Annotated in this window: 48 protein-coding genes, 3 tRNA genes and 1 pseudogene (2 of these 52 running past the window's edge); 25 read left to right on the top strand and 27 right to left on the bottom strand. The window is 71.4% G+C overall.

Annotated elements, in window-relative coordinates; translation table 11 throughout:
• From purL to purS, 3 genes are all read right to left on the bottom strand, one after another.
• A protein-coding gene (gene purL, locus M8I34_RS15930) for a phosphoribosylformylglycinamidine synthase subunit PurL (protein WP_250050114.1) crosses the window boundary here: on the bottom strand, positions 1–1,543 show its 5' portion. Its footprint begins 707 nt before the window's first position; the window shows 1,543 of its 2,250 coding nt (coding positions 1–1,543); the start codon lies at positions 1,541–1,543; its stop codon lies off the left edge, out of view.
• A 91-nt stretch (positions 1,544–1,634) separates the two neighbouring features.
• A complete protein-coding gene (gene purQ / locus M8I34_RS15925) occupies positions 1,635–2,315 on the bottom strand; it encodes a phosphoribosylformylglycinamidine synthase subunit PurQ (RefSeq protein WP_244413889.1) in 681 nt (226 codons plus the stop codon).
• Entirely contained in the window at positions 2,312–2,557 is a 246-nt protein-coding gene (purS, locus tag M8I34_RS15920; protein WP_030086196.1) for a phosphoribosylformylglycinamidine synthase subunit PurS, read from the bottom strand. Before purS ends, purQ begins: the two co-directional genes overlap by 4 nt.
• 300 nt (positions 2,558–2,857) lie before the next feature.
• Here purS and M8I34_RS15915 point away from each other — a divergent pair, with 300 nt between their 5' ends.
• The 8 genes from M8I34_RS15915 to M8I34_RS15880 all read left to right on the top strand — a co-directional run bounded on the left by M8I34_RS15915 (position 2,858) and on the right by M8I34_RS15880 (position 7,705).
• On the top strand, positions 2,858–3,178 hold the full coding sequence (locus M8I34_RS15915) for an Lsr2 family protein (protein WP_030086195.1): 321 nt from the start codon (positions 2,858–2,860) through the stop codon (positions 3,176–3,178).
• A 119-nt stretch (positions 3,179–3,297) separates the two neighbouring features.
• A tRNA-Gly gene (locus M8I34_RS15910) sits at positions 3,298–3,369 on the top strand.
• Positions 3,370–3,442: 73 nt separating this feature from the next.
• Positions 3,443–3,515, top strand: a tRNA-Gly gene (locus tag M8I34_RS15905).
• Between the two features lie 172 nt (positions 3,516–3,687).
• Positions 3,688–4,764 carry an ABC transporter ATP-binding protein gene (locus M8I34_RS15900; protein WP_250050113.1) on the top strand — a complete coding sequence of 359 codons (1,077 nt, stop codon included), beginning with the start codon at positions 3,688–3,690 and terminating at the stop codon, positions 4,762–4,764.
• Between the two features lie 62 nt (positions 4,765–4,826).
• On the top strand, positions 4,827–5,579 hold the full coding sequence (locus M8I34_RS15895) for an ABC transporter permease (protein ID WP_250050112.1): 753 nt from the start codon (positions 4,827–4,829) through the stop codon (positions 5,577–5,579).
• Positions 5,552–6,871: a sensor histidine kinase gene (locus tag M8I34_RS15890; RefSeq protein ID WP_250050111.1), complete on the top strand. Its 1,320-nt coding sequence runs from the start codon at positions 5,552–5,554 to the stop codon at positions 6,869–6,871. The genes M8I34_RS15895 and M8I34_RS15890 overlap by 28 nt, the downstream gene beginning before the upstream one ends.
• Before the next feature lie 105 nt (positions 6,872–6,976).
• Complete coding sequence (locus M8I34_RS15885; RefSeq protein ID WP_244419845.1) at positions 6,977–7,579, top strand: DNA-binding response regulator; 603 nt, start codon at positions 6,977–6,979, stop codon at positions 7,577–7,579.
• Between the two features lie 53 nt (positions 7,580–7,632).
• Positions 7,633–7,705, top strand: a tRNA-Gly gene (locus tag M8I34_RS15880).
• 128 nt (positions 7,706–7,833) lie between these two features.
• Here M8I34_RS15880 and M8I34_RS15875 read toward each other — a convergent pair.
• Both M8I34_RS15875 and M8I34_RS15870 read right to left on the bottom strand, forming a co-directional pair.
• On the bottom strand, positions 7,834–8,733 hold the full coding sequence (locus M8I34_RS15875) for a phosphoribosylaminoimidazolesuccinocarboxamide synthase (RefSeq protein ID WP_250050110.1): 900 nt from the start codon (positions 8,731–8,733) through the stop codon (positions 7,834–7,836).
• Positions 8,734–8,831: 98 nt separating this feature from the next.
• Entirely contained in the window at positions 8,832–10,211 is a 1,380-nt protein-coding gene (locus M8I34_RS15870; protein ID WP_250050109.1) for an MFS transporter, read from the bottom strand.
• A gap of 100 nt (positions 10,212–10,311) precedes the next feature.
• On the opposite strand from M8I34_RS15870, the gene M8I34_RS15865 reads away from it, so the two are divergent.
• Positions 10,312–11,211 (top strand): LysR family transcriptional regulator, encoded by a 900-nt coding sequence (locus M8I34_RS15865; RefSeq protein ID WP_250050108.1) that lies wholly within the window; start codon positions 10,312–10,314, stop codon positions 11,209–11,211.
• Positions 11,212–11,394: 183 nt separating this feature from the next.
• Here M8I34_RS15865 and M8I34_RS15860 read toward each other — a convergent pair whose 3' ends face one another.
• The 3 genes from M8I34_RS15860 to purD form a co-directional block, all read right to left on the bottom strand.
• Positions 11,395–12,876 carry a N,N-dimethylformamidase beta subunit family domain-containing protein gene (locus tag M8I34_RS15860; RefSeq protein ID WP_250050107.1) on the bottom strand — a complete coding sequence of 494 codons (1,482 nt, stop codon included), beginning with the start codon at positions 12,874–12,876 and terminating at the stop codon, positions 11,395–11,397.
• Positions 12,877–13,122: 246 nt separating this feature from the next.
• Entirely contained in the window at positions 13,123–14,976 is a 1,854-nt protein-coding gene (locus tag M8I34_RS15855) for a hypothetical protein (protein ID WP_250050106.1), read from the bottom strand.
• A gap of 480 nt (positions 14,977–15,456) precedes the next feature.
• Positions 15,457–16,731 carry a phosphoribosylamine--glycine ligase gene (purD, locus tag M8I34_RS15850; RefSeq protein ID WP_250050105.1) on the bottom strand — a complete coding sequence of 425 codons (1,275 nt, stop codon included), beginning with the start codon at positions 16,729–16,731 and terminating at the stop codon, positions 15,457–15,459.
• A 294-nt stretch (positions 16,732–17,025) separates the two neighbouring features.
• Between purD and M8I34_RS15845 the strand changes: the two genes are divergently transcribed.
• Positions 17,026–17,805 (top strand): SLATT domain-containing protein, encoded by a 780-nt coding sequence (locus M8I34_RS15845; protein ID WP_250050104.1) that lies wholly within the window; start codon positions 17,026–17,028, stop codon positions 17,803–17,805.
• Positions 17,806–18,304: 499 nt separating this feature from the next.
• Here the strand turns inward: M8I34_RS15845 and M8I34_RS15840 are convergent, their stop codons facing one another.
• The 4 genes from M8I34_RS15840 to M8I34_RS15825 form a co-directional block, all read right to left on the bottom strand.
• Complete coding sequence (locus M8I34_RS15840) at positions 18,305–18,955, bottom strand: hypothetical protein (RefSeq protein ID WP_030086170.1); 651 nt, start codon at positions 18,953–18,955, stop codon at positions 18,305–18,307.
• Positions 18,956–19,050: 95 nt separating this feature from the next.
• Positions 19,051–19,728, bottom strand: coding sequence for a GntR family transcriptional regulator (locus M8I34_RS15835; RefSeq protein WP_244413873.1), 678 nt, complete (start codon positions 19,726–19,728; stop codon positions 19,051–19,053).
• Between the two features lie 163 nt (positions 19,729–19,891).
• Positions 19,892–21,271 carry an aspartate aminotransferase family protein gene (locus M8I34_RS15830; protein ID WP_284050392.1) on the bottom strand — a complete coding sequence of 460 codons (1,380 nt, stop codon included), beginning with the start codon at positions 21,269–21,271 and terminating at the stop codon, positions 19,892–19,894.
• A gap of 260 nt (positions 21,272–21,531) precedes the next feature.
• Positions 21,532–22,326, bottom strand: coding sequence for a VTC domain-containing protein (locus M8I34_RS15825; protein WP_250050102.1), 795 nt, complete (start codon positions 22,324–22,326; stop codon positions 21,532–21,534).
• 380 nt (positions 22,327–22,706) lie between these two features.
• On the opposite strand from M8I34_RS15825, the gene M8I34_RS15820 reads away from it, so the two are divergent.
• The 4 genes from M8I34_RS15820 to M8I34_RS15805 all read left to right on the top strand — a co-directional run bounded on the left by M8I34_RS15820 (position 22,707) and on the right by M8I34_RS15805 (position 27,741).
• Positions 22,707–23,375: a DJ-1/PfpI family protein gene (locus M8I34_RS15820; protein ID WP_250050101.1), complete on the top strand. Its 669-nt coding sequence runs from the start codon at positions 22,707–22,709 to the stop codon at positions 23,373–23,375.
• Positions 23,372–23,875 (top strand): MarR family winged helix-turn-helix transcriptional regulator, encoded by a 504-nt coding sequence (locus tag M8I34_RS15815; RefSeq protein WP_250050100.1) that lies wholly within the window; start codon positions 23,372–23,374, stop codon positions 23,873–23,875. The genes M8I34_RS15820 and M8I34_RS15815 overlap by 4 nt, the downstream gene beginning before the upstream one ends.
• Before the next feature lie 202 nt (positions 23,876–24,077).
• A complete protein-coding gene (locus M8I34_RS15810) occupies positions 24,078–25,700 on the top strand; it encodes a serine/threonine-protein kinase (RefSeq protein ID WP_250050144.1) in 1,623 nt (540 codons plus the stop codon).
• A gap of 226 nt (positions 25,701–25,926) precedes the next feature.
• Positions 25,927–27,741: a serine/threonine-protein kinase gene (locus M8I34_RS15805; protein WP_250050099.1), complete on the top strand. Its 1,815-nt coding sequence runs from the start codon at positions 25,927–25,929 to the stop codon at positions 27,739–27,741.
• Between the two features lie 60 nt (positions 27,742–27,801).
• On the opposite strand, the gene M8I34_RS15800 is transcribed toward M8I34_RS15805, so the two are convergent.
• A complete protein-coding gene (locus tag M8I34_RS15800; protein ID WP_053210145.1) occupies positions 27,802–29,088 on the bottom strand; it encodes an adenylosuccinate synthase in 1,287 nt (428 codons plus the stop codon).
• A 206-nt stretch (positions 29,089–29,294) separates the two neighbouring features.
• Between M8I34_RS15800 and M8I34_RS15795 the strand changes: the two genes are divergently transcribed.
• On the top strand, positions 29,295–30,269 hold the full coding sequence (locus tag M8I34_RS15795) for an acylglycerol kinase family protein (RefSeq protein WP_250050098.1): 975 nt from the start codon (positions 29,295–29,297) through the stop codon (positions 30,267–30,269).
• 15 nt (positions 30,270–30,284) lie between these two features.
• On the opposite strand, the gene M8I34_RS15790 is transcribed toward M8I34_RS15795, so the two are convergent.
• A complete protein-coding gene (locus M8I34_RS15790) occupies positions 30,285–30,875 on the bottom strand; it encodes a GbsR/MarR family transcriptional regulator (RefSeq protein ID WP_250050097.1) in 591 nt (196 codons plus the stop codon).
• 94 nt (positions 30,876–30,969) lie between these two features.
• Here M8I34_RS15790 and M8I34_RS15785 point away from each other — a divergent pair, with 94 nt between their 5' ends.
• From M8I34_RS15785 to M8I34_RS15775, 3 genes are all read left to right on the top strand, one after another.
• Positions 30,970–31,917: an ABC transporter ATP-binding protein gene (locus M8I34_RS15785; protein ID WP_250050096.1), complete on the top strand. Its 948-nt coding sequence runs from the start codon at positions 30,970–30,972 to the stop codon at positions 31,915–31,917.
• Complete coding sequence (locus M8I34_RS15780; RefSeq protein WP_250050095.1) at positions 31,914–33,554, top strand: ABC transporter permease; 1,641 nt, start codon at positions 31,914–31,916, stop codon at positions 33,552–33,554. Before M8I34_RS15785 ends, M8I34_RS15780 begins: the two co-directional genes overlap by 4 nt.
• Before the next feature lie 280 nt (positions 33,555–33,834).
• Entirely contained in the window at positions 33,835–34,299 is a 465-nt protein-coding gene (locus M8I34_RS15775) for a hypothetical protein (RefSeq protein WP_030086138.1), read from the top strand.
• A gap of 65 nt (positions 34,300–34,364) precedes the next feature.
• Here the strand turns inward: M8I34_RS15775 and M8I34_RS15770 are convergent, their stop codons facing one another.
• From M8I34_RS15770 to M8I34_RS15710, 13 genes are all read right to left on the bottom strand, one after another.
• Positions 34,365–35,021: a response regulator transcription factor gene (locus M8I34_RS15770; RefSeq protein ID WP_250050094.1), complete on the bottom strand. Its 657-nt coding sequence runs from the start codon at positions 35,019–35,021 to the stop codon at positions 34,365–34,367.
• Positions 35,018–36,388: a sensor histidine kinase gene (locus tag M8I34_RS15765; RefSeq protein ID WP_374210917.1), complete on the bottom strand. Its 1,371-nt coding sequence runs from the start codon at positions 36,386–36,388 to the stop codon at positions 35,018–35,020. The genes M8I34_RS15770 and M8I34_RS15765 overlap by 4 nt, the downstream gene beginning before the upstream one ends.
• A 74-nt stretch (positions 36,389–36,462) precedes the next feature.
• Positions 36,463–37,236 carry an alpha/beta hydrolase gene (locus M8I34_RS15760; protein ID WP_250050093.1) on the bottom strand — a complete coding sequence of 258 codons (774 nt, stop codon included), beginning with the start codon at positions 37,234–37,236 and terminating at the stop codon, positions 36,463–36,465.
• Complete coding sequence (kynU, locus tag M8I34_RS15755; RefSeq protein WP_250050092.1) at positions 37,233–38,579, bottom strand: kynureninase; 1,347 nt, start codon at positions 38,577–38,579, stop codon at positions 37,233–37,235. The genes M8I34_RS15760 and kynU overlap by 4 nt, the downstream gene beginning before the upstream one ends.
• A complete protein-coding gene (locus M8I34_RS15750) occupies positions 38,572–39,480 on the bottom strand; it encodes a tryptophan 2,3-dioxygenase family protein (protein ID WP_250050091.1) in 909 nt (302 codons plus the stop codon). Before M8I34_RS15750 ends, kynU begins: the two co-directional genes overlap by 8 nt.
• A 231-nt stretch (positions 39,481–39,711) precedes the next feature.
• Positions 39,712–40,125, bottom strand: coding sequence for a DUF3151 domain-containing protein (locus tag M8I34_RS15745; RefSeq protein ID WP_250050090.1), 414 nt, complete (start codon positions 40,123–40,125; stop codon positions 39,712–39,714).
• A 180-nt stretch (positions 40,126–40,305) separates the two neighbouring features.
• Complete coding sequence (locus M8I34_RS15740; RefSeq protein WP_250050089.1) at positions 40,306–41,871, bottom strand: MFS transporter; 1,566 nt, start codon at positions 41,869–41,871, stop codon at positions 40,306–40,308.
• A 130-nt stretch (positions 41,872–42,001) separates the two neighbouring features.
• Complete coding sequence (fbaA, locus tag M8I34_RS15735; RefSeq protein ID WP_030989237.1) at positions 42,002–43,024, bottom strand: class II fructose-bisphosphate aldolase; 1,023 nt, start codon at positions 43,022–43,024, stop codon at positions 42,002–42,004.
• A 237-nt stretch (positions 43,025–43,261) separates the two neighbouring features.
• On the bottom strand, positions 43,262–43,804 hold the full coding sequence (pyrE, locus tag M8I34_RS15730; protein WP_250050088.1) for an orotate phosphoribosyltransferase: 543 nt from the start codon (positions 43,802–43,804) through the stop codon (positions 43,262–43,264).
• A 10-nt stretch (positions 43,805–43,814) separates the two neighbouring features.
• Entirely contained in the window at positions 43,815–44,678 is an 864-nt protein-coding gene (locus M8I34_RS15725; protein ID WP_250050087.1) for an aldose 1-epimerase, read from the bottom strand.
• Between the two features lie 99 nt (positions 44,679–44,777).
• Entirely contained in the window at positions 44,778–45,722 is a 945-nt protein-coding gene (locus M8I34_RS15720) for an SRPBCC domain-containing protein (RefSeq protein ID WP_250050086.1), read from the bottom strand.
• A gap of 159 nt (positions 45,723–45,881) precedes the next feature.
• A complete protein-coding gene (locus M8I34_RS15715) occupies positions 45,882–47,600 on the bottom strand; it encodes a polyamine aminopropyltransferase (RefSeq protein WP_250050085.1) in 1,719 nt (572 codons plus the stop codon).
• Positions 47,601–47,868: 268 nt separating this feature from the next.
• Entirely contained in the window at positions 47,869–48,390 is a 522-nt protein-coding gene (locus M8I34_RS15710) for a DUF2617 family protein (protein ID WP_244413831.1), read from the bottom strand.
• 848 nt (positions 48,391–49,238) lie between these two features.
• Here M8I34_RS15710 and M8I34_RS15705 point away from each other — a divergent pair.
• From M8I34_RS15705 to M8I34_RS15675, 7 genes and pseudogenes are all read left to right on the top strand, one after another.
• Positions 49,239–50,006, top strand: a pseudogene (locus tag M8I34_RS15705) (aminotransferase class I/II-fold pyridoxal phosphate-dependent enzyme); the annotation flags it as partial.
• 101 nt (positions 50,007–50,107) lie between these two features.
• Complete coding sequence (locus M8I34_RS15700; RefSeq protein WP_250050084.1) at positions 50,108–51,274, top strand: pyridoxal phosphate-dependent aminotransferase; 1,167 nt, start codon at positions 50,108–50,110, stop codon at positions 51,272–51,274.
• Between the two features lie 152 nt (positions 51,275–51,426).
• Positions 51,427–53,892, top strand: a complete 2,466-nt coding sequence (gene hsdR, locus M8I34_RS15695; protein WP_250050083.1) for an EcoAI/FtnUII family type I restriction enzme subunit R — start codon at positions 51,427–51,429, stop codon at positions 53,890–53,892.
• Positions 53,893–53,976: 84 nt separating this feature from the next.
• Positions 53,977–54,576, top strand: a complete 600-nt coding sequence (locus M8I34_RS15690; protein WP_250050082.1) for a type IV toxin-antitoxin system AbiEi family antitoxin domain-containing protein — start codon at positions 53,977–53,979, stop codon at positions 54,574–54,576.
• Positions 54,573–55,469, top strand: coding sequence for a nucleotidyl transferase AbiEii/AbiGii toxin family protein (locus M8I34_RS15685; RefSeq protein ID WP_250050081.1), 897 nt, complete (start codon positions 54,573–54,575; stop codon positions 55,467–55,469). Before M8I34_RS15690 ends, M8I34_RS15685 begins: the two co-directional genes overlap by 4 nt.
• Position 55,470: 1 nt before the next feature.
• A complete protein-coding gene (locus M8I34_RS15680; RefSeq protein WP_250050080.1) occupies positions 55,471–56,979 on the top strand; it encodes an N-6 DNA methylase in 1,509 nt (502 codons plus the stop codon).
• A gap of 1 nt (position 56,980) precedes the next feature.
• Positions 56,981–57,671 carry the 5' portion of a hypothetical protein gene (locus M8I34_RS15675; protein WP_250050079.1) on the top strand. It continues 485 nt past the right edge of the window, so 691 of the gene's 1,176 nt are visible here — the first part of the coding sequence; the start codon lies at positions 56,981–56,983; the stop codon falls past the right edge of the window.

Below are 57,671 nucleotides of genomic sequence, written 5' to 3'. Positions count from 1 at the left end.
CGAAGTTCAGGCAGTCGGAGACCGCCAGCGGCTTGGCACCGGACGCGGCGACATTGCGGTACGCCTCGGCCAGCGCCAGCTGCGCACCCGTGTACGGGTCGAGCTTGGCGTAGCGCCCGTTGCCGTCCGTGGCCAGCGCGACACCGAGGTTGCTGTCCGCGTCGATCCGGACCATGCCGGCGTCCTCCGGCTGCGCAAGGACGGTGTTGCCCTGCACGAACCGGTCGTACTGGTCGGTGATCCACGCCTTGGAGGCCTGGTTGGGCGAGGCCACCAGCTTCAGGACCTGCGCACGCAGCTCGTCCGCGTTCGCCGGGCGGGCCAGCTTCGCCGCGTCGTCGGCCTGGAGGGCGTCCTGCCAGTCGGGGCGGGCGTACGGGCGCTCGTAGACCGGGCCCTCATGGGCGACGGTGCGCGGCGGCACGTCCACGATCTGCTCGCCGTGCCAGAAGATCTCCAGCTGCGAGCCGTCCGTCACCTCACCGATGACGGTGGCGATGACGTCCCACTTCTCGCAGATCTCCAGGAAGCGGTCGACCTTCCCGGGCTCGACGATCGCGCACATGCGCTCCTGCGACTCGCTCATGAGGATTTCCTCGGGCGAGAGGGAGGAGTCGCGCAGCGGCACGGTGTCCAGCTCGACGCGCATACCGCCGGAACCGGCCGAGGCCAGCTCGCTGGTGGCGCAGGACAGCCCGGCGCCACCGAGGTCCTGGATGCCGTCGACCAGGTCTTCCTTGAAGATCTCCAGGGTGCACTCGATGAGGAGCTTCTCCTGGAAGGGGTCACCGACCTGGACGGCGGGGCGCTTGGTGGGCTTGGAGTCGTCGAAGGTCTCCGAGGCCAGCACGGAGACGCCGCCGATGCCGTCGCCGCCGGTGCGGGCGCCGTAGAGGATGACCTTGTTGCCGGCGCCGGACGCCTTGGCGAGGTGGATGTCCTCGTGCTTCATGACGCCGATGCAGCCGGCGTTGACCAGCGGGTTGCCCTGGTAGCAGGCGTCGAAGACGACCTCCCCACCGATGTTCGGCAGGCCCAGGCAGTTGCCGTAGCCGCCGATTCCGGCCACCACGCCCGGCAGGACGCGCTTGGTGTCGGGGTGGTCGGCGGCGCCGAAGCGCAGCGGGTCGACGACGGCGACGGGGCGGGCACCCATGGCGAGGATGTCGCGGACGATGCCGCCGACGCCGGTGGCCGCGCCCTGGTAGGGCTCGATGTACGAGGGGTGGTTGTGCGACTCCACCTTGAAGGTGACGGCGTAGCCCTGGCCGACGTCGACGACACCGGCGTTCTCGCCGATGCCGACGAGCAGCGCGTCGTTCTCGGGGGCCTTCTCGCCGAACTGCTTCAGATGGACCTTGCTGCTCTTGTAGGAGCAGTGCTCGGACCACATGACCGAATACATGGCGAGTTCGGCGCCGGTGGGACGGCGGCCGAGAATCTCACGGATGCGCTGGTACTCGTCCTGCTTCAGGCCGAGATCGGCCCACGGCTGGTCGGTGTCCGGCGTCTCGGCTGCGTGCTTGACGGTGTCGAGAGTCATGCCGCGCACCTTTCACTCGCTTCTCCGCCGGCGCGGCGCAGAGGTGCGGCATTCGTCTTCGACTGCGGCGCGGCGGCCGCGCGTGCGTCGCTCATGCGTTGACCAGCTTCTTCAGGATCGAGGTGAAGAATCCGAGGCCGTCGGTACGGCCCGTACCGATCAGCGGCTCCACGGCGTGCTCGGGGTGCGGCATGAGGCCGACGACATTGCCCGCCTCATTGGTGATGCCGGCGATATCGCGGAGCGAGCCGTTGGGGTTGCCGTCCAGGTAGCGGAAGGCGACCCGGCCCTCGGCCTCCAACATGTCGAGCGTGCGCTCGTCGGCGACATACCGGCCGTCGATGTTCTTCAGCGGGACGCTGATCTCCTGACCGGACGCATAGTCCGACGTCCAGGAGGTCTCCGCGTTCTCCACCCGCAGCTTCTGGTCGCGGCAGATGAAGTGCAGATGGTTGTTGCGCAGCATCGCGCCGGGCAGCAGGTGGGACTCGGTGAGCACCTGGAAGCCGTTGCAGATACCGAGGACCGGCATACCGGCCCTGGCCTGCTCGATCACGGTCTCCATCACCGGCGAGAACCGGGAAATGGCCCCGGCCCGCAGATAGTCGCCGTAGGAGAAACCGCCGGGCAGCACCACGGCGTCGACCTGCTTGAGGTCCTTGTCGCGGTGCCACAGCGGCACCGCTTCGGCTCCGGCGACCCGGACCGCGCGCTGGGTGTCGCGGTCGTCGAGCGTGCCGGGGAAGGTCACCACTCCGATCCGCGAGGTCATGAGTCGACCCGCACGGTGAAGTCTTCGATGACGGTATTGGCGAGGAAGGTCTCGGCCATCTCTTGGATGCGAGCGAGGGCGGCGTCGTCGACCGGACCCTCCACCTCAAGTTCGAAACGCTTGCCCTGACGGACGTCGGCGATCCCCTCGAACCCCAGGCGTGGCAGTGCGCGCTGCACCGCCTGCCCCTGCGGGTCGAGGATCTCCGGCTTGAGCATGACGTCGACTACGACGCGTGCCACTGGCACTCCCGGTGGTGTGGTGCGTAAGGCGGTGTCAACACAGTACCGTGTTCGAAAATCTACGCGCATAGATATGCAGCGGGCCCGATCACGGTCCGGTATCGGGGGGAGTGCAGCTCAGGAAAAATTCTCGAAAAGATCCGGGGTCCGGATTGCGGGAAGACACGCTGACGAAATTAACTGGGCTTCACAATGCAATGCCCATCGCTGTACAAATGAAAAAGCATTGATCCCAATCAGCCGGATCCGGAGCATCACCCCATGTCAACAAGGGGTTGCTCCCCGAAAGGACCGATATCCGTGGCGCAGCGCGTAGTAGTAACGCTCTCCGATGACATCGACGGAGGAGAAGCCGCAGAGACGGTCACCTTCGGATTGGACGGGAAGTCGTACGAGATCGACCTCAATCCCGCCAATGCGAAGAAACTGCGCGGTGCCCTCGCTCCGTTCGTCGAGGCCGGCCGCAAGCGGGCCAAGTCCGGCAAGGCCTACCACCGGACCGCGGTGAACCCCGACCCCGCGGCCGTCCGCGCCTGGGCCCGCTCCAACCAGATGGACGTCCCCCCGCGCGGCCGGATCCCCAAGAAGGTCTACGAAGCCTTCAACGCCGCCAATCACTAACCGACTTACCGGCGTCCCCCGGCCCGGGCGCAGCCGACTTGCACAGCACCCCTACTGATCAGCTAGAGTCTGGAGCACGCCGAGGGGCGAGGCCGAAAGGCCGGACCTCACGGAGTCACGCGGGTGTAGCTCAGTAGTAGAGCGCCCTCTTTCCAAGAGGGAGGCGCAGTGTGCAATCCCTGTCACCCGCTCTGACAGCTCGACCGGTCATTGGATCAGGTACAGTAGCTGTCGCGCCGCTCGGTGAAAGCCGAGTGGATGCCTGCGGACGTAGCTCAGTTGGTAGAGCGCAACCTTGCCAAGGTTGAGGTCGCGAGTTCGAGCCTCGTCGTCCGCTCAGAAAGAGAAGGCCCCGGTCATTGCGACCGGGGCCTTCTTCATTTTCCGCGACGCCACTCCGGATCCTCCTGCCTCTCCCCTCCCTTCCAGCGTTGGCAACTGACATTTGTCATCGGCTGCGATGACAGTCCGCACTGCCCGGAACCTTGATCCGGCGAAACGCTGGACTCATGAACATCGGGGAGAAAACCATCGCGGATGCCGGCCGCGGCGTCGCCGGGAGCAGCGGCTCCGGCATCGGTGTGATCGAAGTCACCGAACTCCGCAGGCGCTACGGCGCCACCGGGCGACGCGCCGAAGAGGGGCAGGAGCGGGGCGGGCGCGGGGGCAGGCGCGGTGAGCGCGGAGCGCGGAGCCGGCCCGGCACGCGGGAGAGCTATGAGGCCGTGCGCGGTATCGACTTCTCCGTCGACCGGGGCGAGCTGTTCGCGTTGCTGGGGACCAATGGCGCGGGCAAGACCTCCACTCTCGAACTGCTGGAGGGCCTGGCCGCGCCCACCGCCGGGCAGGTCCGGGTTCTCGGCCATGATCCGTTCCGTGAGCGGGGCAGGGTGCGGCCCCGTATCGGCGTCATGCTCCAGGAGGGCGGCTTTCCCTCCGAGCTGACGCCCGCGGAGACCCTGCGGATGTGGGCCGGGTGCACCACCGGGGCGCGCCCGGTCGAGGAAGCCCTCGCCCTAGTGAGGCTGGACCGGCGCAGGGATGTCCGGGTCAAGCAGCTGTCCGGGGGTGAGCGTCGGCGGCTGGACCTCGCCCTCGCGCTGCTGGGGCGGCCCGAGGTGCTGTTCCTGGACGAGCCGACGACGGGGCTGGACACCGAAGCGCGCCGGGCCACCTGGGAGTTGGTCCGCGAGCTGCGGGACTCCGGGACCACGATCGTGCTGACCACGCACTACCTCGAAGAAGCAGAGGAGCTGGCGGACCGGCTGGCGATCTTGCACAACGGGCGGATAGCGGCGGCGGGACATGTCGCGGACGTGGTCGCCGCGCATCCCTCGCACCTCTCCTTCGAGCTGCCCGACGGATTCCATCTCGGCGATCTTCCGCCGCTGGGGGAACTGGGCGTCATCGGCCATGAGACGCGCGGGCGCACGATCCGGCTGCGGACGGACGAACTACAGCGGACCGCGACCGGAGTGCTGCTCTGGGCGCAGGACAAGGGGATAACGCTGCGCGGCCTGGACGTCAGATCCGCGTCCCTGGAAGAGGCATTTCTGCACATCGCAAAGGGGCTGGAGAACACATGAGTGCAAGTACGGGCCAGGCTGTCGGCAATGCGCGGCCGAAAATTCCCGTGGAAACGCGCGCGGTGGGCCGTCTACTCTCCCTGGGGCGAGCCGAGTTGACGCTTCTCGGCCGCAACAAGACCGCGCTGTACACGTCGCTGATCATCCCGATTGTCATGGCGTTCGCCATGCAGCGGGCGGTCAGCTCGATGAACCTGGCCGGCATGGGACTGTCGCTCGGAACGGTGCTGCTGCCCGGCACTCTCGGCTGCGTTCTGGTCTTTTCCGTCTACTCCAACCTCACCGCCGCCTATGTCGCCCGGCGCGAGGAACTCGTGCTCAAACGGCTGCGTACCGGAGAGCTGCGGGATCTGGAAATACTGACCGGCACCGCGCTCCCGTCGGTACTGCTGGGGCTGGCCCAGTGCGCGCTCCTCGTCGCCGTCGGCAGTCCGGTGCTGGGCACGGGCCTGCCCACCGCGCCGCATCTCCTGATCGCCGGAGTGCTGCTGGGCATGGTCGTGGTGATCGGGCTCGCCGCGGCATCCTCGGCCTTCGCGAAGTCGGCCGAGTCCGCTCAGCTGACCGTGCTGCCCTTCATGCTGGTGTCGCTGGGCGGGTCCGGGATGATGGTTCCGCTGGACGTCTTTCCGGAGAACGTCGCCGCGTTCCTCGAAGTCCTCCCGCTGTCGCCCGCGATGGAGCTGATACGGGCCGGCTGGACCGGCGGCGAGGGCGTCAAGCAGACGCTGGGGCAGCTGATTACCGGCTTGGCCTGGAGCGGGCTCGCGCTGTTTGCTGTGCAGCGATGGTTCCGGTGGGAGCCGCGGCGCTAGCAACGCAGGGCTATCGGCACGACGGGGGCGAGCAGCGCATGATCGGACGGCTACGGGCGGCCTGGCAGCGGCGGAGCCAGGTGGGCATGGTCGACGCATACTTCCGCTGGACCCTCTACGTCCTCCCCTGGCTTCCCGTGTTCGGCGGGGTGGCGCCCGTTATGGGCAACACAGGGGGGAGGCCGTTGCCGGTCGCTCTGGCCACTGTCGCCGTTGTGCTGAATGTGGTGCAGGGCGTGCTGGCCGTACCGCTGTTGAACCGGGCTCTGGACCGTTATCTGAAGCTGGGGGCGACACCGCGCGGCCTGCTGGTCGTCTCGGGTGTGCTGACCCTAGCCGCCGAGATCGCGCTGTTCGCGCTGGTCGCGGTCAAGGGGACGGCCGACAGGGAGAGCCTGGGCACGCTGGCCTTGGCGATGGCCGCGACCCTCACACCGTTCTTCATGGCGCACAGTCTGGTGGTGTCCAAGCGGCGCTTTCTGGGGGCGCTGGCCGGCGCCGCGGCGGGGCTCCTGCTGCTCGCCCTGTTCACGGGTTTCTGGCTGGGTTCGCTGGTGTTGGCGATCATGGTGGTCTTCGCCGGTGTGTGGAGCCTCGGGATAGCGCGGCCCACGGGCTGGCTGCTCGGTGTGATCCGGAAGCTGGATGCGGCGCGCAGTACCGAGACACGGCTCGCGGTGGCCGAGGAACGGCTGCGGTTCGGCCGCGATCTGCACGATGTCATGGGCCGGAATCTGGCGGTGATCGCCCTGAAGAGCGAGCTGGCGGTCCAGCTGGCCCGGCGGGAGCGGCCGGAGGCGGCGGAGCAGATGGTGGAGGTGCAGCGGATCGCCCAGGAGTCCCAGCGGGAGGTACGGGAGGTGGTGCGGGGTTATCGGAGGGCCGATCTACAGGCGGAGTTGGCCGGCGCCCGCTCCATCCTGCGGGCGGCCGGGGTGGACTGCCGTATCGAGGGCGAGGAGGAGACGCGGCTGCCGCCCGAGGTGGAGTCGGCGCTCGGCTGGGTCGTACGCGAAGGCACCACGAACGTCCTGCGGCATGCCGCGGAGGTGCGGCGCTGTGCGGTGCGGACACGGATCGATGCGCACCGCTCGGTGCTCGTGATGACCATGGAGAACGACGGCGTCACCCACCCGCCGCCCGCAGCCGGCACCGGCTCGCTCCCCGGCAGCGGTCTCAAGGGACTGCGGGAACGGCTCCACCCCCTGGGCGGCACCCTGACCTCGGGCCCGGCCCTGAACGGCTCCTACCGTCTGACCGTCGAACTCCCCATGGGAGCGGCGACGGGGTAGGGCCAGGGGGTGAGTAGGGGCTAGGGGGTAAACGGCTCGGTGCGGGGGGTTCGCGGTGACTGGAGAGGTGGGTGGCGGGTGAGCGACGGGGTGCAGGGCGGCCTGATCCGGGTGTTGCTCGCGGATGACGAGCATCTGATCCGGGGAGCGCTGGCGGCGTTGTTGTCGCTGGAGGACGATCTGCTGGTGGTGGCCGAGGCGGCATCGGGGCCGGAGGCGCGGGCGATGGCCCGGGCGCACGGACCGGATGTGGCGGTGCTGGATCTACAGATGCCGGGGGCGGACGGTGTGGCGGTGGCCACATCGTTGCGGGGCGAGGTGCCGGGGTGCCAGTCCATGATCGTGACGAGTCATGGACGGCCGGGGCATCTGAAGCGGGCGCTGGAGGCCGGGGTGCGGGGGTTCGTGCCGAAGACGGTGTCGGCACAGCGGCTGGCGGAGATCATACGTACCGTCCATGCCGGAAACCGTTATGTGGACACGGAGTTGGCGGCGGACGCCATCAGCGCCGGGGAGTCGCCGCTGACGGTCCGGGAGGCTGAGGTGCTGGAATGCGCCGAGGACGGGGCGCCGGTGACGGAGATCGCGGAGCGGGCGTCACTGTCGCCGGGGACGGTGCGGAACTACCTCTCGTCGGCGACCGCGAAGCTGGGCGCGGAGAACCGTCACGCCGCGGCGCGCCTCGCCCGCGAGCGAGGTTGGCTATAGTGGTGCCCGCACCGCGCCGCGGCGACTGATTTCAGAAGCTGTGCACGGAGCATGCGGACGTAGCTCAGTTGGTAGAGCGCAACCTTGCCAAGGTTGAGGTCGCGAGTTCGAGCCTCGTCGTCCGCTCAGAAAGAGAAGGCCCCGGTCGGGAGTGATTCCGACCGGGGCCTTTTCGTGTGCTGGGCCTCCGGGCCGGGCGCCCGGCCCGGGGGCCGGTGCTCCGGCCCGAGTGTGTACCCGGGCCGGAGGAGGGGTCACGACCAGCGCAGGCCCGTGAGGCGCTCGTAGGCCTCGACGTACTTGGCGCGGGTGCTCTCGACGATCTCGTGCGGGAGGGCGGGCGGCGGCAGCTCGCCCGTACGGTCCCATTCCGCGGCCGGGGAGGTCAGCCAGTCGCGGACGAACTGCTTGTCGAAGGACGGCTGGGCGCGGCCCGGCTGCCACAGGTCGGCGGGCCAGAAGCGCGAGGAGTCGGGCGTCAGGACCTCGTCGGCCAGGGTCAGCTGCTCACCGTCGAAGCCGAACTCGAACTTGGTGTCCGCCAGGATGACGCCGCGCTCGCGGGCGATGTCGCGGGCCCGGCCGTAGACGGCGAGGGTCGTCTGCCGCAGTTGGGCGGCGACCTCGGGGCCGACCTGGTGGGCGACCTCCTCGTAGGAGACGTTCTCGTCGTGGTCGCCGACGGCGGCCTTGGTGGCCGGGGTGAAGATCGGCGCGGGGAGCTCGGAGCCGTCGACCAGGCCTTCGGGGAGGGCCAGCCCGCAGACCGTACGGGTCTGCCGGTACTCGGCGAGGCCGGAGCCGGTGAGGTAGCCGCGGGCCACACACTCGACGGGGACCATCCGCAGCGACTTGCAGACCAGGGTGCGGCCCGCCCAGTCGGCCGGGGCACCGGCCGGGACATCGGTGGAGATGACGTGGTGCGGGACCAGGTCGGTGAGCTGCTCGAACCACCACAGGGACAGCTGGGTGAGGATGCGGCCCTTCTCGGGGATCTCGGTGGGCAGCACCCAGTCGTAGACGGAGCTGCGGTCGCTGGCGACCATGATCAGATCGCCGGCGGCGTTCTGGTAGAGGTCGCGCACCTTGCCGGTGTGCAGGTGGGTGAGCCCGGGAACCTCCACCGGCTCAGGCTTTTCTACAAAACCGGGCACGCTTCCTCCGCGTAGGTTGATCCAGGAGTCCTCTCGATTCTCCCTTACGCGAGCCGGTGGTGACGGACGGGGGCCGGATGCACCGGTGGAGGCGTGCGTCAGGCGGTGGGCCGGGCGCCCCGGAGGACGATCAGCACGAGGGTGGCCGCGGCCGGGAGGACCGCCGCGAGCAGCACCGTGGCCGGGGCGAACGGCCCGCTGAGCAGAGTGATCGCGTACGGGGTGCAGAAGCCCAGGTAGCACAGGGCCCAGAAGCGGGCGGTGAGGCGGGCCAGCCGGTCCGGGGGCGCCAGGGCGGCGACCTCGGTGAGGCCGTAGGCCACACACAGGCCGTATCCGGCGCCGAGTACGGCGGAGGCGAGCAGTGCGGCGTCGGGCCGGACGCGGGCGACGGCGAAGGCGGCCAGGAGCAGGCCGAGGATGACGGCGGCGAGTCCGGCCACGGCGGTGGCGATGCGGTGCCGGGCGGCGAGGCGTCGGGCGAGGGGGGCGACGAGCAGGCCGGTGCCGGGGGTGACGGCGGTGACGATCCCGGCGTACACGGTCTGCCAGCCGGTGAGGCGGGCATCGACCAGCCCGGGGAGGGTGGCGAGGGCGATGCTGGGGGCGACGAACACCCAGGGGGCCACGGGGGCGACCAGCCGGCGGAAAGCGGTACCGGGGGCGGTGGACGGCGCTGTCGTGGGGCCGTGGGACGCGAGGGCTCGCTCCGGCGTCGGGCGCGCGGGTGCCGTGGTCCATTCCCCGGCCGGGCCGTCGGACGCCGCGGACCGTTCGCCTGTCGGGCCGTCGGACACGGTGGTGAGCGTCGTCGCGGGATGGCCGGATGGCGCCAACCGCCCGCCGGGGCAGGCGGTTTCCGGTGCGCGGGCGGCCAGGAGGGCGGCCGCCACGGAGAGGACGAGGTGGGGCAGATAAGCCGTGATCATGGGCGCCGGGGCCCACTGGGCTATCAGTGCCGCCACCAGCCCGCCGGTGGCGAAGCCCGCGGAGAGGAAGAGGCCCGAGCGGCGGGCCGCGGCGCCGCCCGTGGCGACGGTGTCGTACGGAGGCGAGGACAGCTCCTTGATCCAGGCGCTGCCGGCGCTGAGCAGGGCACCGGCGCCGATGCCGGTCAGGAAGCGGCCCGGCCACAGCAGGCCGGTGGCCGCCGAACCCGCCATCAGCAGCACGGTCGCCAGCGCGGAGACCATGAGCGCGAAGAAGACGACGGGGCGGCGGCCGCGGCGGTCGGCGGCCGGGCCGCCCAGGAGCAGGCCGGGGATCAGACCCAGGACGTAGATGCCGAAGAGGGCGGTGGTCGTGGCCGCGGTCAGGCCGAGATCGGAGTGGTAGGCGCCCAGGAGGGCGGAAAACTGGTTGGCGCTCCAGCCCGAGGCGGTCATCACCCAGCCCGTGCGCAGCCAATGGCGGTGAAGGGGAGGGCGGCAGGCGAGTGGTGCGGTGGGGGGTGCCGTGGGGGGCGCCGTGGTCGTCATGGAACGAGATATACGGGCTGTGCGGGCGGTGGCGCTTCCCCCGTTCAGGAAAGGTGAACGGCCCCAGCGGCGGCGCGGGTCCCGAACTATCGTGGGCCGCATGGATCTGCGGCGGCTCTCCTCCTTTCTTGCCGTGGTCGAGGAAGGGCACTTCGGGCGGGCGGCGGCTCGGCTGTTTCTGTCGCCCGCGGCGGTGACCGGCCATGTCCAGCAGCTGGAGCGGGAGTTCGGCACCCTGCTGCTGGAACGCAGCCCCGTGATGCCGACCGCGGCGGGGCGGCGGCTGGTCTCCCACGCCCGTACGCTGCTCGACGCCGCCAACGCGGCCATGGACGATGTGGCGGACACCGCCCACGGGGCGGCGGCGCCCCGGACGCTGCGGGTCGGGGTCATGGGGCACGGATCGGCCGAGGTGACCCCGGCCGCGGTCAGCGCCTTCCGCCGGGCGCGGCCCGATGTCCCGTTGTCGCTGGTGGAGTTGACCTTTACCGAGCACGCCAGTGCGCTGCGTGAGGACCGGGTGGATACGGCGTTCGTGCGGCCCATGTTCCGGAGCGAGGGGATAGCGGTCGATGTGCTGACGACCGAGCAGCGGATCGTGGTGGTGCCGGCGGCGTCCGCGCTCGCGGCGGCGGCACAGGAAGGGGTGCGGCTGGCCGACATCATCGACCTGCCGTATCTGCGGCTGCCTCCGCACACACCGCGCTCCTTCACCGACTACCTGTACTTCGACGAGGGCACCCGGCGCAGCCCCGACTACGCGCGGACCCCGCACGACTGTCTGACGAGCGTCGCGGCGGGGCGGGGCGCGGGCTCGGCGCTGAAGTCGTTTGCGCGGTACTACCCCTGGCCCGGCACGGTGTACGTACCGGTGCTGGACGCACCGTGGGCGCACAGCGTGCTGGCGACCCGGGACGGGGACCCGAATCCGGAGGTGCGGATCTTCCGGGCGCTGACGGTCGCGCTGGCACAGGAGTTGGGGCCGGCCGCGGCCCGGTAGCGGGTGGGTGCGGCGCGGCGGTCACGGACGGACGGGGTCGTCCATACGCGGCGCGGCGCGGCAGTTACGGACGGGCCGGCGGGTGCGGCCCAGCAGGTACGGGCATGCGGGGTCCGTTCGCCGCGCGGCAGTTACGGACGGACCGGCGGGTGCGGCCCAGCGGGTACGGGCAGGCGGGCGGCCTCAGTCGCGTTTGCAGATGCGGTCGAGGAGGTTGGCGGTGGCGCGTTGGACGCGTTCGTCGACATGGCCGGGGCGGTCGAGGGCGGGGGACCAGGCGAAGGTGCCGGAGGCGAAGACCCAGGCGCCGCTGGGGGCACGGTAGAGGGAGGTCTCCTGATGGCGGCGGGTGCCTTCGCTGTCGCGGTAGGGGGAGTGGGCGAGCAGGATGCGTTCGGTGTGCTCGGGGAGGTTGGTGCGCGGGAAGTAGCGGTCGGCCTCGCCGGCGACCAGGCCGGGGAGCTCGTCGCCTTCGTGGGCACCGGTGGCGTCCCACAGCCAGTGCTCGCCGTTGCGGACGACCAGGGGGGCCGGTTCGGGGACCCGGCCGGCGTACTGGATGCCCATCAGCCGCTGTTCGGGATTGCCCAGCTCCCGCCAGAGCGCGGGGCGGCCGGGGCCCTGGCGCTTACGGCAGTGCAGCAGGGACTCCGCGCCCGAGGGGGTCGGGGAGAGTTCGACCTGCCAGTACATGGTGTTGGCGGAGAGGAAGACGAGGGAAGTGCCGTTGTCGCGGGCGTGCTCGACCGTACGGCGCATGGGCACCGACCAGTACTCGTCGTGGCCGGGGAAGACCAGGCCGCGGTAGCGGGACGGGTCGACGCGGCCGGCGTGCAGATCGCGGGCGTCGGCATAGGCGAGGTCGTAGCCGTAGCGCTCGGCCCAGCGGATGAAGTCGTAGGCGTGGCCGACATGGAGGGGCAGTCCCGCGCCGGCGTAGGGGCGGTCGAAGGAGACGGTGGTGGCGGCGTCCCCTTCGCCGAGCAGGGCGCCCTCTTCGTCCCAGGCGTGGTAGAGGCTTGCGCCGGTCCGGCCGTCCTCCGGGTAGAGGTTGTAGGCCTGCCAGGTGATGTCCGGCAGCAACAGCAGGAGGTCGGCGGGCTGGTTGTCGCGGACCGTGAAGGGGATGTGGGAGCGGTAGCGGCCGTCGGCGGTGGTGAGCACGGCGACATACGCGCCGAGCTGCCAGTACGCGGGGACCTGGAGGCGCCAGGACTGCCACCAGTGGTGGCAGGAGGCCGTGCGGTCGGCCGTCAGCGGGGGCGGCTGGACGATGCCGGCCAGCCGGGGACTGTTGGTGATCTTGGAGGCGCCGGCGCCCGCGTAATGACCGATGCGGTAGATGTCGATGTTGAACGGCTGGGGCGGATCGACCGAGACACGGAAGTCGATGGCCTCGCCGGGGGCCACCGCGCCCGGGACGGCGAAGCCCTTGATCTGGCGGTGCACGTCATCGGCGGTACGCGGGCCGTTGTGCTTGCTGGGGGCGGGCATCCGCAGATCGCCCTGGGCGACGGCGGGGTCGACGTACCAGGGAATGATGCGGCCGGAGTCGAAGTAGTTCTCGCTCCCGCGCAGCCAGGGCAGCGGGCCCTGCCCGAACGGGTCCGTGACCGCGTGGGCGAGCGCGCCCGACTCCCAGCGCCTGATCTGATCCGTCGCCACCTTCCACTCCCCTCCCGCGTCCCCGTTCGGCCGCGACCGATCGGGCCGGTGCTGCATCCGGTCGGGCTAACCCGGCCGGCCATCCCCCAGCACATCACATTACGCACTCACTTCGTCACCCTTCGTCGTGAATTTAGAGGGCGCCACCCCCGAAATGCGAACTGGAAGGGAACATTCAGCCGGTGGGGCGGGAGGTCCGGGGCGTCTGCCCCGGCCCCCGCTCGGCGGATAAGTGCGGCTTACCGGTCATACCAGCCGGACCGGCTTCTCGGGGCGTACGCCCACCGTTGTCAGCCATCCGCGGAGCGGCTCCGCGTCGCCGTCGTCGACCAGGCTGAGCACCGGACGCCCGAAGTCGGCCCGGCGGGCGCCGTCGACCAGCAGCGCCGGGCCGTCGAGCCAGTCCAGGCCGGGGGCGGCACCGGCGGTGTCGACGGCGGCACAGCAGACCATGGCGGTGACGTGGTCGGCGAGGAGTTCACGGCCCGTACGGGGCGGTTGCAGCGGGAACAGCGGCAGACCGCCCTCGGCCACCATGCCGTCGCCCCAGGCCACGCCGACGGTGGCGTCCTGCGCCGAGCCGCCGCGGGCGGCCTGGCGGGCGGCCTCCTCGCGTTCCTCGCGCTCGACCTCCGCGCCCAGCCGGGCGGCGACCAGATCGCCCGCCCGCTCGTCCTGGGCGAGCCGGTCGATGACGCGGGCCAGCGTCGGGCCCGGGGCCGCTGCGGCCGGGCGGTCGTCCGGCCGGCCGGCGGAGGGCGCGCCACCGGGCCGGTCGCCGGCGGGGTGGTGGTCCGCCGGCGACCGGTCCGCGGGCGTACTACGGGGAGAGGAGCGGGCGTACGAGAGGTGCGGGGCGGAGGCGGGGTCCGGGGCGGGGGCCGCCGGCGTCGGCGGGGCGGCCGGGAGAGCGGTCGCCGGGAGGTTGTCGAGGACGCGGTGGAGGCGGGCGGCCTCCAGGCGCCACTTCCGGTCCACGACCTCTTCCGGGTACTGGCCCCAGCCGACCGGTGACCAGTCGGGGCCCGCCTCGGCCGGGCCGCCGTGGAAGAGGCGGGCGGCCAGCAGGGAGGCGGCGCGGTCGATGGCGCCGGGCTCCTCCAGGAGGTCGCAGGCGGGGCGCTCGCCGAGGCGGGAGGCGAAGCCGTTGGCGAGGCGGTCGCGGCGGGAGAGTTCGGTGAGCGCGGAGACCACTCCGGCGTCCAGCCGGGACGGCCAGCGGCCCATCCGCCAGGCGGGCAGCGCGACCCGGGTCAGCAGCCGGTCCCAGCCCGCGTAGGCGAGGCCGACCTGTTCCTGGGCGACGATCCGCAGGCCGTAGTCGACGGTCTGGGCGCGCTCGGAGGCGGCGGCCGCCACGGCACGTTCCATGATCGTGGCGTGTTCGCGGCCGGCCCGCAGCAGCAGTCGGGCGACCCGGCCGACGAAGCGGAGCGGGAGTGCGCGCAACGGGCCCCGGGCGCGGGCCGCGACGGCGACGGCGGCGTCCAGGCCGCGGATGAAGCGGCGCGCGGCGGCTATGTCGGGGTGGGCGGACGGGCCGGTGCCGGCGACGACGGGGGCCAGCAGGGCGCGCAGCTCGGCGACCCGCATCCACCACAGGAAGGGGGAGCCGATGACCAGGACCGGCGCCTCGGGCATGCGGCGTGCCGCACCGCGGGCCGCTCCCGTGCCGCGGCTCGGCGGGCCGTGGGCGCGGTGCGTGCGGTCCTCCAGCCAGCTGTCGCAGTCCGGGGTGAGCGCTATGGCCGAGGGCGCGGGGACGTCGAGGCGGTCCGCGAGATCGCGGACCAGGCGGTAGAGATCGGGGGCCGACTTCTCGGAGATCGGCACGGACGGGCTGAGCGCGGGTCTGGCACGCGCGACGACGAGGGCGACCAGCGCGGCCAGGAGCAGGCTGAGCACCGCGAGAGAGCCGGCGATCCAGCGGGCGAGATCCCAGCCGGTACCCGCGCCGAAATGGCCGCTCGCCCGGCCGGCGAACAGCACCACGGCCACGGCCGCCGGCAGCAGTGCGACGGCCAGTGCGGTGCTGCGGATACGCAGCACGGCGAGGGCGCGGGCACGCGCCGCCAGGACGCCTGTTTCCGGACTTGCCACGAGCCTGTACACCCCCTGCTGTCCTGATGGAGCCGGACGGAGAGAACACGGGACGGACGTACGAGAAGTGCGCGGTGTGTGGAGCGAGGGCGCTCCACCACCACTGTGGCACCGGCCACTGACATCGCAATGCCGGTGAGCCACTTGCCGGACGCCGCCGTGGCAACCGTGCCGGATTCCGGCCCGGCGGCCACAGGACGCTTGCGCGGCACCCTAGTTGGGGCTGCGGGCCTCGTCAGCCGTATACCTGGTGCGGTCACTCGATGGAATGGCTTTGGGGAAAGCCGGGAACCTGTGGCGGGCAGGCGTGGGCGGTGGACGCCTCGGCCCGGTCTGCGCCGGAAGGACAGGGGCATATGTCACCGTATGTGGCATATGCCCCTGGAGAGATGTCACCGACCGGAGCGGTCGCGCCGTGCGCGTCCGTACGTGCCGTGCGCGACGGGCCCTGTCCGGCGGAGGAGCAGGGCCCGGCAGGTGCTACGCGCCCTGCTCCCCGGCCGCCGCGTCCGCGACCTTGGCGGCGATGTCCGTGCGGTGCTGCGAGCCGTCCAGCGAGATCCGGCCGACGGCGCGGTAGGCGCGCTGCCGGGCGGTGGTGAGGTCGGAGCCGGTGGCGGTGACGGACAGCACCCGGCCGCCCGCGCTGAGCACCGCGCCGGCCTCGTCGCGCTTGGTGCCGGCGTGCAGGACGTACGCCTTGGGGCCGTCCTCCTCCGCGACGTCGGCGAGCCCGTCGATCGGGTCGCCGGTGCGCGGGGTGTCCGGGTAGTTGTGCGAGGCGATGACGACGGTGACCGCCGCGCCGTCGCTCCAGCGCAGCGGCGGGAGGGCGGCGAGGGTGCCGGTGGCCGCGGCGAGCAGCAGTCCGGCGAGCGGGGTCTTGAGGCGGGCCAGCACGACCTGGGTCTCCGGGTCGCCGAAGCGCGCGTTGAACTCGATCACGCGCACCCCGCGAGAGGTGATCGCCAGGCCCGCGTAGAGCAGCCCGGAGAAAGGCGTGCCGCGGCGGCGCAGCTCGTCGACGGTGGGCTGGAGGACGGTGTCCATCACCTCGTCGACCAGCTTGGGGTCGGCCCAGGGCAGCGGGCTGTACGCACCCATGCCGCCCGTGTTGGGGCCCTGGTCGCCGTCGTAGGCGCGCTTGAAGTCCTGGGCGGGCTGGAGCGGGACGACGGTCTCGCCGTCGGTGATCGCGAAGAGCGAGACCTCGGGTCCGTCGAGGAACTCCTCGATGACCACGCGGTCGCAGGCCAGCGCGTGCGCACGGGCCTCGTCGACGTCCTCGGTGACCACGACGCCCTTGCCGGCCGCCAGGCCGTCGTCCTTGACGACGTACGGCGGGCCGAAGGCGTCGAGGGCCACGTCGACCTCGTCCGGGGTGGTGCAGACGTAGCTGCGGGCGGTGGGGACGGCCGCGGCGGCCATCACGTCCTTGGCGAAGGCCTTGGACCCCTCCAGCTGGGCGGCCTCGGCCGAGGGGCCGAAGACCGGGATGCCGCGGTCGCGCACGGCGTCCGCGACGCCCGCCACCAGCGGGGCCTCGGGTCCGACGATGACCAGATCGGCCGCCAGGCCGGCGGCGAGTTCGGCGACGGCCGTGCCGTCGAGGGCGTTGACCCCGTGCAATTCGGCCACCTCGGCGATGCCGGCGTTGCCGGGAGCGCAGTGCAGCGCGGTGACGTCGGGGTCGAGGGACAGAGAGCGGCACAGGGCGTGTTCGCGGGCGCCGCCGCCGATGACGAGGACCTTCACGGTGGCAGCCTAGACGAGAGCGGCGGGCGGCCGGACGTCGGCCGGGTCCGGGCGGCGGACGGGCCCGGGGCGGCTGGAAACCGTGCGTCGCCGCGGTGGCAACTCTTTCGGGTGAGATCCCGGGTGGCCTTATATCCGATCCCGCACCACTTCCGGGCGGAAAGGGCGTGATCGTGGGGCCGACGCCAGCCGTTCGGCGGTAGGAAGGGAGCGGTGCGCAACGGCCGTCTCGTACGTCACATGTCACGCATGCACCGCACGTATCCGTGGAGAGCATAGAGAGGGAGTGCACGGGTGAGTCATCCGGAGATGCAGCCCGAGGGGCCCCCTCGGGAGGGCGGCAGCCCCACTCGGGAGAGCGGCAGCCGGGGCCGCGGCCGGAGGGATGTTGCGGGGCGGGTCTTTCCGCTCGGTGACTGGGGGGAACCGGCCGACCGCCTGGACGCGCTCTATCTCTGGACCGAGCAGGGCGCGCTGCGCGCCGCCGACTGGTATCTGCGCGGCCGGCTGGCCAAGCGCCGCGGCGCGCGGGCGCTGCGGCTGGGTGTCGCGGCCGGGGTGACGGTGGGCGGGGTGCTTCCGCTGCTGGATCTGGCCGGGATCTGGGAGGGCGGGGCGCCCTGGGGCGCTCTGTCGCTGCTGCTGGCGGCGGTGTGCGTGGGCTGCGACCGGTATTTCGGGGTGACCGCCGGCTGGATGCGGGATCTGGCGACCGCCCAGGCGATTCACCGGCGGCTGGAGGCGCTTCAGTTCGACTGGGCGGTGGAGAGCGTGCGCGAGGTGCTCGGGCCGGCCGAGGGCACGGCGGGCGAGGCCGCGGAGCGCTGTCTGGGTGTGCTGCGGCGGTTCAACGAGGACCTCGGGGAGCTGGTGCGGGCCGAGACGGCGGACTGGATGGCGGAGTTCCGGTCCGGTCCGGTGCCGCGGGCCACGCAGTCGGTGGTGCCGTGGGCGGCGGCGCGGCAGGAGAGTGCGGGGCAGGAGAGTGCGGGGCAGCCGGGACGGTTCGCGCTGCCGCCGCCCGGTGCCCGTCCGAACATGCCGCGGCAGCGGCCGCCGGAGTCGCCGCGCTGAGCGCTTGGGGGGGCTTCCCACGGTTTTGGCTGCGGCGCCGTGGTGGTTTCTCGCCGTTTGTCGCCCGCTGCGCGGTGCGCTCGGCGTTGCGCCTTGCCTTCGCTCCCACGTTGTCGGCTATCCCGCCGTGGGGGTTGTCGCCGTTGCGCCTGCGGCGGGCCGGTCCGCTGCGCCTTGCCTTCGCTCCCACGTTGTCGGCTATCCCGCCGTGAGGGTTTCTCGCCGTTGCGCCTGCGGCGGGCCGGTCCGCTGCGCCTTGCCTTCGCTCCCACGTTGTCGGCTATCCCGCCGTGAGGGTTTCTCGCCGTTGCGCCTGCGGCGGGCCGGGTCCGCTGCGCGGGGCTGTGGGTGCGGTGACGGGCCTCCGGGGCAGGGTGTCCGGACTGCTTCGCTTTACGTCCGGACACCCTGCCCCTCCGGCCCGTCACCTCCCGTGAGTGGGTGGGATGTGGGCAGTGGGTGGCAACGGTAGGTGGGTGGGATGCGGGGGGGCGCGGGGTCAGCTGAAGACGATCATGGAGCCTTGGCCCAGGCTTCGGGTGGCGGCCGCATGCAGGCCGAGCCACACGTGCCGCTCCCTGGCGAACGGGCTGTCGTCCAGGGGCACCGCGCCTGCCCGCTCCTCCAGAGAGGTGGGGCCGGCCGGCGGTGCGGGGGCGGCCGGCGGATTGGCCGGATCGATACCGAGGGATGGCGCAACCAGTTCGAGATCGCGCAGCAGGCCGTGCGAGGAGCCCAGCGGGCCGCCGCCCTCCAGCAGTTGCTCGTTGGCGAGCGGATGCGGGAAGTCGACCGGGACGTACGCGCCCGCGTGGTCGTAGTGCCACACCAGATGGGACTGCTGCGCGGTGGCCTCGAACATCTCCAGCAACTGCTCGTAGTCGCCGCCCAGTTCGTCGACCGGCGTCACTTCCAGGTTGCACAGCCGCAGCAGGTAGGCGCGGCGCAGGAAGTGCAGGGCGTCGTAGTCGAAGCCGGCGACCGGGGCGACGTCACCGGACAGGCCGGGCATGTAGCTGAAGACCGGGACCGGTGGCAGGCCCGCTTCCGTCAGGGCCTTGTCGTAGGCGGCGATCTCTTCGGAGAACGGGTTGTCGGGGCTGTGGCACAGCACATCGACGAGGGGTACCAGCCACAGGTCACATGCCACGAGTGCGGTCTCGCTTCCGGTCGGGAACAGGGACACCGGCGCACGTACAGCTACGGGTACGGCCCATTACGGCCGATGGTCGGGACAGCGTAGTGCTAGCCGCGCGTTCCGACGAGAGCGAGGGAGTGCTCGTTGTACTCGGCGATCAGCCGCTGGGCCGCGGCCAGGTCGTGCTGGAGCAGGGCGTCGGCCAGCGCGCTGTGGCCCTGCCACAGATGACCCCTGAGGTCGCCCTCGCGGCGCAGCAGCGGCACCGCGAACATCCAGGTCTGGACGCGGATCCGGTCCAGGAAGTCACTGATGTAGGCGTTGTTCACGATGCTGCTCAACTCGCGCCAGAACCGCAGGTCGTAGCCGATCAGGACGTCCAGGTCACCGCCCCGCGCGGCCCGTTCGGCCTCGTCGGCGCGGCGCCGGATGGAGATCAGCACCTCGGCGGGGGTCTCGCGCAGCGCCCGGTCGGCGCCGCTGCGGAAGATGCCCTCGATGATCAGGGTGCGGGCCTCGACCATGGCGCGGAAGTCGTCGGCGGTGAAGGCGTGCACCTTGAAGCCGCGGTGCTGTTCGACGTCGAGCAGGCCCTGCGCGCACAGGTCGAGCAGCGCCTCGCGCACCGGGGTGGCGGAGACGCCGTACTGCTCGGCGATCTCCTTGACGGTGAAGGGGTGGCCGGACGGCAGCCGGCCGGCCAGCACCTCGTCGCGCAGCGCATCGGCGATCTGCTGGCGCAGGGTGCTGCGTCGTATGACTGAGCTGTCTCCGCCGGCGGCCATCGTGTGCGTCTCCTTCGACGTCGCTGACCGCGCAGATGGGAGCGGCCCCCGCCCACGATAGGCGAGGGCCGCTCCGGGCTGCTGCCCGAGGTTACCGTTGGTCCGTCCCGCACCACCGCCGTGACCTGCGGTTCCGCTCCCCCGGACGCGTCGCCCGGCGGGCTCAGACGGTGTGGGCGTCGGCTGCCGTCAGTGCCTCGTCGAGGGCGGCGAGGCCTTCCTTGGCCTCGGCCTCGGTGACCGTGCAGGCCGGGACGACATGCGTCCGGTTCATGTTCACGAACGGCCACAGCCCGCCGCGCTTGCAGGCCGCGGCGAATTCGGACATCGGGGCGTTGGCCGCGCCGGCGGCGTTGTAGGGGACCAGCGGCTCGCGGGTCTCCTTGTTCCGGACCAGGTCGAGCGCCCAGAAGACGCCCATGCCGCGGACCTCGCCGACGGACGGGTGGCGCTCGGCGATCTCGTGCAGCGCGGGGCCGATGACCCGCTCGCCGATCTCGGCGGCGTTCTCCACGATCCGCTCCTCGGCCATCGCGTTCATGGTGGCGACGGCGGAGGCGCAGGCCAGCGGGTGGCCGGAGTAGGTCAGACCGCCCGGGTAGGGGCGCTGGTCGAAGGTCGCGGCGATCTCGGCGCTGATCGCGACGCCGCCCAGCGGGACATAGCCGGAGTTGACGCCCTTGGCGAAGGTCAGCAGGTCGGGGGTGACGCCGAAGTGGTCGGCGGCGAACCACTTGCCGGTACGGCCGAAGCCCGCCATGACCTCGTCGAGGATGAAGACGATGCCGTGGCGGTCGCAGATCTCCCGGACGCCGGCGAGGTAGCCGGCCGGCGGGACCATGATCCCGGCAGTGCCGGGGACGGTCTCCAGGATGATCGCCGCGATCGACTGCGGCCCCTCGAAGGCGATGGTCTGCTCCAGGTGCGCGAGGGCGCGCTCGCACTCCTGCTGCTCGTTCTCGGCGTGGAAGGCGGAGCGGTAGAGGAACGGGCCCCAGAAGTGCACGACACCGGCCGAGGCGGTGTCGGAGGGCCAGCGCCGCGGGTCACCGGTCAGGTTGATCGCGGTGGCGGTGGCGCCGTGGTACGAGCGGTAGGCGGAGAGCACCTTGGCGCGGCCGGTGTGCAGCCGGGCCATCCGGACCGCGTTCTCCACGGCCTCCGCGCCGCCGTTGGTGAAGAAGATCTTGTCGAGGTCGCCGGGGGTGCGCTCGGCGACCAGCCGCGCGGCCTCGGACCGGACGTCCACGGCGAAGCCGGGCGCGATGGTGCACAGCTTCGCGGCCTGCTCCTGGATCGCCGCGACGACCTTGGGGTGCTGGTGGCCGATGTTGGTGTTGACCAGCTGCGAGGAGAAGTCGAGGTAGCGGTTGCCGTCGTAGTCCCAGAAGTACGAGCCCTCGGCGCCGGCGATCGGCAGCGGGTCGATCAGGCCCTGCGCGGACCAGGAGTGGAAGACGTGCGCGCGGTCGGCGGCCTTCACGGCGGCGCCGGCGGCCGGGTCGGCGGCAGAGGCAGCGGGATGCGTCTGGGTCACGGTCAGTACCTCGGATCGGGTCGCTCGGGTCCGCCGGGGGATGGGCGCGGCGAACGCTCCTCAGCCTAGGGATCACGGTCCGGCGACCGGTACCGACACTGTGTATGGCGCTCACCACGCGCACGGACAGACTGTCTACGGGCTGTAGGAAGCTCCAGGGGCGGGGCCGGGCGAGGGGTGTCCGGGTGACGGTCGGCAGGCGGCCGCGGGAGGCCCGTCCGGCGCCTGCGGTATCCGCCGTCGGACAGCGACTGCGGCCACCGCCGTCAGACGGCCGCGGGAAAGGCCGTCCGTACCGCTCGGCGCCAGTGGTCGGCGGTCAGGTCCGGGCGCAGCGCCGACAGGCCTCCGCAGTACTTGCCGAACGCGGCGGCCTGCACGCCGTACCCGTTGAGCAGCCGGTCCGCCTCGGTCAGGCGGCCGGTGGTCCTGGTCTCGACGAGGACCAGACCGCCGTCGGCGCGGACCGTGCGGCCCGACTCCAGGTCCCGGCAGTGCAGTGCCGCGTCACAGGTGATGCGGCGGCCGTCCGCGACGAGGGTGGCCCGGGTGTAGTCGGTCTCCAGCGCGCGGCCCAGGTCGGTGGGGGCGGCGATGCCGTAGGTGCGGTCCAGTACGGAGGCGAGGAAGCCGCGCGGGGCCGCGCCGAGGGCCGGGTCGCCCGGCAGCAGCGGCTGCCGGTGCTTGACCGTCTCGCCGCGCCGCCCCGTCAGCTTGATCTCGAACTGCCGCTCCCCGGTGTCCTCGTACAGCCGCTCGCGGATCGTGTAGCGCAGCCGTCGGCCCTGCCGGTGGTCATGGAACAACCGCAGGTCGGGGGTGTCGTAGTGGACGGAGCGATAGCGGAACCAGCGGCGCCCGTTGATGCACAGGGCCGCGAACGGGCCGCCCGGCCTGCGGCGGTCGGTGAGTTCGGCCGCGAAGGCGGCGAAGACCTCGACGGGGACGAGATAGCGGCGGTCGAAACGGGCGAGGAGTTCGGCCCGCGCCTGGACGTCGGCGAGCGGCACGGGGCGCGCGGCCATGGCGGCACGGGCGAGGGCGCGTACGGCGGGATTCACACGGTCTCCTTGGCGGGCAGGCAGCGGGCGGGACGGGGGCGTGCGGGACCGGGGAGGGCGCTGTTCCGTTGTCGTGGGGTGCTGTCCGAGGGGCGCGTACGGGGTGTGCGTTCGCGGTGTGCGTACGGCTGCCGTGGTGGCGAGGTACGCGTACGACGTTCCGCGCCCCGGGAAAGTTCCGGGACGCGGAAACAGACATCCACCACCGTCGCGTCCCGGCCACCGGCGGCCCGAAGGGACATCCAGAGGGCCGCCCGGAAGGCCTCCTGGATGCCCTGCCTTCGAGCATTGACAGCATCCTGTCGAAGAGACAGTATGCTGTCATAGAGACCCAGGGACCAGCAGCCGGGACTTCCGCCGCCACCGACCGAGGAGCGCTCATGACCCCCCGCACCGTGCACATCGCCGCCTACGACACGCTCGCGGACTGGGAGTGCGGCCACGCCGTCGGCCACCTCCGCAGCGGCAGCTACTTCCGCCCGTCGCAGGACGCGTACGGCGTGGTCACCGTCGCCGCCGGCACCGGCCGGCCGGTGACCACCATGGGCGGGCAGCGGATCGTCCCCGATCTCGCGCTCGACGCGCTGCGCCCCGAGGACAGTGCGCTGCTGATCCTCCCCGGTGCCCAACTGTGGGACTCCGGGGAGGAGTTGGTGCCGTTCGCGGTCAAGGCCCGCGAGTTCCTGACGGCCGGGGTGCCGGTCGCCGCCATCTGCGGCGCGACCGCGGGACTTGCCCGGGAGGGCCTGCTGGACGACCGTCAGCACACCAGCGGCGCCGCCCCGTACCTCGCCGTGCAGCCCCACTACCGGGGCGGCGGCCACTACCGCGAGGCCGCCGCGGTGCGCGACGGCGGGCTGATCACCGCGGGACCGACCGAGCCGGTGGCCTTCGCCCGTGAGATCTTCGCCGAACTCGACGTCATGGAGCCGTCGGTGCTGGACGCCTGGTACCGCCTGTTCGCCCACTCCGACGCCACCGCCTTCCCCCTCCTGATGACGGCGGAGGCGGCCCGCTCCGAGGCCGGGACGGGGGCCGGAACCGTATGAGCGCGTCCCGGCCCGCCACGCCCAGGCCTTCCGGGCCCCGGCCCGGCGAACCCCGCGGCCCCGAACTCCTCAGCCGTACCGCCCTCGCCGTCTTCCGGCTCAATGGCCAGTTCCTTTCCGTCGCGGACGGGCTCGCGGGCCCCGCCGGACTGACCGCCGCCTGGTGGCAGGTCCTGGGCGCCGTACTGCCCGAGCCGCTCCCCGTCGCCGGTATCGCCCGCGCGATGGGCATCACCCGCCAGAGCGTGCAGCGCATCGCCGACCTTCTGGTGGACCGCGGTCTGGCCGAATACCGTCCCAACCCCGCGCACCGTCGCGCCAAACTTCTGGCCCCCACCGACGAAGGCCGGGCCGCCCTCGCCCGTATCAGCCCCGGCCATGCGGAGTTCGCCGCCCGCCTGGGCGAACAGCTGGGCGGACCGGGCGATTTCCGCCGGGTCACGGCGGCGCTGGAGGAACTGTCGGCGGCGCTGGACGAGTTGTCCGGCACGGAGGCGTGAGAGGGGCACGGTCTGCCGGGCGCCGAGGAGCCCTCGTTATCCTCACCCTGGAGGGAGGGGCCGGGGGCAGCCCGTGTGCGCCTGTGCTTCCTCGCCCGCAGGGCGGACTCGGGGGGAAGGGCGACGGATCGTGAAAGAGCCAGGAAAGCCGAGACAGGCGGAGCAGCAGGGGCGGCCGGGGCGCGGGGAACAGCCCGGATGGCTGAGGCCACTGGGGGCGCAGGATCCGCGGCGGATCGGGGACTACCGCCTGATCGGGCGGCTCGGCGAGGGCGGCATGGGGCGGGTGTTCCTGGCCCGTTCGGATCGCGGCCGGACGGTCGCGGTCAAGCTGGTGCGTGCGGAGCTGGCCGGCGAGGAGGAGTTCCGGGCGCGCTTCCGGCGGGAGGTGCGGGCCGCGCGGCAGGTCGGCGGGGAATGGACCGCGCCCGTGCTGGACGCGGACACCGAGGCCGAGACCCCCTGGGTCGCCACGGGCTATATCGCCGGTGCGTCCCTGCAACAGGTCGTCGGCGGCGGCACCCCGCTGCCCGAGCGGACGGTACGGATCCTGGCCGCCGGACTGGCCCGTGCGCTGGGATCGATCCACGCCGCCGGAATCATCCACCGCGACCTCAAGCCGTCCAATGTCCTGATCACCATCGACGGGCCGCGGGTCATCGACTTCGGTATCGCACGGGCCCTGGAGGCGCTCGCCGGTGGTGTGACGCATACCGGCGCGACGGTCGGTTCGCCGGGCTTCATGTCGCCGGAGCAGGTGCGCGGCACACCGCTCACCCCGGCCTGCGACGTCTTCTGCCTCGGGTCCGTGCTGACGTACGCGGCGACCGGACGGCAGCCGTTCGGGACGGCCGACAGCATCGCGCACACGCTGATGTACCGCATCGCCCATGAGGAGCCCGACCTTTCCGCGCTGCCCGAGGGGCTGCGCGAGCTGATCGCCGGCTGCCTGGCCAAGGACCCCGGACAGCGGCCCACGCCCGCGCAGTTGGTGGCGCAGGCGGAGGGCGGCGGTGACGGGGACGGGCCGGGCGCGGACGACGAGCCGTGGCTGCCGGGGGCGTTGACCGTCCGGCTGGGCCGGCACGCCGTGGAACTGCTGGAGGCGGAGAACCCCCAGAGCGGGGAGAGCGCCCCGGGCGCCACGGGCCCGGCCGGCGCACTGCCCGCGGCATCGTCGCCGCCCGCCGCCGAGGATCCCGGGCCGCATGCGCGGCCCACCACCGTCTCGCCCGCGCCGGACCACACATCGGCGGCGCACCCGCCCCACGCCGACCCCGCACACCACGGTTCCGCGGGCCCGGCGCCCGCCGCGCCCCGGCGCCGCCGTGGTGCCGGCACCGCCCTGCTCAGCGCGGTCGCCCTCGTGCTCGCCGGGTCCGGTGCGGCCACCGCGTACGCCCTGCTGAACGGGGACGACAGCGGCGTACGGTCGGTCGACGCCAAGAGCGGTGCCGGAGGGGGCAGCTCGGCCCAGGGGGCGGGGCAGCACTCCGTGAACGGGCGGATTCCCGCGGACTACCTCGGCACATGGGAGGCGACGCTCGACGACTCCACCGGCGATGTCCGGCGCTTCACCCTCACTCAGGGCAAGGCCGGTGACACCGTGCTGACGATGACGGCGAGCGGGGAGTCCTACCGCTGCGAGTTCTCCGCCCCCCTGGCCCACGCCGGCCCCCCGGTCCGCCTCGGCCCGTCCACCGTCCTCAACGGACCGACCGACAGCTGCCATCCCGGCTCGCCGAGCATTCTGGAGATGGTGCACGGCAAGCTGCGCCGCGCCTTCGCCGACGGGAAGGCGCTGTCGTACCGCAAGAGCGGCTGAGGGAGAGGCCCGTCGGGGAGACGCCCGTCGGGAAGCGACCCCTCGGGGAGACGCCCCCAGCCGCGGGGCCGTCGTCAACACCCCGTTCGCTCCCCCGTCATGGCCCGATCGTTCTCCCGTCGTAACGATCTGTCGGCCAGGGCGCGACCCCGGCCGCCTACGCTCAGGGGACGCCTGCTGCCGAACGCGCCTCAGGCACGGGAACGAGACGGGGGAGGGCGCCCGGATGGACGGCCTGCGGGGGCTGACGGCCGACGATCCGCAGTGGATCGGGGACTACCGGCTGCTCAGCCGTCTCGGCAGCGGCGGGATGGGACGGGTCTACCTCGCCCGTTCCGAGGGCGGCAGGACCGTCGCGGTGAAGCTGGTGAAGGCCGAACTCGCCGCCGAGGAGGAGTTCCGGGACCGCTTCCGTGCCGAGGTCGCGGCCGCGCGGCGGGTCGGCGGGCGCTGGACCGCGCCGGTGCTGGACGCCGACACCGAGGCCGCGGTGCCCTGGGTCGCCACCGGCTATATCGCGGGCCCGACGCTGAGCGAGGTCGTCGGCGGCTCGTACGGCCGCACCGGCAGCTACGGCCCGCTGCCCGAGCACTCGCTGCGGCGGCTGGCATACGGGCTGTCCAGCGCGCTGCTCGACATCCACGGCGTCGGCCTCGTGCACCGCGACCTCAAGCCGTCCAATGTGCTGCTCACCATCGACGGCCCCCGGGTCATCGACTTCGGTATCGCGCGGGCCCTGGACGCGGTCGGCGACCAGACCCAGACCCGCACCGGCACGGTCCTCGGCTCGCCCGCCTTCATGTCGCCCGAGCAGGTCCAGGGGCACCGCGTCGGCCCGGCCAGCGACGTCTTCTGTGTGGGGTCGGTGCTGGCGTACGCGGCGACCGGTCGGCAGCCGTTCGGCGGCCTCGGCTCGGGCGTCCATGCGGTGATGTTCAGGATCGCGCAGGAGGATCCCGAACTGGGGGGCGCGCCGGACGGCATCCGCGACCTGATCCGGGACTGCCTGGCCAAGGACCCGGCGGCGCGGCCCGCCCCCGAAGAGCTCGCCGAGCGTCTCGGGCCGGTGCCCGGCGGCCCGTCGGCCCCGCCCTGGCTGCCGGCCGAGCTGATCGCCCGCCTGGGGCAGCACGCCGTGCTCCTCCTGGACACCGACACCCCGCCCGGAGGCCAGCCGCCGACGGTGCTGACCACCAGGACCCTGCCGAGTCCCGCACCGCCCCCGCCGCCCACCGCGGCGGAGCGGCGCCGCCGCCGTCGCCGGCTCCCCCTCGTCGCCACGGCCGTCGTCGCGGCCGCCACGGCCGCCGCCGCGGTCCCGCTGCTGAGCGGCGGGGCGGACGCCGAAGCGGGCGCGTCCGACATCCCGGCCCGCTATGTCGGCACCTGGTCGGGCCCGGTGCTGCGGGACGGGACGCCCACCGGGCAGCAGCGGCGGTTCGTGATCACCCACGGCACGGTCGGCGAGGTGGTCGCGAACAGCACCAGCCTCGGGGCGACCTACGAATGCCGCAGCGACGGCAAGCTGGTGTCCGTCACCCGGCAGGACGGGCACCCGGCACTGCACCTGGACACCACGGTCGTCCGGTCCGTCCCGGCCGGCCGCTGCGCCGCGCTGGGCGAGCACACCCTGGAGGAGGGCGGCGCCGGCACCCTGACCTGGGCCGCGGCCGGGCGCACCGCAACCCTGCACCGCGTCGCCCCGGCCGACGGCACCGTCCCGGCCGGCTTCCTCGGCACCTGGCGGCGGCCGAACGACGACGGCTACGGCAGCCAGCAGCTGACCGTCGGGCAGGCCGCGGCGGGCAGCAAGGTCCTCAGCACCGTCGTCGTGGGCCGCGGCGGCCGCTGCACGGCGCACGCCGACCTCTACGCGGCGGAGGGCGGCAAGCTGACCGTCGGCCCGTCGGTCGTCGACCGGGCCGCGCCCGGCTGCACCCCGAGCAGCACCTCCGTGCTCAGTCTGGCCGGCGACGGCACCCTGCACCGCGAGTTCCTCGGCGACGACAAGCAGCCGCGCGGCTACTCCAGGGTGAAGTAGCCGCGCGGCTGCCTGCTGCGCTGTGCCGGGGGACCGCGGAGGTCCCCCGGGGCGGTGTCCCTACGACAGGAACGAGTTGATCTCGATCGTCTCGTCCCGGCCGGGGCCGACGCCGATCGCGGAGATCGGGGCGCCGGACATCTCCTCCAGCGCCTTGACGTAGGCCTGGGCGTTCTTCGGCAGGTCGGAGAACGACTTCGCCTTGGTGATGTCCTCGGACCAGCCGGGGAGCATCTCGTAGACCGGCTTGGCGTGGTGGAAGTCGGTCTGCGAGTACGGCAGCTCCTCGACGCGCTTGCCGTCGATCTCGTAGGCCACGCAGACCGGGATCTGCTCCCAGCCGGTGAGCACGTCGAGCTTGGTGAGGAAGAAGTCCGTCAGGCCGTTGACGCGGGTGGCGTAGCGGGCGATGACCGCGTCGAACCAGCCGCAGCGGCGGTCCCGGCCGGTGGTCACACCGCGCTCGCCGCCGATGCGGCGCAGCGCCTCGCCGTCCTCGTCGAACAGCTCGGTCGGGAACGGACCGGCGCCGACGCGCGTCGTATAGGCCTTGAGGATGCCGATGACGCGGTTGATCTTCGTGGGGCCGACACCGGCACCGGTGCAGGCGCCGCCCGCGGTCGGGTTCGAGGACGTGACGAAGGGGTACGTGCCGTGGTCGATGTCCAGCAGCGTGCCCTGGCCGCCCTCGAAGAGGACGACCTTGTCGTCGTCGAGCGCTTTGTTCAGGATCAGGGTGGTGTCGACGACATAGCCCTTGATCTTGTCGGCGTAGCCCAGCAGCTCCTCGACGACCTGGTCGGCCTCGATGGCGCGGCGGTTGTAGAGCTTGGTGAGGAGCTGGTTCTTGACCTCGAGGGCCGCCTCGACCTTCTGGGTGAGGATCGACTCGTCGTAGAGGTCCTGCACCCGGATGCCGACACGGTTGATCTTGTCGGCGTAGGTCGGGCCGATGCCGCGCCCGGTGGTGCCGATCTTCCGCTTGCCGAGGAACCGTTCCGTCACCTTGTCGACGGTGATGTTGTACGGCGTGATCAGATGCGCGTTACCGCTGAGCAGCAGCTTGGACGTGTCGACGCCGCGTTCGTTGAGTCCGCTCAGCTCGGAGAGCAGGACCGCCGGGTCGACCACGACACCGTTGCCGATGACCGGGGTGCACCCCGGCGAGAGGATTCCGGAAGGGAGAAGGTGCAGCGCGTACTTCTGGTCGCCGACGACGACCGTGTGGCCGGCGTTGTTGCCGCCTTGGTAGCGCACCACATAGTCAACGGACCCACCGAGCAGATCGGTGGCCTTTCCCTTGCCCTCATCACCCCACTGAGCACCGAGCAGCACAAGTGCGGGCACAGGCGTACACCCCTTCCGGGCGGGGCATGTCCAACGTGCGTGGATGGCGTCGGCATGTGTGTTCACGCGGACGTCATCGCTAGAGCCGTCGGACCGGTGCCCCGGAATAGACGAAGCCCCTGGCGCAATAGCGCAAGGGGCTCTTGCACCGAGATGCTACCTGAGGAAGGACCGAGGTGTCGGCGCAGCCTTCTGGGCACTCTCCCGTGGACTCCGTTCGGGGGTACCCCCTGCTCGTGGTCATCGACCCGGTCGCCCGCAGTACGGACGGTGAGTCCGTGCGGATCGCGAAGGATGTCCTGTGCGCGGGCGCGGGGGCGAAAATCTGCCTTCCGGACGGGCCGGAGGAATTCGCCCGGATCCTGGCCCGGCGCGGCCACCGGCGGCCGGTGGTGATCGGTGACGACCGGGCGCTGCTGCGGGTGGTGGGCCTGCTGCACAAGGAACGCGAGCTGGCCGGGGTGCCGCTGTCGATGGTCCCGGTCGGGGCTCCGGCCGCCGTCGCGATGAGCCGCGCCCTGGGCATCCCCACGGACACGGTGGCCGCCGCGCGGGCCGTTCTGGACGGCGGGGAGCGGCCGATGGATCTGCTCTCGGACGACAGCGACGGCATTGTGCTCGGCGGCCTGCGGATCCCCTGCGGGAGCGAGGTGGCCCGGCCGGGCCACCGGATCGAGGTGGTGGCGGCCCCCGCGGTGGCGCCGACCGATCCGAGGGATGCCCTGGAGGGGCGCGACGGCCTGACCGGCGGCCTCGACGGGCACCGGCCGTGGTGGAAGCCGGCCGCGCGGACCGCCCGTACGGCGCTGGCGCTGCTGGCGGCGCCGGCCGCGGGGCTGGGCGGGCGGCGTGCACGGGTGCCGCAGCAGCGGCTGCGGATCGAGGCGGACGGGGTGCTGCTGGCGGATCTGGACCGGCCGGTGCGCGGGGTGTCGGTGGTGCCCGGCGGACGGAACCGGGCGGACGGGCCGTGGTCCGGCGCCGGTGACGGCGGGCAGCTGGCCGAGGTCGTGGTGCACTGGCCGGGCGGGGGCCGGCCGGTGCGGGCCCGGGCGCGGGCGGTGACGGTGTCCGGGGCGGACTTCCACTACCGGGCGGACGCGGTGGTCGGCGGACCGGTCAGGACCCGTACGTGGACCCTCCAGCCGGAGGCCTGGCGGCTTCAGCTGCCGCGGGGGTGAGTGCCGGGCCGCGCCTCAGCGGGCGTCGCCGTACTCGGCCCGGATCTGGTCGCGGTGCTCGCGCCAGCGCTGCAACAGTCCGGCGAGTTCCTTCTGGAGGAACTCGAAGAAGACGAGCGTCTCGTTCATCCTGCGGCCCGCCGGGGAGTCCTCGCCGAGGCTCTCGACCCCGTCGCGCAGGGTGCCCTCCCAGCGGGTGAGGATGTTGTCCCGGCGCGCCATGGCCTCGTACCACTGGTCGCTGTGCACGCGGTAGCGGTCGCGGCGGGAGCCCGGCTCGCGCTCCCGGCTGACCATGTCGACCTGGGAGAGATAGCGGATCGCGCCGGAGACGGCGGCGGGGCTGACCTGGAGGCGCTCGCCGAGTTCGGCGGATGTCAGCACGCCGGAGTCGGAGGCCAGCAGACAGGCGAAGACACGGGCGGACATCCGCTGCATACCGGCCTCGACCAGCTGTGCGGCGAACCGCTCGACGAACTGTGAGACCGCCTCGTCATCGCGCTTGTCATCGCGCTTGTCGTCGCGCCTGCCCTCGGGCCGGACGTCGCCGGGATCCTGGGGGGCGCCCTCGGTCCGGTCCGCGCTCCGCTGTTGCTGCTCGCTCATGTCCGCATCATCTCCCCTGATCAGAGCCACCCACCCCAACTTTATACGGTTTCTTAACTTCACAAATTTGTGAAGTTAACGTACCTTCCAAAGCATGACCAAGGCAATCTCTCCCGCTCCCGCGATCCGGGTCGACGGTCTCCACAAGTCCTTCGGCCGCACCCACGCGCTGGACGGCCTCGATCTGCATGTGGGGGCCGGTGAGGTACACGGCTTCCTCGGACCCAACGGCGCCGGGAAGTCCACGACGATCCGCGTCCTGCTCGGTCTGCTGCGCGCCGACGGCGGCACGGCCCGGCTCCTGGGCAAGGACCCCTGGCAGGACGCCGTCGAGCTGCACCGCCGCATCGCCTACGTCCCCGGCGATGTGACCCTGTGGCGCAATCTCTCCGGCGGCGAGGTCATCGATCTCTACGGCCGGCTGCGCGGAGGACTGGACGGCGCGCGGCGGGCCGCACTCCTGGAGCGGTTCGAACTCGACCCCACCAAGAAGGGGCGGACGTACTCCAAGGGCAACCGTCAGAAGGTCGCCCTGGTCGCCGCGTTCGCCTCGGACGTCGATCTGCTCATCCTCGACGAGCCGACCTCCGGGCTCGACCCGCTGATGGAGGAGGTCTTCCAGAGCTGCGTCGCCGAGGAGCGCGACCGCGGCCGTACGGTGCTGCTCTCCAGCCATGTGCTGTCGGAGGTCGAGGCGCTCTGCGACCGCATCAGCATCATCCGCAAGGGGCGGACCGTCGAGTCCGGCTCACTGGGCGAGCTGCGGCATCTGACCCGCACCTCGGTCATCGCCGAACTCGCCGGACCGCCCAACGGCCTGGCCGCGCTCCCCGGCGTCCACGGCCTGTCCACACAGCCGCTCCGGGGAAGTGCCGGCCACCGCGTCCGGCTCCAGGTCGACACCGACAAGCTCGACGCCGTACTGCGCTCGCTCGGCACCACCGGCGTCCGCAGCCTCACCACCACCCCGCCCACTCTGGAAGAGCTCTTCCTGCGCCACTACCAGGACGACGCCCGCAGCCACGAGGCGGTCGCACGATGACCGCCATGGCCGCAACCCTCCCCGCACCCGCCGCGCGCTCTGGTCATCTGGCGGGCACCGGCGCCCTGTTGCGCCTCGCGCTGCGCCGCGACCGGGTGCTGATCCCGGCCTGGGTGCTGACCCTCGGGCCGGCCGTCGCCGCCATGGGCTCGTCCTTCGAGGCGGTCTACGGCACCGCCGCCCAACGCGCCGCACTGGCCGCGTCGATGAACGGCAACGGCTCCCTGCGCGCGCTGTACGGGCCGGTCTTCGGCGACTCCGTCGGCGGTCTGGTCGCCTGGCGGATGGCCGGCCTCGGCGCCGTCCTCGCCGCGGTGATGAGCCTGCTGATCGTCGTCCGGCACACCCGCGAGGAGGAGGAGACGGGCCGTCAGGAGCTGCTCTCCGCCGCCATGGTCGGCCGCTGCGCGCCCCTGACCGCGGCCCTGCTGACGGCCCTGGCCGCCGACACCGCGCTCGCCCTGATGATCGCGGGCGGGCTGGCCGCATCCGGTCAGCCGGCCGAAGGCTCCCTCGCGCTCGGCCTCGCCATCGGCTGCGCCGGCCTGCTCTTCGCCGGCCTGGCCGCCGTCGCCGCCCAGTTGACCGAGAGCGCGCGGCCGGCCAAGGGCCTGACCGGCGCGGTCCTCGGCCTCGCCTTCGCGCTGCGCGCCGCGGGCGACGCCGCCGATCCGTCGGCGTCCTCCCCCCTCACCTGGGTCTCCCCGATCGGCTGGGCGCAGAACGTCCGGCCGTACGCCGGCGAACGCTGGTGGATCGTCCCGCTCTTCCTGGCGGCGACCGCCCTGGCCGTCTTCGCCTCCTACGCGCTGACCGCCCGCCGTGACCTCGGCATGAGCTTTCTGCCCGCCCGCCCCGGACCGGCCGTCGCGCCCCGCTCGCTGAGCGGCCCCTTCGGCCTGGCCTGGCGGCTTCAGCGCACCACCCTGCTGGGCTGGACGCTCGGCTTCCTGTGCGCGGGCGGGGTCTTCGGCGGTATCGCCGAGGGCGCCTCCGACCTGGTCGGCGGCAATCGGCAGACCCGCGAGATCGTCGAGCGGATGGGCGGTCAGCAGGGCCTGACCGACGCCTTCCTGGCCACGATGACCGGGATGCTCGGCATGGTCGCGGCGCTCTATGCGGCCGGTGCGGTGCTGCGGCTGCGCGGTGAGGAGACCGGCGAGCGCGCGGAGCCGGTGCTGGCCGGCGCGGTGGGGCGGCTGCGCTGGGCGGCCAGCCATCTGGTCCTCGCGTACGCGGGCACCGCCGTCATCCTGGCCTCCGGCGGACTGGGCCTGGGGCTCGCCTACGGCCTCTCGGCCGACGACCTCGGCGGCAAGCTCGGCCCGGTCCTGGCTGCCGCCCTCTCCCAGGTTCCGGCCGTCTGGACGCTCACCGGTCTGGCGGTCCTCGTCTTCGGCCTGCTCCCCCAGGCCACCGGCGCCGTCTGGGCCCTGGTCGGCGGCTGTCTGGCCATCGGCTGGATCGGCCCCTCCCTCAAGTTCCCCCGGTGGGCCATGAACCTCTCGCCGTACGGCCACCTCCCCAAGCTCCCCGGCACCGACGCCACCGCCGCCCCGTTCTTCTGGCTGCTGGCCCTGTCCGCCCTGCTCGCCCTCGTGGGCCTGGCGGGCCTGCGCCGGCGCGACATCGGCTGATCCCCCGGCGGCCGGCCCTCCTGCGGCCGGCCGCCCCCCGTATACGTGCGCCGTCGGAGCTGTAGCGGACTCCGGCGGCGCACTTCTACGCGGGACGCCGCATCGGCCCGCTGTATCCACAGGCTGTGGATACAGCACAGAAATCTCCCGGGCGCCAGTCACCCTTCGCCATTTCACCTGGCCGCGCGATAACCCGTAGTAACTCTGGAGCAGTCGGTGACACACCCGTTACTTTCCGTACGCACGGTCGTGACCACGACCCGCGGCACCGGAGGGGTTCATGCGACGTATCACCACCAGGATCGGCATGCTCGCGGCGGCGGCACTGCTCGCCGTCACGGCGGCCGGGCCCGCCCAGGGCAAGCAGGCGAGCGACGCCGCACACCGCACACAGGCCGAGTCTGCGGCCTACTTCGTGATGACGGACGTCACCCGGGAGGAATTCGTCATCAAGCTCACCGATCCCCGGAAGATCCAGCATGCACGGGACCTGCTGAGCGGCGCGTCCAGCTCGGAGCCGCATGTCATCGGCCGGATCGACAAGCGCCCCGCCCCGTACAACTGGCGCTGGAGCTTCCATCTGCGCCCGGACACGATCGACTTCTTCGACTTCGCCATCGAGGTCTGTGACGCCACCACGCCCTATGTCGAGGAGCATCTGGACGAGGCCGGCGGCCCCTTCCTCCCCGGGCTGATCTGGTGCCCCTGGACCTCGAAGCTGGTGCGGGAGGTCCCCCAGCCGTAAGGCCCGGGTCCGGGCCGCCGGTCTCGCCCGCCGGCGGCCCACGGGGAGCCTCGGGTGCGGCGGCCTCAGCCCCCGGGCGTCACCAACCGCGCCTCGTACGCGAAGACCGCCGCCTGCGTGCGGTCGCGCAGCCCCAGCTTCACCAGGATGCGGCTGACATGCGTCTTCACGGTGGATTCGGCGACGACGAGATGCTCGGAGATCTCACTGTTCGACAGGCCCTGGGCGACCAGCACCAGCACCTCGGTCTCGCGCTCCGTGAGATCGCCGATGCGTTCCTGGGCGGGCGCGCGCGGGGTGCCCAGCCGGGAGAACTCCGAGATCAGGCGCTTGGTGACGGTGGGGGCGAGCAGGGCCTCGCCGGAGGCGACGATGCGGACGCCCTCGGCGAGCTGGCCGGCCGAGGCGTCCTTGAGGAGGAAGCCGCTGGCCCCGGAGCGCAGCGCTTGGTAGACGTACTCGTCCAGGTCGAAGGTGGTCAGCACCAGCACCTTGGCGTCCGCGTCGGCGGCCACGATCTCGCGGGTCGCCTCCAGGCCGTTCATCTCCGGCATCCGGATGTCCATCAGCACGACATCGGGCTTGAGCACCGCGACCTTGTGCACCGCCTGGCGGCCGTCGACCGCCTCCCCGACGACCTCGATGTCGGGCATGGCGTTGAGCAGGACCGAGAAGCCCTCACGGACCATCACCTGGTCGTCGACGATCAGTACCCGGATCATGGCCGCATCCCCCTGGACGTGTTCTTCGCCGTCGTGTTCATCACCGGGAGGAAGGCCGCGACCTCGAAGCCGCCGTCCGCGGTGTTGTCTGCCGTTATCTCGCCGCCCAGCATCTGCACCCGCTCCCGCATCCCCAGCACCCCGTGGCCCGCGCCGGGCGAGGGCTTGGCGAGGCGGCTCGGCGCACCGTTGACGATACGCACGCCCAGCCCGCCCAGCACATAGGAGATCTCCACCCGGGCGTCGGCGCCCGGCGAGTGCCGCAGCGCATTGCTCAGCGCCTCCTGCACGATCCGGTACGCGGACAGCTCCACGCCCTGCGGCAGCGGCCGGGGCGCGCCGGTGGTCACCACCTCGACGGTCAGCCCGGCGCTGCGGACGCTGTCGAGCAGCGCGTCGAGGCTGGCGAGCGTGGGCTGCGGCGCCTCCGGATCGCTGTCGGCGAAGGCGTCCGGGTCGGCGGAGCGGACCACGCCGAGGATGCGGCGCAGCTCGGCGAGCGCGGCGACGGCGTTCTCCCGGATCGTCGCGAAGGACGTGGCGAGCTCCGGCGGGGTGTCCTTGACGCGGTAGGGGGCCGCCTCGGCCTGGATGGCGATCACGGACATGTGGTGGGCGACGACATCGTGCAGCTCACGGGCGATGAGGGCGCGCTCCTCCAGGAGCGTGCGGCGCGAACGCTCCTCCGCGGTGGCGGACCGGTTCGCGAGGACCTCGCGGCGCTCCTCGCGCCAGGCGCGGACCGCGGCGGCGGAGACCAGCACCACACCGCAGAAGACCGCGACCGGCGGCAGATCGCCCGTGTCCTTGCCGAGGAGCGCCGTCAGCACGGCCGCCGTGGCGAAGGAGACCAGCCACATCTCGACGGCCAGCCGGGGCCGGGTGCGCAGCACCACCAGGACCATCACGGCGAGGTGGGTGGGGAAGGCCACCGCCCCGACGACGCTGGCGAACGGAGACGAGAGGGCCGAGTAGGTGACCGCCGACACGATGAACGCGCCCACCGACAGCCAGTAGGCGCCCACCGGGCGGAAGAGCGTGAGCATCGGCCCGGCGGCGACCAGCGCGCTGAAGCCGGTGACCAGGATGCCGCGCAGCGCGCCGGGCCCGGAGGTGTCGGCGAGATTCCCCAGGAAGACACACACCGAGAAGAAGCCGACGACGAAGTGCGGCAGCCAGCGCGCCCAGTGCCGCAGCCGCTTCGGCAGGAACGGCAGCCACCGGGACAGCTTGGCGTCCTCCAGCGGCGGCATCGGACGGAAGGCGAAGGCGTCGACGAACAGGTCCTGGCGCAGCCGGTGCAGCGCGCCATGGGCTATCCGGGCCTCTGAGCGCAGGTGGCTCTGCGTCTGGGTCGTGTCGTTCACGCTGACAACGGTAAGCAACGACAGACCCCTGGGCGTCCCCACCAGTGGGGATCTACCGGAGTCCGCCTCAAGTACTACGTGGCGTGCAGGAATGCGAGGAGCGTGTGACAGCTGGGGCTGCCGGGGGTGACGGGGGCGTAGTGGCCGACGCCGGGCAGCTCGCGCAGCTCCGTGGTGGCCGGGCTGCGGGCGGCGTAGCGGCGGGAGAGGTCGAGCGGGACGTCCGGGTCGTCGGTGCCGTGCAGGATCGTGACCGGGACGCCGGCGGGCGGGCGGCACGCCGGGTCGGCCGCGGCAATACGGTCCGCGAGGCCGGGCCCGGGTCCGATCAGCTCGGCCACCGCGCCGTCGCTCAGGCCCAGCGCATGGGCGCGCGCGAGGTCCGCGACCGGCGAGACGGCGAGGACGCGGGATACGGGCGTGCCGGGGCGGGCGGCGGCGAGCAGCGCGAGATGGCCGCCCGCGGAGTGGCCGACCAGGACCACCTCCCCGGCCCCGGGCACCTCGCGCACCGCCGTCGCGATGCCCGCCGTGACGTCCTCGAACGTCCGCGGCGCCCCGCCGCCCGCACCGACCCTGCGGTACTCGGCGAGCGCGACGGGCAGCCCCCGCCGGGCCAGGTCGGCGGCGAGCGGCGACAGATGGCGGCGGTCGTAGGCCGCGCGCCAGAAGCCGCCGTGCAGGAGGACGACCAGCGGCCCGCCCGCCGCCTCCGCCCGCGCGCCGTCGGCCGCCCGCGGCACATACAGATCGACGATCTGGTCCGGATGCGACCCGTAGGCCACCGTCCGGTCCGGCGCCACCGGGGCGAGCCCCAGCAGCGCCGGCTCCTCGTCCGCCACGCTCACCCGGCGGCCCCGGCCGCCCCGGACTCGACGTCGGGCAGCGCCCCCAGCACCTCGCCGAGCACCCACGCCGCCCGCTCCGCGTCCGCGAAGGAGGTGTAGAGCGGGGTGAACCCGAAGCGCAGCACGTCGGGTGGGCGGAAGTCACCGACCACCCCGCGGCGGATCAGCTCGTCCATCACCTCTGCGGCCGTGGGGGTACCTCCCTGCTCGACCGAAGTGGAGAGCTGGGCGGAGCACTCCAGCGACACCTGGCTGCCGCGCCGCTGATGGTCGTGCGGGGTGACGGAGCGGACCCGGCCCGCCGGTACGTAGGCGTTCACGCACTCCAGGAAGAAGTCGGTCAGGGCGAGGCTCTTGGTGCGTACGGCCTCGATGGACACCCCGTCCCAGACCTCCAGCGCCGCCTCCAGCGCGAGCAGCGACAGGATGTCCGGGGTGCCGACCCGGCCGCGCGCGATGCCCTCGGCAGGGGTGTAGGAGGGATCCATGGCGAACGGGTCCGCGTGCGAGTTCCAGCCCGGCAGCGGCGATTCGAACCGCTCCTGGAGGCTTTCGCGGATGTAGAGGTAGGCGGGCGAACCCGGGCCGCCGTTGAGGTACTTGTACGTACAGCCGACGGCGAGGTCGACGTGGTGGGCATCGAGGCCGACCGGCAGCGCGCCGGCGCTGTGGCACAGGTCCCAGACGGCGAGCGCGCCCGCGGAGTGCAGCGCGTGGGTGATGCCGGGCAGGTCGTTGAGCCGGCCCGTGCGGTAGTCGACGTGGTTGACCAGCGCCAGCGCGGTCCGTTCGGTGACCTCGTCGGCGATCCGCGCGGGCTCGACCGGACGCACCGCGAGGCCGGTCATCCGGGCCGCGGACCGGGCTATATAGCCGTCGGTCGGGAAGGTCGTGGCGTCGACGAGGATCTCCGTACAGCCCTTGCCGGCCATCCGGACGCCGCCGACCAGGGCCTTGAAGAGGTTGACGCTGGTCGAGTCGCCGACCACCACCCGGCCCGGTCCGGCCCCGATCAGCGGCGCGATCTTGTCGCCGATCCGCTCGGGCGCGGTCCACCAGCCGGATTCGGTCCAGGACCGGATGCGCAGCTCGCCCCACTCGCGGGCGATGACATCGGCGATGCGTCCCGGCACCGCGCGGGGCAGTGCGCCGAGGGAGTTGCCGTCGAGATAGACACCGGCATCGCCGGAGGCATGGTCGGGCGCGGCATCGAGGACGAAGCGGTCGCGGATCGCGGCGAGCGGGTCGGCGGCGTCCCGCTCCGCGGCGCGCGCGGTCAGTTCACGGGCCCGCGAGGGCTCGTGGCGGCCGGGGCCGTCGGGGAATTCCGGGGTCTCAGACATGGCTGCGCGCCGTCCACAGCTCGGGGAAGACGTTCTTGCGGGCCCGCTTCTCCAGCCAGGCCACTCCCGCGGAACCACCGGTGCCCATCTTCGCTCCCATCGCCCGCCGGGTCGCCACCAGGTGGTCGTTGCGCCAGCGCCAGACCAGCTCGGCGACATCGGTCAGCGCCTCGCCCAGCTGGACGAGTTCGCACTCCTGCGAGCCCGCGTAGATGCCGGCCCAGACCGCCTCGACGGCCGGGTCCGCCTCGTAGCGCAGCGCAGGATCCCGCTGGAGCACGGCGTCCGGGACGGCATGGCCACGGCGCGCGAGCAGCCGCAGCACCTCGTCCCACAGGCTCGGCTCCTGGAGGGCCTTCTCCAGCTCGGCGTGCTCCCGCGACGCGCCGCGGTGCGGCACCAGCATCGAAGCGGACTTCTCGCCGAGCAGGAACTCCATCCGCCGGTACATGGCGGACTGGAAGCCGGAGCCCTCGCCGAGCGCGCTGCGATAGGCGTTGAACTGGGCCGGGGTCAGCCGGGCGAGCGGCTTCCAGGCGGCGTTCAGCGCCTCCAGCTCGTAGGTGGAGCGGCGCAGCGCGTCCCTCGCCACCGTCAGGTCGTCGCGGCGCAGCGCCTCGGCGGCGGTGCTCCACTCATGGACGATGACCGTGAACCACAGCTCCATGACCTGGGTGGTGACCAGGAAGACCATCTCGCCGGGGTCGTCGGAGAGCGGGTGCTGGAGGTGGGTGAGGACACCCGCCTGGACATAGTCCTCGTACGGGGTCGTGCTGCTGCTGCCGATGCTGAGATCCGGGGCGAACGGCGGGTCGGGCTCGACGGCGTCGGCCGGTACCGAACCCGCTGCGGGTGCGGTGGACGCGCTCTCCACGGGGTCGATGGGAGACGGCTGCGACATGAGGGACTCCTCAAGTGCGAACTACCGGGTAGCGGTCCGCCCCTTCCTAGTCGGCTCGGGAGCCCCGGTCCCCTCGGGCGCGGGATGACCCGGCCCACTGGAAATCATCCGTGCTGGACTGCGACCGCGCAAGGGCCGACCGCGATCACGCGGCCGGCCCGTTGATCATGCCCGGCGCTCCCCGGCGGGGGAGCTGACGGCTCCCCGGCGGCGGAACCGGGCGGCGGACCCTCAGGTGAGAGTGTCGGCCGCGGTCGGCGAGGAGTCCCGCAGGAAGGTCGAGCAGCGCTCGTACTCGTCCTGCTCGCCGATCGTCTGTGCGGCGCGGGCGAGGGCGTGCAGCGCCCGCAGGAAGCCGCGGTTGGGCTCGTGCTCGAACGGCACCGGGCCGTGGCCCTTCCAGCCGGCCCGGCGCAGCGAGTCCAGGCCGCGGTGGTAGCCGGTGCGGGCGTAGGCGTACGACTCGACGACGCGGCCCTGCTCGAACGCGTCGTCGGCGAGCTGCGCCCAGGCCAGGGAGGAGGTCGGGTACTTCGCGGCGACGTCGGACGGTGCCGCGCCGCCGGCGAGCAGCTCGCGGGGCTCCGGGTCGTCGGGCAGATGGGTCGGGGGCGGTCCCCCGAGCAGATTCTCGTGAATGGCCATGGCTACCAGTCTGCCTGGTCCCCGGGGCGGGGTGGGGAGCGGCCGGGATCATCCGCCCCGGGGGGGGGTACGGCGGGTGGATGACGGATGACGGATACGGGCCGGTGGCCGGAGGCATGGCGTGTTCTACGGCCCCTCGGCCGGCGGCCACGGTACGTACTACGCCCACCACCGCGTGCCCTACGCCCCCTCGGCAGGCCGTCCCGGCCCCCCGGCGCCCGGCAGCCGCGACGGCTCCCGGGTCTTCGTCTCGCCCGGATCCAGCGGCGGTGCGCTCACCCCGCAGTGGTAGGTCGTCTCCGCCCGGCACGGCTGCTCGGCACCCGGTTCGGCGCGCAGGACATTGCTGCGTACGGTCAGCAGGGCGATCAGCGCGCCGATCACCAGGATGCCCGCGCACAGCGGCATGGCCCGCCGGAAGGCCGCGCCGAATGCGTCGGCCGAGCGGTAGGCCTCCGGTCCGATGCCCGCCAGCAGCGGCAGTGCGGCCACCGCCACCAGGCTCGCGGCCCGCGCCGCCGCGTTGTTGATCCCGCTGGCCAGGCCCGCCCGGTCCACGTCCACCGACGCCAGCACGGTCGAGGTGAGCGGCGCGACCAGCGTCACCATCCCCGCGCCCAGCACCAGCAGCGCGGGCAGCACATCGGCGAAGTACGAGGCGCCCCGGCCCACCCGCGTCATCAGCAGCATCCCCACGGCACACAGCAGCGGCCCGACGGTGAGCGGGATCCGCGGCCCGATGCGCTGCCCCAGCTGTCCGGAGCGGGCGGACAGCAGCAGCATCAGCACGGTGGTGGGCAGCAGCGCGGTACCGGCCGCCAGCGCCGAGTACCCCACCACGACCTGGAGCTGGAGCACGGCAAGGAAGAAGAAGCCGCCGAACGCCGCGTAGACGCACACCGTCACCGCGTTGACGGCCGAGAACAGCCGGATGCCGAAGATGGCAGGCGGCAGCATCGGGTCCGTCCGCCGCCGCTCGACATGGACGAAGAGCACCCCGAGCAGCACTCCGGCCACCGCCGGAATGATCACGCCGGGCCCGGCGCCCCCGACCGGCGCGGCGATCAGCGCATAGGTCACCCCGGCCAGCGCCAGCGCCCCCAGCACCGCGCCCTGCACATCGAAGCCGCGGCGCTCGCGCGCGTCCCGCTCCCGGGTCTCGGGGACATGCCGCAGCGCCACCGGCACACACACCGCCGCCAGCGGCACGTTCAGGAAGAACACCCACCGCCAGCCGGCGCCGTCCACCAGCCAGCCGCCGATGAACGGGCCGACCGCCGCGGCCACCCCGCCCAGCCCCGACCAGGAGCCGACCGCCCGCGCCCGGTCGTCGGGGTGGAAGACGGCCTGGATCAGCGCCAGCGAGCCGGGGGTGAGCAGCGCCCCGCCGACGCCCTGGAGCGCGCGGGCCGCGATCAGCACCCCGGCGTTCGGCGCGAGCCCGCACAGCAGCGAGGCCGCGGCGAACCACACCACGCCGATCACGAAGACCCGGCGCCGGCCGAAGCGGTCGCCGAGGGCACCGCCCAGCAGGATCAGCGACGAGAGGGTGAGCATGTAGGCGGTGACGGTCCACTGAAGGACCGCCAGATCCGCGTCGAGGTCCTCGCCGATCCTGGGCAGTGCGACATTGACGACGGTGCTGTCGAGCATCGCCATGCCGGACCCCAGCACGGCCGTCGCCAGCACCCATCGGCCCTGTGCCGAGGCCAGCCGGACCGCGCCGGGCGCACTCGGTTCGCTCATACCGCGAGCATGCCCGTATCCGCGTCCGCTCGCCCGCCCTGCGTCACCCGGCACGCAAAAGGCTCCGCATCCCGGCGGATGCGGAGCCCTTGTGCGCGACGAGGGCGGCCGGTGAACGGCCGTCCCGCGCTTACTTGATCTTGGTGCCGGTGGAGCGCAGGTTGGCGCAGGCCTCGGTGACGCGCTTGGCCATGCCGGCCTCGGCCAGCTTGCCCCAGCTGCGCGGGTCGTAGTGCTTCTTGTTGCCGACCTCGCCGTCGACCTTCAGCACAGCGTCGTAGTTGCGGAACATGTGGTCCGCGACCGGGCGGGTGAAGGCGTACTGGGTGTCGGTGTCCAGGTTCATCTTGACCACGCCGTTCTCCAGCGCGGTGGCGATCTCCTCCGGGGTGGAGCCGGAGCCGCCGTGGAAGACGAAGTCGAACGGGGCGGTCTGGCCGTACTTGGCGCCGACGCCCTCCTGGAGGTCCTTCAGCAGCTCGGGGCGGAGCACGACATTGCCCGGCTTGTAGACGCCGTGGACATTGCCGAAGGAGGCCGCGAGCAGGTAGCGGCCCTTCTCGCCCAGGCCCAGCGCCTCAGCGGTGCGCAGCGCGTCGTCGACCGTGGTGTAGAGCTCGTCGTTGATCTCGTGGGTGACGCCGTCCTCCTCACCACCGGTCGGGGTGATCTCGACCTCAAGGATGATCTTGGCGGCGGCGGCCTTGGCGAGCAGCTCCTGGCCGATGGCCAGGTTGTCGGCCAGGTTCTCGGCCGAGCCGTCCCACATGTGGGACTGGAACAGCGGGTTCTGGCCCTTGGCCACGCGCTCCGCGGAGATGTCCAGCAGCGGGCGTACGTAGCCGTCGAGCTTGTCCTTGGGGCAGTGGTCGGTGTGCAGCGCGACGGTGACGTCGTACTTCTCGGCCACGATGTGCGCGAACTCGGCGAGCGCGACCGCGCCGGTCACCATGTCCTTGTTGTACTGGCCGCCCAGGAACTCCGCACCACCGGTGGAGATCTGGATGATGCCGTCGCTCTCGGCCTCGGCGAACCCGCGCAGCGCGGCGTGCAGCGTCTGCGTCGACGTGACGTTGATGGCCGGGTAGGCGAACTTTCCTGCCTTCGCCCGGTCCAGCATCTCGTTGTAGACCTCGGGAGTTGCGATGGGCATCTGTCCGCTCCTTGTGTGTGCGGGTTGCGTTCTTGGCCCTGACCAGGGGGCGAGGACTTCGCCGAGCACATCTTCCCAGACTCGGCGATTTGCTCCACATCCCGCGCCCGGCCGTCCCGCAGTGTGGGCGGCTGGTTTCACGTGAAACCAGCCGCCCATAGGTAAAGCCGCAGCTCAGCGCGGTTTTCCCGGTCCGAAGCGGCCCGTCGGGCGGACTCGGCTCAGGCCGGGGCGGACTCAGCTCAGGCCGAGGTCGCCGAGCTCGTAGCCGGTGATGTAGGGGAGCCCGGCCTCGGCAATGGCCGACGCGGCACCCCGGTCGACGATCGTTGCCACCGCAACGACCTCGGCGCCCGCCTCACGCGCCGCCTCGACGGCGGTCAGCGGGGAGCCGCCGGTGGTGGAGGTGTCCTCGACGATCAGGACCCGGCGGCCCTTGATGTCCGGGCCCTCGATACGGCGCTGCATACCGTGGGCCTTCTGCGCCTTGCGGACGACGAACGCGTCCAGCCGGCCGCCGCGCACGGCGGAGGCATGCAGCATCGACGTCGCGACCGGGTCGGCACCGAGCGTCAGACCGCCGACCGCCTCGTAATCCAGATCAGCGGTGATCTCCAGCATCAGCTGACCGACCAGCGGTGCCGCCTCGCCATCCAGGGTGATCCGGCGCAGGTCGATGTAGTAGTCGGCCTCCTTGCCGGAGGAAAGCGTCACCTTGCCGTGCACCACGGCCTTGTCCTTGATCTGTTGCAGCAGCTCGCCGCGCACGTCGTCACTCATGCGCACGAGCTTAGGCGGTGTCCTGCGCGAGGCTCCGCCAGCTCCAGGTCGTGGAGATCTCCAGCGGCTCGATGGGCGTGACCAGGCGCGGCAGGGTGTTGAGACCGTTGGGCGGTCCGGACTGCGGCTCCACACAGACCGCGGCCTCCTGCTCGTCGTAGACCACCACCCACTCGGCGCGGCTGGCGACCTTCAGCTCCAGCCGGCCCGGCCAGGTGAGCGTGGCCTCGACCCCTTGCGGCATGCCGAAACAGTCGTCCCAGGGGCCCGGCTGCGGCACGGTCCGCCGGCCGGTCGGGAGATGGTCGTCCCCGCGCTCCTCCTGCCACTCGGGCGCGAAGTCGAGGCGTGCGTCCTCGCCGCCCTCACCGAGATTCCGCAGGAACCAGGGGTGCCACCCGGCCTGCGCGGGGAACGAGTCGCCGGTCGTCTCGACGCCCATGGTGAGGGTGAGCGAGCCACCGTCCGCGGCGAGCTCGACGAGCTGGGTCACCCGCCCCGGGTACGGCCAGGGCGCCGCCGGATCGGCGAGCTCGTAGGTGAAGACCGCCTCCGTGGCGCTCGAACGCGCCGTCCGCCAGCGGAGGTTGCGGCCGGTGCCGTGGATGGCGTGCGGCGCGGCGTTGAGCGGCATCCGATGCACTTCGCCGCCATTGCGGAACTGCCCGTGCTCGATCCGTCCGCACCACGGAACCATCGGGAAACAGCCGTACTTGGCGCCCTGCCGCAGCAGCTCCGTACCGCCGACACGAAGACTGGCGATCCGGCAGCCGTTGTCCGGGTGGACGGTCAGTTCGGTGTCGCCCGCGGCCAGCCGTACGCCTTTCGGCGCCGGTGTGGGCGCTGCGCTCTGCGGGGTGTTGTCGGTACTCACGGGACCGACCCTACGGGCAGTGCCGGGCCCGGCGCGGAACGCCATGACCGTCCGCCGTCGCCCGCCGCACCCGTCAACGCCGGGTCCGGCGGCGGCCGGTCAGCGGCGTCGGCGCAGCATCCGGCCGACGACCACGGCGGACGCCAGCACCACCGCGGCGGCGGGCGCCGCCCAGCGCAGGGTCGCGGAGGTGCCGTTCTGCTCGGGCGCGGGCACCGGTGCGTACCGCCCGCGCGGCGGGGCGTGGTCGACCTCCTCCGCGCTGCGCCCGATCATCGTCCGGCGGGCGTGCGCGGCCTCGGCGGGGGCGAGGTCGTCCGCATCGTGGCCGTAGGCGTGCTCGGGGTGCGCATCGTGCGCGGCGTGGACCGCGTCCGCCGCGTCCCCTGCGTCGAGGTCCTCGACGGCATCGGCCGCGTCGCCGGTGTCCGCCGCTTCGACGGCGTCCTCGTCACTGAGCGGAGCCGGCGACGGCGGCACCTCGGTGTCGCCCACCCCCGGGGCGGTCACCTCGGCGGCGCCCCGGTCCGGACCGTCCTCGCCGGCCTGCCCTTCCACGGGCCGCTTCCGCAGATCCGCCGCCAGGTTCTCCGCGAAGCGGTCCAGCAGCCGGCGCCCGGCGGCTTCGGCGGCGTGGTCGGTGGCCTCGGCGAGCCGGCCGTCGCCGTGGACCGTGCCCGAGCAGGTCAGCGTCGTACCGGGGCCGGGCTCGGTGGCCGGGGAGAGCCGTACGGCCAGGGTCAGCGCGACCGACCCGTCGCCCCGGGTCTCGGTGCCCTTCGCCTCCACGGTCACCGTGGCGGCCGCACCGTCAGCGGCGTCGGCGTCGCCGGGTCTGTCATCCGCGGCGCCGCTGACCGTCAGCGTGCCGCGATAGGTGATGGTGGAGCTTCCGATACGCAGCCGCAGCCGGCCCACCGGGGATCGCGGGGCCGCGTCGGCGTCGAGCTGGACTCCTGGGACACAGCGCGCCACCCGCTCCGGCTCGCTGAGCGCCTGCCGCACGGTCCCGACGGGAAACGGAACGTACACCTCATGCTCCATGACATGGGAGCCTACCCAGCGCCCCCGCACCCCGTGCCTGCCCACACAGATATTTCTGCGCGGCCGCCCCGGCCCCCGCACGCCCTCCGCCCCCACCGCGCACCCCGCTCGGCGTCCGCCCGGCCGGACCCGGACCCGCCCGGGACCCGCCCCGTTCGCTCAGTCGAGATACCGCGGATGCATCAGCGTCGACGCCGGCAGTCCGGGCATCCGGTCCCGGGCCTCCCCGCGTCGGCCCGCCTGCAACTCCTCGTGGCTCAGGCCCGCCGGCGGCGGCGCATCGGGCGCCAGACCGAACCGCGGCGGATGCCGCGCCGCCAGCACGAAGCCCCAGTAACGGTCCCGGCCCGCCGCCGGCCTGGCGGCGGGCACCTCCGCGTCCACCGGCGGAGCCGCGTCCACCGTGCGGTCCGGGCCGCCGGAGAACCCCGCGGGCCGGCCGGACAGGCGGTACGGCACGGTCGCCAGGCCCACCGACCGGAGGGTCGACTCCACCGTCCAGTACAGCCGTGCCCGCTCGACCGGCGGCCCGGCATGCACCACCAGCCGCCCGTCAGGGGCCAGCAGCCGCGCCGCGAGGCCGTAGAACTCCTGTGAGTAGAGCTTGGTGCACGCGGCGATCCCGGGGTCGGGGAGGTCGGAGACGATGACGTCGTACGGCGCCGGCCGCCGCCCGCGCAGGCCCTGCTGCCGCAGCCAGTCGAAGGCATCCGCGGTCACCACATGCACCCGCGGATCACCGAGCGAGCGGTGGTTGAGACGGGAGAGGCCGGGATCGGTGCGCGCCAGCCGCAGGACACCGGGGTCGAGTTCGACGACGGTCACCGAGCGGACCGAACGGTGGTGGAGGATCTCGCGCACCGCGAGGCCGTCGCCGCCGCCGAGGACCAGCACCCGGCGGTGCGGACCGCCCGCCATCGCCGGATGCACCAGCGCTTCGTGATAGCGGAACTCGTTCTCCGCGCTGACGCGGAGCCGGCCGTCCAGATACAGCGCCAGCGGCCCGCCGGAACCTTTCCTCCCGCGCCCCGCACCGGCTCCGGCCCCCGTGCCGCCGGTCATCACGACCTCCTGGATGCCGGTCTGCACCGCGACCCGGGCCGAGGAGCCGTACACCGCCTGCCGGGCGGCCCGTTCGAACGGTGGGGCCAGCACCATCCCCGCGGCGAGCAGCGCGAGGACCAGGGCGTTGGCGGCGGACAGTGCCCAGCGGGCGCGGCCGCTCAGATCGCGGCGGAAGAGCCACAGCACCAGCACGCCCCCGGCCACCGCGTTGACACCGCCGGTGAGCAGCGCCCCGGTCAGCTGGCCGAAGCTCGGCAGCAGCAGAAAGGGAAAGGCCAGCCCCCCGACGAGCGCGCCGACATAGTCCGCGGCGAAGAGGTCTGCGACCGCGCCGCCCGCGTCCTGCCGGCGCACCCGCTGGATCAGCGTCATCAGCAGCGGCACCTCGGCACCGATCAGGATGCCGATGGCCAGGGAGAAGCCGACGAGCGCGGAGCGGGACTGGCCGAACCATGCGAAGCAGGCATAGAGCGCCATCGCGGAGCAGCCGCCGACCAGTGCCAGACCGGCCTCGATCGCACCGAAGCCGACCGCCGCCCGGCAGCGCAGCCGCTTGGCGAGCAGCGCCCCGACGCCCATCGCGAAGACCATGACGGACAGCACGACCGACGCCTGGGTGACGGAGTCACCGACCAAGTACGTGGCCAGGGCGACCAGTTCGAGTTCGTAGACCAGTCCGCAGGCGGCGCAGACGAAGACGACGGCGAGGACGAGCAGCCGGCCCGGCCCGGCCGGCACGGGCAGCCGTGCCGGTGTCATGGCCTCCGGCACCCCGGGGGCGCCGGGGAGAACCGGCTCTGGCGGGTCGCTCATAACGTGAACGCTACGTGACGATTCCGTGGCCCTACGTCACCCACACGGGTGCAGTCCGCGGGCTACACGGACCAATTGGGGCGTTGCCGGTGCACGGGGCGCAGCGGGCGCCTCCGCGCCCCGTCCGGACCGTCAGGCCGCGCACACCACACCCGTCCACGCCCCATCGGACATCCACGCCCTCGGCGCACACCCCTCGCGCCCCTCGCACTCCCCATGCCCCGCGCCCCCTCCGGCCGACCGGACCGGTTACTTTCGCCCTCCCCGGTTAGACCGCCGCGACCGCCGTCCGTACGCCCACGCGGGTGCGGGTGGCCACCAAGCGGCCCTCCTGCGGATACGCGTGCCAGGTCCGCCAGCGCACCTGCCCCTGCTGACGCTGCGCCAGCATCGCGGTGAAGGCGTGCGGCGAGCCCGGGAACGTACCGGCGAGGCCGTGCGGATGCTCGGCCACCAGGGCGAGCAATTCCTGCGCACGCCCCGCGAACGAGCCGCGCGACAGCGTCTCCACATGGGCGGCGAATTCGTATTCCCAGTCGCCGAGCCGTTTGGCCACACCCAGCGGCAGCGGTGTGCTGCTGCCCGGCATACAGGCGACCGTTTCGGAACAGGTGCCGCGCTCCTCTTCGAGAAGCACCTGGTGAGAGGCGCCGAGCAGCCTCAACTGCACCTGGGCACCATGGAGTTGAAGATCGAGTACGGCGAGGGCGGGCAGGGGTTCCCTGCCCAGCGCCCAGGCCAGGTCGGAGGCACGGGTATCGGTGTACGCCGTCTGCAAAGTGGTGAGCATGGGTCGGCTCCGCAAGCACGCAGTGGAATGGTGGGCCGGCCCGCCCGTTGAAGGCCAGGGATGGATGTCCGAATGCCTGCCGGCTCGTGCCCACGTGGGATCGGAGAACTGGGGGATTCTCCAGGGAGAGGGAATCATGAAAGCCCTGTCGTCCACAGCGCTTTTACCCATCTTCGCCGGGTTTCCATCCGCTCGGGGGCCATGCAGTTCAGTTGTTCAACAACCAAGCGCCTGGCGGGTGTTGGCGTGATCGCCAGCACCCGCCAGGCGCATATGCAGTCAGCAACAGCCCTTCCCCGCAAGCGGAGTTGGAGCGAGAGCCGCTGTCTCAGTGACCGTGGTCGGCTCAGGAACCTCCGCCGCCACCACCGCAGCCGCCACCGCCGCCGCCACCACCGCAGGAGGAACCACCGCCGCAGGAGGAACCACCGCCGCACGAGCCACCGCCATGGTGCCCACCGTGGTGCCCGCCCCCGTGATGCCCGCCCAAGCCGGAGCCCGCGTCGCCGCCGGCCCACCAGCTGCCCCCGCTCGAACCGCCGGAACGCCGTCCGCCACGGCCTCCGCCGCCGCCGCCGTTCCGCGAGGCCAGGGCCACCAGACCGATCACCCCTGCACAGATCACCAGGAAAATCACGATCCCCATCTGCCTCACACTCCTTCCGTTCCCCCGAAGCGAGGCACCCGCTCCAGTCCGGCGCCCGGTGCGCCGATTCCGGCGCCGTCCCGCGCCGTGGACCGTCCTCGTCGACGGCCCTCACTGTCCTTCGTGCGGGGCTGATGCCCTGGTCCGCGACGTCTCAAAGCACAGTTGAGGAACTCAAGAGGTTCGACGGAGGATGGCGTACATGGACCGACCGCTGCTGAACCGCCGCCTCGCCGAATTCGGCACCACGATCTTTGCCGAAATGTCGGCACTCGCCGTCCGGACCGGCTCCATCAACCTCGGCCAGGGCTTTCCCGACGCCGACGGCCCGGACGAGGTCAGGGAGGCCGCGGTACGTGCCCTGCGCGACGGCCGCGGCAATCAGTACCCACCCGGCCCCGGCATCCCCGAGCTGCGCACCGCCGTCGCCGCCCACCAGCAGCGCTTCTACGGCCACCGCGGCCTCTCCTACGACCCCGACACCGAGGTCCTGGTCACCGCGGGCGCCACCGAAGCCCTCGCGGCCTCTCTGCTGGCACTGCTGGAACCGGGCGACGAGGTCATCGCCCTGGAGCCCTACTACGACTCCTACGCCGCCGGTATCGCGCTGGCAGGCGGCCGCCGCGTCCCGGTGACCCTGCGCGCGGACCCGGAGTCCGGCACCTACCGCCTCGACCTGGACGAACTGCGCGACGCCATCACCGACAACACCCGCCTGATCCTGCTCAACACTCCGCACAACCCCACCGGCACCGTCCTGTCCCACGAGGAGCTCGCCGAGATCGCCCGCCTCGCCTGCGAGCACAATCTCCTGGTCATCACCGACGAGGTCTACGAGCACCTCGTCTTCGAGGGCGAGCACCTCCCCCTCGCGTCGTTCCCCGGAATGCGCGAACGCACCGTCACCATCGGCTCGGCCGGCAAGACCTTCTCCTTCACGGGCTGGAAGGTCGGCTGGGTCAAGGCTTCTTCACCTACCTATTGGACGCTGGTCGCGTGAACGCCTTGCCGGGCATCGGCCAGGATGGTCTCCGAAGGATCGACGGATACCCGAGTGAGGACGGTGGAGACATGAGCGGCAGGCCGCTGCTGAACCGCAGGCTGGACGGACTCGGGACGACGATCTTCGCGGAGATGTCGGCGCTTGCGACCGCGACTGGCGCGATCAACCTGGGCCAGGGCTTCCCGGACACGGACGGGCCGGAGTCAGTACGGGAAGCGGCGGTACGAGCGCTACGGGACGGGCGCGGCAATCAGTACCCGCCGGGACCAGGCATCCCGGAGTTGCGCCAGGCGATCGCCGACCACCAGCGCCGCTTCTACGACCTGAGCCTCGACCCCGACACGGAAGTCCTCGTCACCGCGGGGGCAACCGAGGCGATCGCCGCAGCCATGCTCGCCCTCCTCGAACCGGGAGACGAGGTGGTCGCCTTCGAGCCCTTCTACGACTCCTACGCGGCCTGCATCGCGATGGCCGGCGCGAAGCGCGTACCGCTCACCCTGCGCGCGCCGTCCTTCCGCCCGGACCTGGACGAGCTGCGCGCCAAGATCACACCGCGGACCCGTCTCCTTCTCCTCAACACCCCGCACAACCCAACCGGAATGGTCCTCACCGCCGAAGAGCAGAGCGCCATCGCCGCACTCGCCGTCGAACACGACCTGCTCGTGGTCACCGACGAGGTATACGAGCACTTGGTCTACGAAGGCACGCACCGCCCCATCGCGACCCTGCCGGGCATGCGCGAGCGCACCGTCTCCATCTCCTCCGCCGGCAAGACCTTTTCCTTCACCGGTTGGAAGGTTGGCTGGGTCATGGCTAACGGCCCGCTCGTCTCCGCCGTCCGGACGGCCAAGCAGTACCTGACTTACGTCAGTGCGGGCCCCTTCCAGTACGCGATCGCCGAAGCACTGCGCCTGCCGGACGCGTACTTCGACAGCTTCCGCGCCGACCTCCGCCGCAAGCGCGGCCTGCTCGGCGACGGCCTGCGCGCGGCCGGGTTCGAGGTCTACCAGCCCCAGGGCACCTACTTCATCACCACCGACATCACGCCCTTCGGCGAGAAGGACGCCTACGCCTTCTGCCGCGCTCTCCCCGAACGCTGCGGCGTCGTCGCCATCCCCAACTCCGTCTTCTACGACGACCCCGACGCCGGCCGCAGCCAGGTGCGCTTCACCTTCTGCAAGAGGGACGACGTTCTCGACGAGGCTGCCAGTCGGCTGCGACATCTGGCGTCCTGAACTCACGCCCCCTTTAGGCCGCGCCGCGCGCAGGGCGTGTTCTCCGGTCTGAGTGAGCCCTCGGGGGCGACATCGTCCGCTGCACGTCAGGGAGAGGCTGGATCTCGCCAACGGTGAGGACAGCCGCGATCAGCGGCACTACTCTCCGTGTGGTGACAGCTGCGCAAGGGATGACAGAAGACGAGACGTGCCGGGCGTTGGTTATACCTGCCCTCGCGGATTCCGGGTGGACCAGTGATCAGATTCGCCCGCAGTTCCGCATCAACGATGGGCGGCTCACACCCACGCCGAAGCGGCACGTCTACGGCGACCCTCTGGTTGCCGACTATGTGCTGGAGTACGCGCCGGACGTCCCCATCGGGGTTGTCGAGGCTAAGCGCTACCGCGTCGATGCCAACGACGGCGTGGAGCAGGCTCGTCGGTACGCCGCGAAGCTCGGGCTGTCCTTCGCCTACGCCACCAACGGCCGGCAGATCGTCGAGATCGACTACAGCGGTGCTGTTCCCACGATCCGGGAGATCGACCGTTTCCCCACGCCCGAGGAGCTGTGGAGCCGCTATCTGGCCGACCAGCAGGCGGACTCCAGCGTCGGGCGCGAACTCCTGGCCGCCCCCTACGATCACACGCTGCGAAATTCGGACAACACCGCCAAGCGGCCCCGCTACTACCAGCGCGTCGCGGTAGCCCGCACCCTGGCGGCCATCGCCGCAGGGCAGAAGCGGATCCTCCTTGTGCTGGCCACCGGTACGGGGAAGACCATGGTGGCCCTTCAGACGGTCGCCAAGCTCAACAGGTCCCAGTGGATCTCGGGCCGCAAGCCCAGGGTTCTGTACCTGTCGGACCGCTCGATGCTTGTCGACGACCCCAAGGACAAGTACTTCCTCCCCGTCTTCGGCCAGGACGACGTCCACAAGATCAGCGGCGAACCCGTGCGGGGCCGGAAGATCTACTTCGCCCTCTACCAGGCGCTGGAGAAGGGCGATGAGGAAGAACTTTTCCGTCGCTACGAACCCGACTACTTCGACCTGATCATCGTGGACGAGTGCCATCGGGGCAGTGCCCGGGACAACTCGCAGTGGCGTCGCGTGCTGGAGCACTTTTCACCTGCGACCCAGCTCGGGCTGACCGCCACCCCGATCAGTAAGAAGGAGGCCGACACCTTCGACTACTTCGGCGAGCCCGTCTACACCTACTCGCTGGCCGACGGCATCGAGGACGGCTTCCTGGCCCCATACCGGGTGCGCCGGGTCCGGCTCAACGTGGACATGGAGGGCTACCAGACCGAGCCAGGGCAGCGGGACAAGTACGGCAACGAGATCCCGGAGGGCATTTATGGCCCGAAGGATTTCGAGCGGGTCATGGTGATCCTGGAGCGCACGGAGGCGGCGGCGCAGTACGTCATCGACTACCTGCGCTCCACCGCGGAGGACGGCAAGCACGGCAAGACCATCGTGTTCTGCGAGGACAACAACCACGCCGCACGCATGCGCACGGCCCTCTTCAACGCGGCCTCGGCGGAGGTGCAGGCTCACCACGACTATGTCGTGCGGATCACCGACGCCGACGGCCCACATGGCCGGGCTCTGCTGGATGACTTCCGCAAGGACGACTCCGACGAACCAGTGATCGCCGTGACGTCGAAGCTACTCAACACGGGTATCGACCTGCCGGCCGTACGCAACATCGTCCTGTTCCGGCGCATCGGCTCGATGCCGGAGTTCAAACAGACCATCGGTCGGGGCACCCGTCTGTGCCCCGAGATCGGCAAGGGGTCCTTCGACATCATCGACTTCGTCGAGGCCACCCGGCTCTTCAACGACCCCGGGTTCGACGGTCCTCCGCTCCGTGTCGTACGCGATACCGCCGACGAGCAAGGGCATGTGGTCGGGAGCGCACCGGAGACCCCCGAGGGCGACGAGATCGACCCGGAGAGTGTGGCCGAGCCCGAGGCCGCGTACGACCAGACGGACGGCGGCAGCTTCGACGAGCCCCGCGCCGATGACAGGGTGGACGACCCCGAAGAGGTGGATCGCATCCGATCCCGCGGCAGGCGTTACGTGGTCAACGGAGTACACGTCTACAAGTGGGGCGAGCGGCGGTACCAGCTCGACACGGACGGCCGGACGATGAGGCTGGTGACCATCCAGCAGTGGGTACACGACCGCGTACTCGAACTCGACCTCGCACCGGACAAGCTGCGCTCCCAGTGGGCCGTCGCCAGGAGCCGGCGCGAGCTCATGACCATTCTGCACACTGCCGACGTCGAGGCAGAGGAACTGCCTGCGGAGTTCGGCAGCCCGGATGTCGATCCGGTCGACCTGCTCCTCAACGTCGCCTGGGGACTGCCGCTGGTCAGCCGGGAGGAACGGCTGTACCGGTTCCTGCACGAGCACCGGGACTTCCTGGAGTCCTTCCAGCCTCAAGCCCGACAGGTTTTGGAGGAGATGCTGCTGAAGTTCGCCGAGCACGGCTCGCCCCAGCTCAAGCCGGAAACCCTCGGGGTGCGCCCCTTCACCGAGATGGGTTCGGTGGTCGAGCTGGCGAACCGCTTCGGCGGCGCCAAGTCTCTGCACGAGGCCATTGATGAGCTGAGCAAGCGGCTACTGGAAGCTTCATAAGTAAAATAAAACTGTAGTTTGACGTTGACATCTCTCGTCAAACTAAAGACGACTGTTAGGTATTCGCCCTGATAGGCTGGAGCAGTGCTCAGGGACCGTACGGACACCAGGGCTGCCCTCTGGCGCATCGCCGGCGGGCAGCGTGGTTACTTCACAGCAGCTCAGGCGCTTGAGGCTGGGTACTCATATCAAGCCCAGCGGTACCACGCCCAGCGTGGCAACTGGACGGCCGTCGACCGTGGTATCTACCGCTTCCGTGAGTTCGACGTCCTGCCTGGCGGTGAGGACGACCATCTGGTCCGCTGGTCCCTGTGGAGCAAGGGGCGCGCGATCGTTTCCCACACCACCGCCCTGTCTGTCCACGACCTGGGGACGGCCAACCCCTCACAGATCCACCTCACAGTCCCTCCCGGCTTTCGACAGAAAGACGGTGCCGTGATCCTTCACCGGGCCGAACTCGCCCAGGACGAGATCGAGGAGCGTGACGGCTACCGCGTGACGACACCGGTACGGGCGATCATCGAGTGCGCGGCCGCGCAGGTGGACCAGGACGTAGTGGACTCCGCCGTCGCCGAGGCTCTGGAACGGGGGCTGGCCACCCGGCGACGCCTCCTGCACACGGCCCAGCGGCTGGGCGCGCGACCGGAACTCGGTATCGAGCGGGCGCTTCAGGAGACACAGTGACCGAGCGCTATCGTGACGCCACCGCGCTCCGGCGGGCCCTTGAGGTCCGGCTCAAGCAACAGGCAGCCGATACCGGTACAGATCTAGCTAGGCGGCGCCGTCTCGTCGTCTTCGACCGAGTCGCAGCCCACCTCTCCGCTGACCCGGCAGCGGGCTGGGTTCTCAAGGGCGGGGCAGTGATGGAGTTCCGTCTGCGTGGCAGAGCGCGCACAACCAAGGACATGGACCTCGCTGCCCGCCCGGACGGCGAACCAGGACTTGACGGCCCAGCAGTGCGTGAACTCCTCATCGACGTACTCGCAGTGGACGAGGACAAGGATGGCTTCCTGTTCCAGGTGTCCCCTCCCACCGAACTCAGGGCGGACACGGCAGGGCGGGGCGGCTGGCGTTTCTCCGTCGAGTCCCGACTGGCGGGCAGGACCTTCGCGACCGTGCGCATAGACGTCGTCGCACGGGGAGAGGAGATCGCCCTGACCGAGAGGCTTCCGCTGCCCAACACCCTGGGCTTCGCCGGAACTCCGCCCCGGGACATCGAGGCTGTGGATCGCCGCCAGCACTTTGCCGAGAAGCTGCACGCCTTCACCCGCGACTACGGCGACCGACCCAACACCAGAGTCAAGGACCTGGTGGACCTGGTACTACTCATCGAGAGCGGCCTGGTCCCGGACACATCCGTAGTCGATGCCGTACGGCATGTATTCGCCGTACGGGCGACACATGAGGTGCCGGCGGTGCTCCCGGAACCACCGCCGAGCTGGGCCCAGATCTACCCCGAACTGGCCGAGAGCCTCACCGACACTCCCCCTCGACTCGACGCCGCGCTCGACCTGGTGCGCGGATTCTGGTGCGAGGCATCTGACAACGGCGAAGCCGAACCGAAGCAGAAAGACTGAGATGGCGTCCACCAAGAAGAAGGCGGCTGTGGCCACCACGTCAAGGGCGCGACTCGCGTCCGTTATCAAGTCGGCACGCGACACCATGCGCAAGGACGCCGGCCTCAACGGTGACCTTGACCGCCTCCCCCAGCTCTCCTGGCTGCTGTTCCTCAAGGCGTTCGACCAGCGTGTCGAGCAGGTAGGGCCGCTGCTTGACCCCGACTACCGTCCGGCGATCGAGAAGCCGTACCGGTGGGAGGATTGGGCGACGAAGCCGGACTTCAGCGGCAACGAACTGAAGACCTTCGTCAACGACGAACTCATCCCGCATCTTGCCGGACTGAAGGGCGCCGACGGCGACGCCGAGGACCCGCGGAACGTTCTCTCGACCATCTTCAAGGACGTCAACAACCGCATGCAGTCCGGGACCCTCCTACGGGACCTGGTGAACCTGGTGGACGAGATCCACTTCGATTCCTCGGACGACATCCACACGATGGCGTTCCTCTACGAGTCGATCCTCAAGGAGATGCGAGACGCAGCCGGCGACTCCGGCGAGTTCTACACCCCTCGCCCCGTCAACCGCTTCATGGTGCAGCAGTCGTTCCTCAAACTCGGGGAGTCGATCCTCGACCCGGCCTGCGGTACCGGTGGCTTTCTGGTCCAGGCGTACGAGGACCTGGTGCAGCGGGTGGAGACCGACACCCAGCGCAGGCAGCTGCATGACGACATCCGCGGCATCGAGAAGAAGTCTCTCCCATACCTCCTGGCCAGCATGAACCTGCTGCTGCACGGTATCGGTGCACCGCGGTTGGTCCGAGAGAACGCCCTGCTGCAGATGCGGGACGTGACGGCAGCGGACCGGGTGGACGTGGTGCTGACGAACCCGCCGTTCGGGGGTGAGGAAGAACGGTCGGTGGTCGAGAAGTTCCCGAAGGGCTACCAGACCCAAGAGACGTCCTGGCTCTTCCTGCACGCAATCCTTGACCAGCTGAAGAAGGGTGGACGCTGCGCGATTGTCCTGCCGAACGGCAGCCTCTTCGCCAGCGGCGAGAACAGCATCGGTGCCCGCATCAAGCAGAAGCTGATGAAGGAGTGCAACCTGCACACCATCGTCCGCCTGCCCCAGGGCGTCTTCGCGCCGTACACCCAGATTCCGTCGAACCTGCTGTTCTTCAAAAAGGGGCAGCCGACGGAGGAGGTCTGGTTCTATGAGGTCTCTCCCCCGGAGGGGCGCCGCGGCTACACCAAGACGAAGCCGATGCGGTTCGAGGAGTTCGACCCCTGCGTGGAGTGGTGGGGCGGAGAGAAACGAGAGGGCCGCGAAGAGGGCAGTAACGCCTGGAAAGTATCGGTCACCGATATCGAGAGGGCCGAATTCAACCTCGACATCCCCAACCCTAATGGGGGACTGGAACTAGCGCATCGCCCTCCCGAGGAGATCGTGGATGAGCTCATTAAGACAGAAGGCGAAATTTTGGATCTGCTTAACGAGTTGCGCGACACACTGAAGGGTGAGAGTGAGTAACGTGGACTTTCGCCCTCTCTCCGATGCCCTCTACGAAGACTCGCATATGTGCGACTTGCAGGCGGACAAATGCTATCCGATCACGGGCATTTACAGTTTCGGGCGCGGATTGATTAAACGTCCCGCAATTCACGGGGAAGAAACTTCTTATCCGCGAATGGCCAAGCTAAAGTCCGGGCAGGTCGTTATGAGCAAGCTAAATGCTTGGGAGGGGGCCCTGGCTGTAGTGATTGATCTGTTCGATGGCACCTATGTGTCGCCGGAGTATCCTGTTTTCAGCGTCAAAGAAGAGAACGCCGATATCGGATATATTCGACATCTGTTGGCGTGGCAGGAACTGTGGAACCGCCTTACCCCTCGCGGTTCCATGGTGCGGCGCAAGAGAACCACTCCGGCTACGCTTCTGGCAACCGAGGTGCCGCTGCCCGATCTAGACGAACAGCGTCGCATTTCCGAAGAGTTGGATGCTGCCCTGCATCGCCAAGCGAAATCCTTTTCTTCTGTAACTTCACGTGCAGAGCTGGTCCTTGCTGCTGCCGATTCCAGGGAAGCGCAAATTTTCGAACGGGGGCTGAAAGGCGGGTGGGATCTTAAGCCCCTTAGTGAACTTGCCGACGTGAACCCGCGAACCAAGCGGCCTGAGGGTGAAGAAGTCGTTGCGTTCATTCCCATGGCCGCAGTAAGTGGCATTA

Source organism: Streptomyces sp. MCA2, from assembly GCF_023544705.1.
Classification (GTDB): Bacteria; Actinomycetota; Actinomycetes; order Streptomycetales; family Streptomycetaceae; genus Streptomyces; species Streptomyces decoyicus.
The sequence above is the reverse complement of the archived record's forward strand: the minus strand, read 5'-3'. Positions and strand labels throughout refer to the sequence as shown.

Excerpts from the sequence above, each read along its gene's own strand:
- purQ (WP_244413889.1), bottom strand. The coding sequence starts at position 2,315 with ATGACCTCGCGGATCGGAGTGGTGACCTTCCCCGGCACGCTCGACGAC.
- M8I34_RS15900 (WP_250050113.1), top strand. The coding sequence starts at position 3,688 with ATGAACATCGGGGAGAAAACCATCGCGGATGCCGGCCGCGGCGTCGCC.
- M8I34_RS15890 (WP_250050111.1), top strand. The coding sequence starts at position 5,552 with ATGGTTCCGGTGGGAGCCGCGGCGCTAGCAACGCAGGGCTATCGGCAC.
- M8I34_RS15870 (WP_250050109.1), bottom strand. The coding sequence starts at position 10,211 with ATGACGACCACGGCGCCCCCCACGGCACCCCCCACCGCACCACTCGCC.
- M8I34_RS15865 (WP_250050108.1), top strand. The coding sequence starts at position 10,312 with ATGGATCTGCGGCGGCTCTCCTCCTTTCTTGCCGTGGTCGAGGAAGGG.
- M8I34_RS15835 (WP_244413873.1), bottom strand. The coding sequence starts at position 19,728 with ATGGCCGCCGGCGGAGACAGCTCAGTCATACGACGCAGCACCCTGCGC.
- M8I34_RS15820 (WP_250050101.1), top strand. The coding sequence starts at position 22,707 with ATGACCCCCCGCACCGTGCACATCGCCGCCTACGACACGCTCGCGGAC.
- M8I34_RS15815 (WP_250050100.1), top strand. The coding sequence starts at position 23,372 with ATGAGCGCGTCCCGGCCCGCCACGCCCAGGCCTTCCGGGCCCCGGCCC.
- M8I34_RS15805 (WP_250050099.1), top strand. The coding sequence starts at position 25,927 with ATGGACGGCCTGCGGGGGCTGACGGCCGACGATCCGCAGTGGATCGGG.
- M8I34_RS15790 (WP_250050097.1), bottom strand. The coding sequence starts at position 30,875 with ATGAGCGAGCAGCAACAGCGGAGCGCGGACCGGACCGAGGGCGCCCCC.
- M8I34_RS15785 (WP_250050096.1), top strand. The coding sequence starts at position 30,970 with ATGACCAAGGCAATCTCTCCCGCTCCCGCGATCCGGGTCGACGGTCTC.
- M8I34_RS15780 (WP_250050095.1), top strand. The coding sequence starts at position 31,914 with ATGACCGCCATGGCCGCAACCCTCCCCGCACCCGCCGCGCGCTCTGGT.
- M8I34_RS15775 (WP_030086138.1), top strand. The coding sequence starts at position 33,835 with ATGCGACGTATCACCACCAGGATCGGCATGCTCGCGGCGGCGGCACTG.
- M8I34_RS15770 (WP_250050094.1), bottom strand. The coding sequence starts at position 35,021 with ATGATCCGGGTACTGATCGTCGACGACCAGGTGATGGTCCGTGAGGGC.
- kynU (WP_250050092.1), bottom strand. The coding sequence starts at position 38,579 with ATGTCTGAGACCCCGGAATTCCCCGACGGCCCCGGCCGCCACGAGCCC.
- M8I34_RS15750 (WP_250050091.1), bottom strand. The coding sequence starts at position 39,480 with ATGTCGCAGCCGTCTCCCATCGACCCCGTGGAGAGCGCGTCCACCGCA.
- M8I34_RS15745 (WP_250050090.1), bottom strand. The coding sequence starts at position 40,125 with ATGGCCATTCACGAGAATCTGCTCGGGGGACCGCCCCCGACCCATCTG.
- M8I34_RS15740 (WP_250050089.1), bottom strand. The coding sequence starts at position 41,871 with ATGAGCGAACCGAGTGCGCCCGGCGCGGTCCGGCTGGCCTCGGCACAG.
- fbaA (WP_030989237.1), bottom strand. The coding sequence starts at position 43,024 with ATGCCCATCGCAACTCCCGAGGTCTACAACGAGATGCTGGACCGGGCG.
- pyrE (WP_250050088.1), bottom strand. The coding sequence starts at position 43,804 with ATGAGTGACGACGTGCGCGGCGAGCTGCTGCAACAGATCAAGGACAAG.
- M8I34_RS15720 (WP_250050086.1), bottom strand. The coding sequence starts at position 45,722 with ATGGAGCATGAGGTGTACGTTCCGTTTCCCGTCGGGACCGTGCGGCAG.
- M8I34_RS15715 (WP_250050085.1), bottom strand. The coding sequence starts at position 47,600 with ATGAGCGACCCGCCAGAGCCGGTTCTCCCCGGCGCCCCCGGGGTGCCG.
- M8I34_RS15710 (WP_244413831.1), bottom strand. The coding sequence starts at position 48,390 with ATGCTCACCACTTTGCAGACGGCGTACACCGATACCCGTGCCTCCGAC.
- M8I34_RS15700 (WP_250050084.1), top strand. The coding sequence starts at position 50,108 with ATGAGCGGCAGGCCGCTGCTGAACCGCAGGCTGGACGGACTCGGGACG.
- M8I34_RS15680 (WP_250050080.1), top strand. The coding sequence starts at position 55,471 with ATGGCGTCCACCAAGAAGAAGGCGGCTGTGGCCACCACGTCAAGGGCG.